Annotated in this window: 52 protein-coding genes and 3 tRNA genes (1 of these 55 only partly in view); 24 read left to right on the top strand and 31 right to left on the bottom strand. The window is 70.2% G+C overall.

Annotation, left to right across the window (positions count from 1 at the left end; translation table 11 throughout):
• Positions 1-244: 244 nt before the first annotated feature.
• Positions 245-1171: a LysR family transcriptional regulator gene (locus tag IMZ11_RS14530; protein WP_228641630.1), complete on the bottom strand. Its 927-nt coding sequence runs from the start codon at positions 1169-1171 to the stop codon at positions 245-247.
• Between the two features lie 109 nt (positions 1172-1280).
• Here IMZ11_RS14530 and IMZ11_RS14525 point away from each other — a divergent pair, with 109 nt between their 5' ends.
• Positions 1281-2312, top strand: coding sequence for a YeiH family protein (locus IMZ11_RS14525; protein WP_228641628.1), 1032 nt, complete (start codon positions 1281-1283; stop codon positions 2310-2312).
• Positions 2313-2406: 94 nt separating this feature from the next.
• Here IMZ11_RS14525 and IMZ11_RS14520 read toward each other — a convergent pair whose 3' ends face one another.
• The gene (locus tag IMZ11_RS14520) at positions 2407-3072 is read right to left on the bottom strand and encodes a TetR/AcrR family transcriptional regulator (RefSeq protein WP_228641626.1); all 666 of its coding nucleotides are present in this window, start codon (positions 3070-3072) and stop codon (positions 2407-2409) included.
• A 57-nt stretch (positions 3073-3129) separates the two neighbouring features.
• Here IMZ11_RS14520 and IMZ11_RS14515 point away from each other — a divergent pair, with 57 nt between their 5' ends.
• From IMZ11_RS14515 to IMZ11_RS14490, 6 genes are all read left to right on the top strand, one after another.
• The gene (locus IMZ11_RS14515) at positions 3130-3621 is read left to right on the top strand and encodes a cupin domain-containing protein (RefSeq protein ID WP_228641625.1); all 492 of its coding nucleotides are present in this window, start codon (positions 3130-3132) and stop codon (positions 3619-3621) included.
• Between the two features lie 208 nt (positions 3622-3829).
• On the top strand, positions 3830-4567 hold the full coding sequence (locus IMZ11_RS14510; RefSeq protein ID WP_228641623.1) for a lytic polysaccharide monooxygenase: 738 nt from the start codon (positions 3830-3832) through the stop codon (positions 4565-4567).
• Positions 4568-4898: 331 nt separating this feature from the next.
• The gene (locus IMZ11_RS14505; protein ID WP_228641620.1) at positions 4899-6146 is read left to right on the top strand and encodes an MFS transporter; all 1248 of its coding nucleotides are present in this window, start codon (positions 4899-4901) and stop codon (positions 6144-6146) included.
• 140 nt (positions 6147-6286) lie between these two features.
• The gene (locus tag IMZ11_RS14500; RefSeq protein ID WP_228641618.1) at positions 6287-7699 is read left to right on the top strand and encodes a hypothetical protein; all 1413 of its coding nucleotides are present in this window, start codon (positions 6287-6289) and stop codon (positions 7697-7699) included.
• Between the two features lie 116 nt (positions 7700-7815).
• Positions 7816-7886, top strand: a tRNA-Lys gene (locus tag IMZ11_RS14495).
• A gap of 20 nt (positions 7887-7906) precedes the next feature.
• Positions 7907-7978 (top strand) — tRNA-Pro (locus tag IMZ11_RS14490).
• Between the two features lie 337 nt (positions 7979-8315).
• Here the strand turns inward: IMZ11_RS14490 and IMZ11_RS14485 are convergent.
• From IMZ11_RS14485 to IMZ11_RS14465, 5 genes are all read right to left on the bottom strand, one after another.
• Positions 8316-8392 (bottom strand) — tRNA-Lys (locus tag IMZ11_RS14485).
• Between the two features lie 119 nt (positions 8393-8511).
• Entirely contained in the window at positions 8512-9108 is a 597-nt protein-coding gene (locus IMZ11_RS14480) for a hypothetical protein (RefSeq protein ID WP_228641616.1), read from the bottom strand.
• A gap of 1530 nt (positions 9109-10638) precedes the next feature.
• Positions 10639-11727: a cell wall metabolism sensor histidine kinase WalK gene (locus IMZ11_RS14475; protein ID WP_061254992.1), complete on the bottom strand. Its 1089-nt coding sequence runs from the start codon at positions 11725-11727 to the stop codon at positions 10639-10641.
• Positions 11724-12404: a response regulator transcription factor gene (locus IMZ11_RS14470; RefSeq protein WP_228641614.1), complete on the bottom strand. Its 681-nt coding sequence runs from the start codon at positions 12402-12404 to the stop codon at positions 11724-11726. The genes IMZ11_RS14475 and IMZ11_RS14470 overlap by 4 nt, the downstream gene beginning before the upstream one ends.
• Before the next feature lie 246 nt (positions 12405-12650).
• The gene (locus tag IMZ11_RS14465) at positions 12651-12926 is read right to left on the bottom strand and encodes a hypothetical protein (protein ID WP_061255231.1); all 276 of its coding nucleotides are present in this window, start codon (positions 12924-12926) and stop codon (positions 12651-12653) included.
• A 183-nt stretch (positions 12927-13109) separates the two neighbouring features.
• Here IMZ11_RS14465 and IMZ11_RS14460 point away from each other — a divergent pair, with 183 nt between their 5' ends.
• Positions 13110-13484 carry a phage holin family protein gene (locus tag IMZ11_RS14460; protein ID WP_061254994.1) on the top strand — a complete coding sequence of 125 codons (375 nt, stop codon included), beginning with the start codon at positions 13110-13112 and terminating at the stop codon, positions 13482-13484.
• A gap of 185 nt (positions 13485-13669) precedes the next feature.
• On the opposite strand, the gene IMZ11_RS14455 is transcribed toward IMZ11_RS14460, so the two are convergent.
• Complete coding sequence (locus IMZ11_RS14455) at positions 13670-14596, bottom strand: LLM class F420-dependent oxidoreductase (RefSeq protein WP_228641612.1); 927 nt, start codon at positions 14594-14596, stop codon at positions 13670-13672.
• Positions 14597-14696: 100 nt separating this feature from the next.
• Here IMZ11_RS14455 and IMZ11_RS14450 point away from each other — a divergent pair, with 100 nt between their 5' ends.
• The 3 genes from IMZ11_RS14450 (at position 14697) to IMZ11_RS14440 (ending at position 17051) form a co-directional block, all read left to right on the top strand.
• The gene (locus IMZ11_RS14450; protein WP_228641610.1) at positions 14697-15248 is read left to right on the top strand and encodes a TetR/AcrR family transcriptional regulator; all 552 of its coding nucleotides are present in this window, start codon (positions 14697-14699) and stop codon (positions 15246-15248) included.
• Positions 15249-15459: 211 nt separating this feature from the next.
• A complete protein-coding gene (locus IMZ11_RS14445; RefSeq protein ID WP_228641608.1) occupies positions 15460-16515 on the top strand; it encodes an amidohydrolase family protein in 1056 nt (351 codons plus the stop codon).
• Positions 16512-17051 (top strand): cysteine dioxygenase family protein, encoded by a 540-nt coding sequence (locus tag IMZ11_RS14440; RefSeq protein WP_061254997.1) that lies wholly within the window; start codon positions 16512-16514, stop codon positions 17049-17051. The genes IMZ11_RS14445 and IMZ11_RS14440 overlap by 4 nt, the downstream gene beginning before the upstream one ends.
• 51 nt (positions 17052-17102) lie before the next feature.
• Here the strand turns inward: IMZ11_RS14440 and IMZ11_RS14435 are convergent, their stop codons facing one another.
• Genes IMZ11_RS14435 through IMZ11_RS14425 form a run of 3 tightly spaced genes read right to left on the bottom strand, consistent with a single transcriptional unit; the run spans position 17103 to position 20050 of the window.
• Positions 17103-18287, bottom strand: coding sequence for an MFS transporter (locus IMZ11_RS14435; protein ID WP_228641606.1), 1185 nt, complete (start codon positions 18285-18287; stop codon positions 17103-17105).
• A 9-nt stretch (positions 18288-18296) separates the two neighbouring features.
• Positions 18297-18434: a hypothetical protein gene (locus IMZ11_RS14430; protein ID WP_228641604.1), complete on the bottom strand. Its 138-nt coding sequence runs from the start codon at positions 18432-18434 to the stop codon at positions 18297-18299.
• 11 nt (positions 18435-18445) lie between these two features.
• Complete coding sequence (locus IMZ11_RS14425) at positions 18446-20050, bottom strand: thiamine pyrophosphate-dependent enzyme (protein ID WP_228641602.1); 1605 nt, start codon at positions 20048-20050, stop codon at positions 18446-18448.
• Positions 20051-20600: 550 nt separating this feature from the next.
• On the opposite strand from IMZ11_RS14425, the gene IMZ11_RS14420 reads away from it, so the two are divergent.
• Complete coding sequence (locus IMZ11_RS14420; protein ID WP_374462270.1) at positions 20601-21623, top strand: LacI family DNA-binding transcriptional regulator; 1023 nt, start codon at positions 20601-20603, stop codon at positions 21621-21623.
• A gap of 23 nt (positions 21624-21646) precedes the next feature.
• On the opposite strand, the gene IMZ11_RS14415 is transcribed toward IMZ11_RS14420, so the two are convergent.
• Complete coding sequence (locus IMZ11_RS14415; RefSeq protein WP_228641598.1) at positions 21647-22951, bottom strand: alpha/beta fold hydrolase; 1305 nt, start codon at positions 22949-22951, stop codon at positions 21647-21649.
• A gap of 56 nt (positions 22952-23007) precedes the next feature.
• Here IMZ11_RS14415 and IMZ11_RS14410 point away from each other — a divergent pair, with 56 nt between their 5' ends.
• Positions 23008-23592: a helix-turn-helix domain-containing protein gene (locus tag IMZ11_RS14410; RefSeq protein ID WP_228641596.1), complete on the top strand. Its 585-nt coding sequence runs from the start codon at positions 23008-23010 to the stop codon at positions 23590-23592.
• A 24-nt stretch (positions 23593-23616) separates the two neighbouring features.
• Here the strand turns inward: IMZ11_RS14410 and IMZ11_RS14405 are convergent, their stop codons facing one another.
• The 3 genes from IMZ11_RS14405 to IMZ11_RS14395 all read right to left on the bottom strand — a co-directional run bounded on the left by IMZ11_RS14405 (position 23617) and on the right by IMZ11_RS14395 (position 26745).
• Entirely contained in the window at positions 23617-24489 is an 873-nt protein-coding gene (locus IMZ11_RS14405) for a carbohydrate ABC transporter permease (RefSeq protein ID WP_228641594.1), read from the bottom strand.
• On the bottom strand, positions 24486-25373 hold the full coding sequence (locus IMZ11_RS14400) for a carbohydrate ABC transporter permease (RefSeq protein ID WP_061255002.1): 888 nt from the start codon (positions 25371-25373) through the stop codon (positions 24486-24488). Before IMZ11_RS14400 ends, IMZ11_RS14405 begins: the two co-directional genes overlap by 4 nt.
• A gap of 85 nt (positions 25374-25458) precedes the next feature.
• Positions 25459-26745, bottom strand: coding sequence for an ABC transporter substrate-binding protein (locus IMZ11_RS14395; RefSeq protein ID WP_228641592.1), 1287 nt, complete (start codon positions 26743-26745; stop codon positions 25459-25461).
• 304 nt (positions 26746-27049) lie between these two features.
• On the opposite strand from IMZ11_RS14395, the gene IMZ11_RS14390 reads away from it, so the two are divergent.
• Positions 27050-29041 carry an ABC transporter ATP-binding protein gene (locus IMZ11_RS14390; RefSeq protein WP_308066790.1) on the top strand — a complete coding sequence of 664 codons (1992 nt, stop codon included), beginning with the start codon at positions 27050-27052 and terminating at the stop codon, positions 29039-29041.
• A 1-nt stretch (position 29042) separates the two neighbouring features.
• Here IMZ11_RS14390 and IMZ11_RS14385 read toward each other — a convergent pair whose 3' ends face one another.
• Positions 29043-29456, bottom strand: coding sequence for a MerR family transcriptional regulator (locus tag IMZ11_RS14385; protein ID WP_061255005.1), 414 nt, complete (start codon positions 29454-29456; stop codon positions 29043-29045).
• Positions 29457-29528: 72 nt separating this feature from the next.
• Between IMZ11_RS14385 and IMZ11_RS14380 the strand changes: the two genes are divergently transcribed.
• Positions 29529-30440 (top strand): aldo/keto reductase, encoded by a 912-nt coding sequence (locus IMZ11_RS14380; RefSeq protein ID WP_228641590.1) that lies wholly within the window; start codon positions 29529-29531, stop codon positions 30438-30440.
• On the opposite strand, the gene IMZ11_RS14375 is transcribed toward IMZ11_RS14380, so the two are convergent.
• On the bottom strand, positions 30441-31106 hold the full coding sequence (locus IMZ11_RS14375; RefSeq protein ID WP_061255007.1) for a TetR/AcrR family transcriptional regulator: 666 nt from the start codon (positions 31104-31106) through the stop codon (positions 30441-30443).
• A gap of 71 nt (positions 31107-31177) precedes the next feature.
• Between IMZ11_RS14375 and IMZ11_RS14370 the strand changes: the two genes are divergently transcribed.
• Positions 31178-32458, top strand: coding sequence for a GH1 family beta-glucosidase (locus tag IMZ11_RS14370; RefSeq protein ID WP_228641588.1), 1281 nt, complete (start codon positions 31178-31180; stop codon positions 32456-32458).
• A gap of 90 nt (positions 32459-32548) precedes the next feature.
• On the opposite strand, the gene IMZ11_RS14365 is transcribed toward IMZ11_RS14370, so the two are convergent.
• Complete coding sequence (locus IMZ11_RS14365; RefSeq protein WP_228641586.1) at positions 32549-33433, bottom strand: hypothetical protein; 885 nt, start codon at positions 33431-33433, stop codon at positions 32549-32551.
• A 254-nt stretch (positions 33434-33687) separates the two neighbouring features.
• Here IMZ11_RS14365 and IMZ11_RS14360 point away from each other — a divergent pair, with 254 nt between their 5' ends.
• Positions 33688-35124, top strand: a complete 1437-nt coding sequence (locus IMZ11_RS14360) for an aldehyde dehydrogenase (RefSeq protein ID WP_228641585.1) — start codon at positions 33688-33690, stop codon at positions 35122-35124.
• A 319-nt stretch (positions 35125-35443) separates the two neighbouring features.
• Here the strand turns inward: IMZ11_RS14360 and IMZ11_RS14355 are convergent, their stop codons facing one another.
• On the bottom strand, positions 35444-36199 hold the full coding sequence (locus tag IMZ11_RS14355; protein ID WP_228641580.1) for an alpha/beta hydrolase: 756 nt from the start codon (positions 36197-36199) through the stop codon (positions 35444-35446).
• Between the two features lie 190 nt (positions 36200-36389).
• A complete protein-coding gene (locus IMZ11_RS14350; RefSeq protein ID WP_228641578.1) occupies positions 36390-36545 on the bottom strand; it encodes a hypothetical protein in 156 nt (51 codons plus the stop codon).
• Positions 36546-36728: 183 nt separating this feature from the next.
• Here IMZ11_RS14350 and typA point away from each other — a divergent pair, with 183 nt between their 5' ends.
• Both typA and IMZ11_RS14340 read left to right on the top strand, forming a co-directional pair.
• Positions 36729-38582, top strand: a complete 1854-nt coding sequence (typA, locus tag IMZ11_RS14345; RefSeq protein ID WP_228641576.1) for a translational GTPase TypA — start codon at positions 36729-36731, stop codon at positions 38580-38582.
• A gap of 245 nt (positions 38583-38827) precedes the next feature.
• Positions 38828-39433 carry a superoxide dismutase family protein gene (locus tag IMZ11_RS14340; RefSeq protein WP_228641574.1) on the top strand — a complete coding sequence of 202 codons (606 nt, stop codon included), beginning with the start codon at positions 38828-38830 and terminating at the stop codon, positions 39431-39433.
• A gap of 277 nt (positions 39434-39710) precedes the next feature.
• Here the strand turns inward: IMZ11_RS14340 and IMZ11_RS14335 are convergent, their stop codons facing one another.
• From IMZ11_RS14335 to IMZ11_RS14320, 4 genes are all read right to left on the bottom strand, one after another.
• Entirely contained in the window at positions 39711-41231 is a 1521-nt protein-coding gene (locus tag IMZ11_RS14335; protein ID WP_228641571.1) for a helicase HerA-like domain-containing protein, read from the bottom strand.
• A gap of 46 nt (positions 41232-41277) precedes the next feature.
• A complete protein-coding gene (locus IMZ11_RS14330) occupies positions 41278-41859 on the bottom strand; it encodes a polysaccharide deacetylase family protein (RefSeq protein WP_308066789.1) in 582 nt (193 codons plus the stop codon).
• A gap of 270 nt (positions 41860-42129) precedes the next feature.
• Positions 42130-42435, bottom strand: coding sequence for a hypothetical protein (locus IMZ11_RS14325; protein WP_228641567.1), 306 nt, complete (start codon positions 42433-42435; stop codon positions 42130-42132).
• A gap of 420 nt (positions 42436-42855) precedes the next feature.
• Positions 42856-43431: a helix-turn-helix domain-containing protein gene (locus IMZ11_RS14320; protein ID WP_228641565.1), complete on the bottom strand. Its 576-nt coding sequence runs from the start codon at positions 43429-43431 to the stop codon at positions 42856-42858.
• An 87-nt stretch (positions 43432-43518) separates the two neighbouring features.
• On the opposite strand from IMZ11_RS14320, the gene IMZ11_RS14315 reads away from it, so the two are divergent.
• Positions 43519-44358, top strand: coding sequence for a DMT family transporter (locus IMZ11_RS14315; protein WP_228641563.1), 840 nt, complete (start codon positions 43519-43521; stop codon positions 44356-44358).
• A 137-nt stretch (positions 44359-44495) separates the two neighbouring features.
• Here the strand turns inward: IMZ11_RS14315 and IMZ11_RS14310 are convergent, their stop codons facing one another.
• A complete protein-coding gene (locus IMZ11_RS14310; RefSeq protein ID WP_061255234.1) occupies positions 44496-45083 on the bottom strand; it encodes a sigma-70 family RNA polymerase sigma factor in 588 nt (195 codons plus the stop codon).
• Positions 45084-45342: 259 nt separating this feature from the next.
• Here IMZ11_RS14310 and IMZ11_RS14305 point away from each other — a divergent pair, with 259 nt between their 5' ends.
• Positions 45343-46416, top strand: coding sequence for a PLP-dependent cysteine synthase family protein (locus IMZ11_RS14305; protein ID WP_228641559.1), 1074 nt, complete (start codon positions 45343-45345; stop codon positions 46414-46416).
• A 20-nt stretch (positions 46417-46436) separates the two neighbouring features.
• Here the strand turns inward: IMZ11_RS14305 and IMZ11_RS14300 are convergent, their stop codons facing one another.
• The 3 genes from IMZ11_RS14300 to IMZ11_RS14290 all read right to left on the bottom strand — a co-directional run bounded on the left by IMZ11_RS14300 (position 46437) and on the right by IMZ11_RS14290 (position 49421).
• Entirely contained in the window at positions 46437-47099 is a 663-nt protein-coding gene (locus IMZ11_RS14300) for a response regulator transcription factor (RefSeq protein ID WP_228641557.1), read from the bottom strand.
• On the bottom strand, positions 47087-48280 hold the full coding sequence (locus tag IMZ11_RS14295) for a histidine kinase (RefSeq protein ID WP_228641555.1): 1194 nt from the start codon (positions 48278-48280) through the stop codon (positions 47087-47089). Before IMZ11_RS14295 ends, IMZ11_RS14300 begins: the two co-directional genes overlap by 13 nt.
• 133 nt (positions 48281-48413) lie before the next feature.
• On the bottom strand, positions 48414-49421 hold the full coding sequence (locus IMZ11_RS14290; RefSeq protein WP_228641553.1) for an ABC transporter substrate-binding protein: 1008 nt from the start codon (positions 49419-49421) through the stop codon (positions 48414-48416).
• Between the two features lie 105 nt (positions 49422-49526).
• Between IMZ11_RS14290 and IMZ11_RS14285 the strand changes: the two genes are divergently transcribed.
• Genes IMZ11_RS14285 through IMZ11_RS14275 form a run of 3 tightly spaced genes read left to right on the top strand, consistent with a single transcriptional unit; the run spans position 49527 to position 52401 of the window.
• Positions 49527-50540, top strand: coding sequence for an iron ABC transporter permease (locus IMZ11_RS14285; protein WP_228641551.1), 1014 nt, complete (start codon positions 49527-49529; stop codon positions 50538-50540).
• Positions 50537-51607, top strand: coding sequence for an iron chelate uptake ABC transporter family permease subunit (locus tag IMZ11_RS14280; protein WP_228641549.1), 1071 nt, complete (start codon positions 50537-50539; stop codon positions 51605-51607). The genes IMZ11_RS14285 and IMZ11_RS14280 overlap by 4 nt, the downstream gene beginning before the upstream one ends.
• A complete protein-coding gene (locus IMZ11_RS14275; RefSeq protein ID WP_228641547.1) occupies positions 51604-52401 on the top strand; it encodes an ABC transporter ATP-binding protein in 798 nt (265 codons plus the stop codon). Before IMZ11_RS14280 ends, IMZ11_RS14275 begins: the two co-directional genes overlap by 4 nt.
• Here IMZ11_RS14275 and IMZ11_RS14270 read toward each other — a convergent pair.
• The 3 genes from IMZ11_RS14270 to IMZ11_RS14260 form a co-directional block, all read right to left on the bottom strand.
• Positions 52337-54280 carry a tetratricopeptide repeat protein gene (locus tag IMZ11_RS14270; RefSeq protein WP_228641545.1) on the bottom strand — a complete coding sequence of 648 codons (1944 nt, stop codon included), beginning with the start codon at positions 54278-54280 and terminating at the stop codon, positions 52337-52339. The two genes, IMZ11_RS14275 and IMZ11_RS14270, sit on opposite strands and share 65 nt — an antisense overlap.
• Positions 54281-54814: 534 nt before the next feature.
• Positions 54815-55981, bottom strand: a complete 1167-nt coding sequence (gene ftsY, locus IMZ11_RS14265; RefSeq protein WP_374462269.1) for a signal recognition particle-docking protein FtsY — start codon at positions 55979-55981, stop codon at positions 54815-54817.
• Between the two features lie 326 nt (positions 55982-56307).
• Positions 56308-56451: the 3' portion of an AAA family ATPase gene (locus IMZ11_RS14260; RefSeq protein ID WP_228641543.1), read on the bottom strand. The gene runs 3576 nt beyond the window's last position; 144 of the gene's 3720 nt are visible here — the last part of the coding sequence; its start codon lies off the right edge, out of view; the stop codon is at positions 56308-56310.

Genomic DNA, 56451 nt, shown 5'->3' with positions numbered 1-56451 from the left:
GGCACCGGACCAAGATTTCGTCCGCCGCACGATCGTGCCACGATTCTTCGAAATATTCCGAACGGGGGTACGCGGCGGCCGTCAGGCGCACAGCAAGACGCCGCTCACATATCCAAGCAAACAGCGAAATATATCCGTGTTCCCCAAGAAAACCGGCTCTTCACTCTTGACGGGAAATACCGTCGAAGAGCCAGAAGACCGGCGGGCCATGACAAGCGGCAGAAGCCGGGCCTGCCGGACCGGCTCAGGATCCGGTCACGCGGCGCGCGGCCCCGGAACGTGTCGCGAGGGTGAGCAGCGACCTCGCCGGGCCGTCCAGGCGCCGTCCCTCGATCCAGACCGCCCGCAACCTCCTCTGGAGATCGACACCTTCCGGAGGCACCGCCAGCAGCCTCCCGTCGGCCAGTTCGTCGGCGACCGCGAGTTCACTCAGCACCGCCGGTCCGGCGCCGGAGGCGAGCGCGACCTTCACCGCGGAGTTCGAGCCGAGTTCGAGCAGTGGCTCGGCGAGCGGTCCGTACCGTTCCATCACCGTCTCGAACGTGATCCGCGTCCCCGACCCGGGCTCGCGGACGATCAGCGGCGTGGCCGCCAGCTCACGGGGACGCAGCGGCGTGCGGCGGCGGGCCCACGGATGCCCGGGGGCGACCACGACCACCAGCCGATCCCGTCCCACCAGACGTGAGGCGAGGCCGACCGGCAACGACGGCCCCTCGACGAAGCCGATCTCCGCCTCACCGGCCAGCACGAGCTCGGCGACCCGCGCCGAGTTCACGACCTGGAGTCCGACGGTGACGTCCGGCTCGATCGGACGCAGGCCGATGAGCCAGCCGGGCACCAGGTATTCGGCGACGGTCATGCTCGCGGCCACCGGGAGTGCGGCGCCGCGCTCGCGGCGCATCGCGGTGACACCGGCCATCAGGGCGTCGGCGGCGCCGAGGACGTCCCGGGCCCAGTCGACCACCATCTGGCCTTCGGCGGTCAGCCGCGACCCCACGGGAAGGCGCTGGAGCACCTGCACACCCAGCCGGCGTTCCAGGGTCCGCAGGCGGCTGCTCGCGGACGGCTGGGAGATGCCGTGCTGGCGGGCGGCCCGGCCGACGCCGCCGAGCTCGCTCACCGTGACCAGCAGGGCGAGCGCCTCCAGGTCGGGCCAGCGGTTCAACCTCATAGAAACATTCTATGGACTCGTCGTCATCTTCCGGCTAGCGAGCGGTCACCCCGAACGGAAACGTGGTGAGCACGTCGAGGCTGGAGGAAAGTTGATCACCGAACAACGGATGACATCCCGGGCGATCGGCTCGCGGCGGCTCCCGCTCGCGCCGAGGATCGGCTCACGGGTCGCGCCGCTGCTGCCGGGACTCGCGCTCACCGTGGCCGGCGTCGTGCTCGCCGTGCTGCTCAACCGGATCGTCCCGGCGGTCGGAACGCTCACCGGCGCGATCCTCCTCGGGGTCGCCGCCGCCAACGCGGGAGTGATCCGGCCCGCCGCCCTCGCCGGCACGCGGTTCGCGGCCAAGCAGGTCCTTCGGGCCGGGGTCGTCCTGCTCGGCCTCCAACTGGCCGTGTCGGACGTGCTCGGGCTGGGCGCCCCGATGCTCGGCGCCGTCGTGGTCGTCACCGTGGCGACGTTCCTCGGCACCCGATGGCTGGGCGCGCGGATGGGGGTGCCGTCCGGGCAGGCGCTGCTCATCGCCACAGGTTCCGCCGTCTGCGGCGCGGCGGCGATCGCCGCGATGAACAGCGTGTCCGACAGCGACGAGGAGGACGTCGCCACCGGCATCGGCCTGGTGACCATCTGCGGCACGCTCGCGATCGTCGTGTTGCCGCTGCTGCGGGTGCCGCTCGGCCTCGACCCGCGTACGTTCGGGGCGTGGGCCGGCGCGAGCGTCCACGAGGTCTCCCAGGTCGTCGCCACGGCCGCGGCCGTTCCCGGCGCACTCAGCGCGGCCGTGGTCGTCAAGCTGACCCGGGTCGCGCTGCTGGCCCCTCTCCTCGCCGGAGTCGGCGTCGCGCGCCGCCGGGCGGGCACCGCGGTCGCGGGCGCCCGGCGCCCGCCGATCGTGCCGCTGTTCGTGGTCGGATTCCTCGCCATGGTCGCCGTACGGAGCACCGGCCTGCTGCCTTCGGCGCCCCTCGACGCGATCAAGACCATCGACACGTGGCTGCTCGCCGCGGCGATGTTCGGCCTGGGCACGGGCGTCCACCTCGGCTCCCTGCGGCGTACCGGCCTCCGGGCGCTGGCCCTGGGGTTCGCGTCGTGGCTCCTCATCGGCGTGCTGGCCTACGCCGGGGTCCTGATCGCCCTCTGACAGCCGCGCCTGCCTGTCGGCCCGGTGACCGACCTCGGCGACGGTGGTCGTCCCGCCGAACCGAAGGTCCGCGCCGTACGGCGGGCCGAGGGCGTCAGTCCGTACCGGCGGGCTCGGGAAGCAGGGCGTGGCACATGGCGCTCGCCAGCCAGTCCCGGAAGGACTCCGCCGACCATCCACACCGCTCCACCAGCGCGCTGTAGTGGGCGGGATCGTTGAGTAGCCACAGAACGTCGATCGCGCGCTCCTCGTCCAGTTCGGCGCGCAGGGAGCCCAGGGAACGCGCGTGCTCGACCACCATGCGCGCCCCCGCCCGACGGTTGCTCTGCAGAGTGGTCCACAGCTCCGCGACCTCGGGCGCCGCGTCGGCCGCCCGGCGAACGGTCTCGAAGATCGCCGCCGCCCTGCCGCCGATCAGCGTGCACACCTGCGCGTACGCCCGCAGGACGGCGGACGGGCCCGACGCGTCCCAGACCGGTTTGAACCACGGGCGGTCGGCCACCGCGACGGGGGCGTCGTCACCCGCGAGCGCCTCGTCGAGCACCTGGCGCAGCAGTGCCGCCTTGGAGCCGAAGGCGGCGAAGACGGTGGGCCGGGAGACCCCCGCGACGGCGGCCACGTCCGCGAGCGAGGTGGCCACATAGCCGTGCGCGACGAACAGCTCCCCGGCGGCGACGACGATCGCCCGGCGCGTGCGCTGCGCACTGTCCTGACGGAGCGTCGAGCGGTACTGCCTTTTCTGGCCGCGTTCCTTGACCATGCTGTGCATACTAGCGTTATATTCATTAAACCATCGTCTACTGGAAAGTTGGCGACCATGACAGAGAGCACGAAGGTCCGCCCGTACGTCCGCGGCGAGGCCGACGGCGAGGCGTTGTGGTTCCTCGGCAGCCTCGTCACCGTCAAGGCGACCGGAGCCGAGACCCGCGGCCGTCTCACCGTCGCGGAGTTCGTGAACCCGGCCGGCTTCGCACCGCCCCTCCACCGGCATCTGGAGGAGGACGAGCTGTTCTACGTCCTGTCCGGCACCGCGCGGTTCCACTGCGACGGGGAGGTCTTCCCGGCGGGGCCCGGCGATTTCGTACTCCTTCCCGTGGGGCTGGCGCACACCTTCGTCGTCGGCCCGGAGGAGCCGCTGCGGACCCTGCAGATCACCACGCCATCCGGGTTCGAACGGTTCGCCGCCACCGTGGGCGGGCCCGCCGGTGAACGGCGGTTGCCGGATCCCTCGCCGGTCGACCCCGTCGCCCTCGGCCACGCGGCGGCGCAGCACGCGATCGAGATCCTCGGCCCTCCCCCTGCCGCCTGACCGGCGACCGCTCCGCATCGGGCCCCGACACGCCCCCCTTGCCGGGCGGTGAACGCGCGCACGGGGCCCACCTCCTTTGGACCGTTCGACGACTCCCGGGGACCCGCACGCGTCCGACAACCTTCGGTAAATCGGGTTGCCAGGACATTTACTGTTAAGAAAGTTTCCTTTATGTTGTGGCTATCCCCCCAGCATGAAGGAGTGTGACATGCGAAAAGCGGTCATCTTCATCTCGACGGCGATCGTCGCCGCCGGGGCCACGCTGTTCATGGCCTCTCCGGCTCTGGCCCACGGCTACGTGTCGTCGCCGCCGAGCAGGCAGGCCATGTGCGCCCAGGGTCGCGTCGCGAACTGCGGCGAGATCATCTACGAGCCGCAGAGCGTCGAAGGCCCGAAGGGCCTGCGATCGTGCAGCGGTGGCAACGCCCGCTTCGCCCAGCTCGACGACGAGAGCAAGGCGTGGCCGGCCACGAGCGTCGGGAACAGCCTCACGTTCAACTGGGTGCTGACCGCCCGCCACGCCACCAGCACGTGGGAGTACTACATCGGCGGCACCCGGATCGCGGTGTTCAACGACCAGGGACGCCAGCCCGGCGCCACGGTCTCGCACAACGTGGACCTGGGTGGGCGGACCGGCAGGCAGAAGGTTCTCGCGATCTGGAACATCGCCGACACCCCGAACGCCTTCTACTCCTGCATCGACCTGCAGGTCGGCGGGGGCACCGACCCCAGCCCGAGCCCCAGCCCGAGCCCGACGCGGAGCCCGAGCCCCAGCCCGTCGTCGAGCCCGAGCACCCCGGCCGGAACCTGGGCCGCCGGCACGGCGTACGCGGCCGGTGACCAGGTCACCTACGGCGGCGTGAGCTACCGGTGCCTCCAGGCGCACACCGCCCTCACCGGCTGGGAGCCGCCGAACGTACCCGCGCTGTGGCAGCGGCTGAGCTGACCCTCCGCCGGTCCCCCGTCCCTCCTCTGGGGTGGGGGACCGGCCTCAGGAGACCCACCGGAAACCCGGGTCGGACTCCTCCTTTGACCGGTGCGTTCGCCCCGTCGGCGTGGTCGATTCTCACGTGTTCGTGCACCGGCGTGGGGGGTCATCGCGGTATGCCGCGTCCGAATATTCGACGGAGTTGACATTCAGACTTTACGGAGTCTGGATACGCCGTTAATGTCGCTGCCTGTGCGGACTTTGAGCGTCCTCTTCGAACATCATCCGAACGGGTGGCAGAGGTGAGCGTTCACTTCACGCTGGGCGTGAAGCACGCCGGACCGAGCTTATGAAGCGCTGGTTCGCGGCCATGCTGCCTGAGCGAGGGGCACCGCGCCGCCTCGCGTTCGTGTTCTTCATCAACAGCATGGGCAACGGGATGTACGCGCCCGCGGGGCTGCTGTTCCTGAGCCGTGTCGTCGGCCTGCCGGTGGTCCAGGTCGGCATCGTGCTGACGGTCGCCGGCCTGATCGCACTCGGCGCGGGTATCCCGGCCGGACGTCTGGCCGACCGATGGGGGCCGCGAGGGATAGCGGCGACGCTCTTGCTCTGTGAGGGCGTCTGCATGGCCGGTCTCGTCTCGCTCACCGTGCTGCGGGCGTACGCGCTGCTCTTTCTGCTGGTCGGCGTGAGCGCCATCGCCGAGCACGGCGGCCGAGCGGTGCGAGGCGTCGTGATCGCGCGTGTGGGCGGCGCGAACCGCGTCGCGCTGCGCGCGCAGTTCCGGGCGTTCGGAAACGTCGCGACGGCTCTCGGGGCGCTCGTCTCCGCCCTGGCGATCCAACTGGACACCCAGGCCGCCTACATCACGCTGGTGCTGATCAACGCGGCCACGTACATCACCGCCGCCGCCCTGATGTGGCGCCTTCCTTACTATCCGCCGCTGCCCGCGCCCGCTGCGGCGAGAAGGCTCGCGGTGTTCCGCGACCGCGGTTTCGCGGCGATCACCGCGCTGAACTCGTTCATGATGCTGGAATACGGCGTCCTGATCGTGGCGCTGCCGATCTGGATCGTCAGCCAGACCGAGGCACCGCGCTGGATGGCCGGTGGAGCCCTACTGATCAATACGGTCCTCGTCGCCGCGCTGCAGGTTCGGATGAGCCGTGGTGTCACGAATCCCGCTTCCTCCGCGGTCGCGCTACGCCGGGCGGGGTCGGTCTTCCTGCTGTCGACCGTCACCATCGCGGCGGCCTCGGCATTGCCGTCGACGGCGGCACTGATCGTGCTGGTCCTCGCGGTCGCGGTGCACACCATGGGCGAACTCTGGCACGCGAGCGCCGCTTTCGAGCTTCCGTACAGCCTGGCTCCAGAACATGCGCACGGCGAGTACCAGGGAATGTTCGAGCTCGGCGTGGGAGTTTCCATGGCCGTCGCTCCGGCGCTGCTGACCGCTCTCTGCATCGAGGGCGGCCCCCTCGGCTGGCTCGCTCTGGGAATCGCCTTCGCGGCCATGGGCGTCCTGGCTCCCATGGTCGTCTCATGGGCGGCCCGTGGCAGGGAAGCCCATGTCGTCGCGGAACCCACCGGCAGCGCTTGACCCGAAGGCGGCCCGGCATCAGGCGACGCTCTTCCGCTGCTTTCTCGCAAACCGGCCTTCTGCGGCAAACCCACTAATAAATAGCAGCAACCGGAGAAATCTAGTCGCAGTCGCATCGAACCAGCCGGGATCATGGTGCCATGACGTTCCGTAAGGGAGACCGGTCCCGTCAGGAGATCCTCGCCGAGTTGCACGGTTCGCTGGATCGGCGGTACCGGCCCGAGGATGTCGCCGACCTGGTGCTGCGGGCACTGGACAAGCGGTTGTCGCGGCGTGAGCGTGTGGTGCTGGAGCGCGCGGCCACGCATTCCTCCCGCCGCGAGGGCTGGTTCTCCTCGATGTCCGCTGATTACGCCAGGCCGGTCGGCGGTGCCCGGCAGGTCGCGGCGGCGAACCGCCTGTTCGACCGGCAGGTGGAGGTCGACCCCGACGACCCGGAATCGCTGCTGGAGTTCGCGGCGACCATGGGGCGCGAGATCCGGTGGACGCCGGAGCGCAGTGACTTCCTGGCCGACCGGCTCAACCGGGACTCCCGGGCGGCGGCGGGCATGGATCTGTCCAAGCGGCAGTACAACCGCCGGTTCAGGATGTTGCGCCGGGTCGCCGCCAAGGCGGGCACGCTGAGCACCGAGCAGGACAAGCGGCGCCTGCTCATGGTGGGTGTCACCGGCTTCGGCGCCGACATCCCGCTGGAGCAGTTCACCGCCGACGCCGACGCCGCGTGCTTCGTGGCGTACTACACCGCGCGGCGCAAGACGCGCCGGGAGTTCAGCCTGGCCGGGCGGGACAACCCGTTCGACGAGATCGCCCAGGTCCTGCTCGACCGCTGTACGGCCGAGAGCGACTGGTGGATGATCGCCCAGGTATGGGCGACTCCCGAGGTCCTGGGACGCCTGACCGACGAGGAGCGTGGGCGGCTGCTGGGTCAGTGGTCGGCGGCCATGCGGCACGGCGCCGACGTGCTGCGCGCCCGCTGGAACCCCGGCACCGACCGCACCACGATGATCGTACGGCGCGGCGACGACTCCACCACGTGGAACAACCTGGCGGTCGCCTACAACGCGGCCAGGGCCGGCTGGTTGGCCTGCCTGGCGTCATTGGACGCGCTTGACCTGCTGGAGGTGGCCTGTCCGGGCAAGGTGATGCGGCTGATGGCCGCCGATCTGGCCGCCTGGCATCGCGGCACCGGCGGGGGCGTCGATCCGAACACCGCGGTGTGGGCGGCGCTGCCGCTGCCCTGGGAGGTGCTGGACGGCACCGCGCGCTGCACTCGCGCCGACGTGGAGGCGGCCTGCCGTACGGCCGGGCTGGACCCGGCGCGGTCGGGGTGGACCGCGCCCGCGGCTCGACGTGGGGTGGCGGTGTACCGGCCGACGCCCGAACTGGTGCACGGAGTGAGCATCGCCGACCCGGTGTGGGCGGCCCTGCTCCGGCGTGCCGGGGTGTTCAGCGGCAGGAGTGTGAAGCCCGAACTGGCCGCCGACGCCGGCCACGGGCTGGCCTCCGGAGTGGTCGTCAGCGATCTGCCCACGATCGACTTTCCGGAAGGCTAGGCCGGCGGCGCTGCCGTATCCGGGCTTCGGGTCGAAGAAACGCGGGGTTCGGGCCCGGCCGGCGACGCCGCTATTCTGTGGCGCCCTCGGGCGGCATGGAGCATACTGGGCGGAATCCGCCGTAGTTCAGTGGTAGAACGCCTGGCTCTTAACCGGGTGGACGCCGGTTCGAGCCCGGTCGGCGGTGCCGTAGATGATGGACGTGGCCTCGTTGTAGCTCAGAGGTAGAGCGCCTGGCTCGGGACCGGGTGGACGCCGGTTCGAGCCCGGTCAATGAGGCCCTCCAACAGACATCCCGGTTCCAGTCGCGTCACTTCTTGTCTCGGGCAAACACGTGGGCACGATCGACGAGGGCATTCGTGTCGAAATCAGTGGCTGGTGGAAGTCCGGCTCTGTCCGTGGCAGGGAGGAGCCCCGGTCGGCTTCACTCTGGCAGCCGCAATGGATCTCCGCCGAGGGCGGATCGACACCACATCGCGATCATGATTGAAACAAGATCACGACAGGCGAGCGGCCTCGGAACAACCAGCATGATCATGGCAGCGGGCGAGTGCCCGTTGGATTGCTCGCCAAATGAAGAAAACCCAGGTCAGTGACACCGACCTGGGTTTCTCGCTGGTGCGCCGCCAGGGACTCGAACCCCGGACCCGCTGATTAAGAGTCAGCTGCTCTAACCAACTGAGCTAGCGGCGCCTGCGAACGCTCGTAACCTTAGCAGTCTCGGAGGCGTCACGCACATTCGTCACCACCTCCCTGGACCCCGGCCCAGGGAGGAGTGTCGAGCCTCAGGGGAGGGCGCGAGCGGGGTTCGCTCAGCTCCTCCAGGCACCGGACGAGAAGGGGAGGGGCGCGCCCTTCGCGCCGGGACCGTCGCCCCACTTGGTGACGACATAGTCGATCTCGATGTGGCCCGCGCCACCGTTGCTCTCGACGGTCAGCGTGTTGGTGTTCCACTTGCCGCCGGTGAGCTCGGCGAAGGTCTTGCCATCGATGTCGAGCATGACGCCGCGCTCGGAGGGGATGCCGGGGCCGCGGTCACCGATGAAGAACTTGGCCTTCTTGCCCTTGTAGACGACGTAGCCCTCGGTACCGAGAGGCCAGCTGGGGCTGGAGAAGAGGCCCTTCTGCATCGGCTTGCCGATGGCCGGCATACCGGTGTCGCCCTGACGGCCGGAGGCGTCGTCCCAGAAGTACGAGCCCTTGGTGCTGCCCCGGAGGAGCGCCTGCTCCTTGATCTCGGGAGCCTGGGCGACCTGGGAGGTGTGAGCGGTCGTGATCGCGGTTTCGGAGGCGGGAGCCGCGCTGGCCGCGGTGGCACCGAACGCGCTGACGCCGATGAAGGCGGCGCCGGCGACGGCGGTGAGAGCGGTCAGCTTCCGGTTGTTACGCAGGCCAAACAGCGTGTTCATGAAGAATTGGGATCTTTCGTGAGACGACAGGGGACGGCCGCGTGCGTCGTGTATCAGGCCTGCGAGGTCAAGGGCGGGCCGGGCACGGGGCGCGGAGCGGGTCGAGAAATGTCGATCGCCACTGAGATGCACATTCAGTGCGCTGTACTCATCGACTGGGGGTCGATGGGACGTATCGGACGTACGGGCCGTGAGGACCCGGATCCGGAGGTCAAGCGGGGGTCTCCCGCGAAGATCTCCTCTCCTGGAAAGTCCAGCCACCGGTCGGCAGCAATACGGACACTACACACCAAGACATGACAAAGCAAACGAAATCACCCAGAAAGTGCAAAAGATCTACCACTTCAGCTAAAAACGATCTGCCTTGGGTCACGTACGCGTGCGAAAAACCGCGCAGGCACAGGACTTCCCGCGAGAAGCTCGGCAAAGCGCAGACCGGGTACGGCAAAGAACGGATGCGGCGAAACGCCTTCCGACAGGCAAAAACCATGCATAGCGGATCCCTGCCACGGAACGCCCTGGTAGAGCCACCGGAAACTCCCACGCCGTCCGGGCGGGCATCCGCCCGCGGCGGCCACTGGGATACGCGGGACAAGGGATACCCGAGAGACAGGCGATATCAGCGATACGAGCGATACGCACGATTCGTTTAGGTACCGGGATACGCGGGATACGCGGGATACGCGGGATACACAAGAAACCTGCCGGATACGCGAATCGGGCATGAGAAAAGCCCGCCTGAGCGGCCTCGCAGGAAACGAGACGTGCGGCAGACGGGCTTCGGACGCATCTCATCGCCCATGACAGCACCCAGAAGAAGGTGCCCGAAAGACAGCGGCCGACGGCAGAGGGAGGCGCCTGGAGCAGGAGGCCGGATCGAGGGCCAGCGGCCGGAAGTCGGCGGGAAGACCGAAGGATCCCTGCTGGAGGCGGGGACAGGGGTGAAGCACACCCGCTGGAGGCGGGAGCAGGGTGAAGGCCACCCGCTGGCGGCGGGCTGTCGGCAGGTCCTGAAGCCAGCGCCTGCGAGACATCTCGGAGGCATCAGGGGCGTCTGGGAGGAACTGCCCAGACGTTTGGGATCGAAGGACAGCAGCGAGCCGAAGACAGACGCCGGGTGGTTCGTGCCGACCTTCGCCCGGACATGCGTCGGGGCCGGACAGTCCCCCAACTGTCCGGCCCCGACTCAAAGCGGTCCGCCTGGGATACCCTCCCCAAAGGCACCGGCGGTTCCCGCTGTCCGGACGCGGTTCCCCCTCCGCGTCCTTATCGGCAAAAGCTCTCGTGTAGGAGCCACAGCCCCCTTGACCTGCTTCTACATTAGCGAGGGGCGCACCACGAACGGGTCATGTACGGGTGGGCATTAGCCCTTGGTCCGGGCCCCCGGACCACGAACGGCACGACCAACCTTCGTCATACGGAAACGACGCCCGAGGGTCATCCCTCATGCTTCCGGCATCGCGTCCCCTGCGAAAGGGGGCCTCCTACCGACGGTCCGACGCGTGCCCCATGGCCCACCGGCTCGGCGGATCACCTCAGGGCTTCGTCCAGGTCGGCCTGCCGTTCGTGGAGAGGGAGGTCGAGCCGGACGAGCGTGCCTCCGCCGGGCGCGGCGCTCGCGGCGACGCTGCCTCCATGGCTGTCCACGACCTGGCGCACGATGGCGAGCCCCAGTCCGGAGCCGGGCATGGCCCGTGCGCCCGGCGCGCGGTAGAACCGGTCGAAGACATGCGGGAGGTCCTCGGCCGCGATTCCCTTCCCGTGATCGCGTACGGTGACCACGCCCCCGGTCTGGGACACCTCGACCGCTCCCCCGGGCGGACCGTACTTGCCCGCGTTGTCCAGCAGGTTGGCGACCGCCCGGGACAGCCGGTCGGACACACCGCGCACCACCGCCGGCTCGACCGAGACCTGGTACGACATGGACGGCCAGTGGGCCGACGCCCGCGACACCTCCCGCGTGACGATCTCGTCGAGGCGCACATCCTCGACCAGTGCGGCCGGCTCCTCGTCCCTGGCCAGCTCGACCACGTCGGAGATCAGTACGGTCAACTCCTCCATGCCGGCCATCGCCGCCCTGCTGATCTCGTCGTGGTCCTCCTGGTCGGGCCCGCCCCTGATCAGCAGCTCGACATTCGTGCGCAGCGCGGTCAGGGGCGTTCGCAGCTCATGGGAGGCGTCGGCGACGAGCCGTTTCTGCGCTCGGGCGGAGCGTTCCAGCGCGTCCAGCATGGTGTTGAAACTGCGGGCCAGGCTGCCCAGCTCGTCGTCTTTGGCGACCTCGATCCGCGTGGTGAGGTCGCGCGTGGAGGCGACCCGCTCGGCCGCGTCCTTCAGGATGCCCACCGGGCGCAGAGCGGTATGCGCGGCGAGCCACCCGAGCGCCCCGGACAGGAGAAGGCCGCCGAAGGCGACCGCGAGGAACGGCCAGCCGAGATCGTCCACATCCCCGAGGCTGGCCAGCACCCCGGGCGGCGGGCGGTCGGGATACGCCTCGTAGTGCCCGAGCGCGCTCTCGACCCTCCGGCACGTGATGAGGTACGCGGCGACGATCACCACGATCACGCTGATCGCGGCGGTCATCGCCGAGGCGAGGGCGAGCCGCCAGCGGAGCTTCATGCCTGCTCCCTCAGCGTGTAACCGAGGCCGTGCACGGTCTGGATCAATCTCGGTTCCCCACCCGCTTCGGTCTTTCTCCGCAGATAGCGAATGTAGACCTCCAGGGAGTTGGAACCCGGCGTGAACTCGTAGCCCCAGATGCGTTCGAGAATGACCTCGCGGGTGAGCACCTGGCCTCCGTTGCAGATGAGTAGGTCGAGCAGCGCGAACTCTGTCCTGGTCAGGTCGATGACCCGCGTACCGCGCCGCGCTTGCCTGCTGTCCGGCATGATCGCCAGATCCGCGTAGCGGGTCACCGGCCCGGCCGGTGCCGTACGGCGGAGCAGCGCGCGCACCCGCGCGAACAGTTCCTCCAGCGCGAACGGTTTGGCGAGGTAGTCGTCGGCTCCCGCGTCGAGGCCCGTGACCCGGTCACCGATGCCGCCGAGAGCCGTCAGCATGAGCACCGGCGTGCGGTCGCCGGCCTCACGGAGTCTCCTGCAGACCTCCAGGCCGTCCATCTGGGGCATCATCACGTCGAGAACGACCAGGTCGGGCGGGCTTCCGGTGATCGACGCCAGCGCGGTCACACCGTCGGAGGCTCCCGCGACCTGATATCCCTCCACCCGGAGCGCGCGGGACACCGCGTTGCGCACTTCCGGTTCGTCGTCCACGACGAGCACGCGTGTCTCGGCCACGGCGCCATCATGACCCGGAAATCTGAGAGTGTCCTGAACTCCGGCAATATCTCGCGATAACTTGCGCTATCCGGCCTGTGCCGAGCGTTTCCCGTGCGTGCGTCCCCCACTCCGTGCGTCCGCAGACGTCCGGATCGCACACGCCGGGATACGCCCGGATCGTGGCGCCGCGGTCTTCACACGCCGGGATCTCTCGCGGCCGCCGCGAGTGCTCAGGCGTCGGGATCTCTCGCGGCCGCCGCGTGCTCAGGCGTCGGGATGCTGAGCGAGATACTCGATGTAGACCGGGCGCAACGCTTCGCCGAGATGGCCCTCCCCGGCCGCCATGGCATCACTGAGCAGCGCGGACACCCGGCTGAGATCGTTGGCCGTCTCCTCACGTTCCCCGCTGGCGGCCTCGGCCGCGGGGATCACTTTCAGCAGGCGCCAGAGAAACCCGAGGTCACCGTGCCGTACGGCATAGCGGACGGCGCGGTCGTGCAACTCCCGTGCGGACAGCAGCTCAAGCTCTTCCACGTCCATCCTCCCCACCCCCATCGAGGTGCTTTCCCCGGAGATGGGGCAATTAATGCAAGTTGTCCGATGAGAAACGGACAATCCCTTTCGGTGGAGGACCGGACCGACACGCCGCCGACGCCCGGAGCGGATTTTTTACCGGAACCCGGACATGCCCATGCTGTGCTCTGGCATGGAAGACTCCGTTACGTGAAGGTCATCATCAAGATTCTGATCGTCGCGGCGGCGCTGTGGGCGTCCACCAAGCTGGTGGACGGCATCGTGCTCACCGCAGACACCACCTCCAAACAGATCGGCACACTGCTCGCGGTCGCGCTGATCTTCGGCCTGGTGAACGCGGTCATCAAGCCGATCATCAAGTTCGTGGGTTGCGCGTTCTACGTGCTCACGTTCGGCCTCTTCGCGCTGGTGGTCAACGCCGCCCTGCTGCTGCTCACCGGCTGGGCGTCCGAGCAGCTCGACCTGCCGTTCCATGTCGACGGCTTCATGGCCGCCTTCTGGGGCGCGCTCCTGATCGGCGTGATCAGCTGGATCCTGGAGCTGATCCTCCGCGTCAACGACTGACGGCACGCTGTCCACGCCTTCCGGGGCGTCCCCGCGCCGCGTCGCCCTCGACCGACCTCGGTCACCGGGCGGCGCGGCCGTCTCGTTCCCGGCCGCCCCGCGCCGTCACGGCCGGGTGGCGCCGGGAGGCATCCGCTGCCTCTTCGCCCGATAGCGAGGACGACGGCCCTCACTCACACGCGAGATCACGCCTGGTTCGGCACCGTCGAACCGGTTCGGAGGGAGGCGAGAACCCGGATGGTACGGGCCTGTTCACTCTCGCTGCCGAACGGACTCACGAGCAGCTCCGTCGCTCCGGCTTCCGCGTACTGCCGGATCGCTCGCGCCAGGGTGGATTCGTCCCCTGCGACGACCGTCTCGTGTACACCGGACTTGCCCTGGCGGTCCAGCATCGACCGATAGCTGGCGAACTGGGCGGCGAACCCCACCGTCTGGGCGACCCGCCGCCTGGCCCCGTCCGGATCGTCGGTGACGCTGACCATCACCGACGCCACGATCCGGGGCGCCGGCCGTCCCGCCTCCGCCGCGGCGCGGGTGATCGTCGGCTGGACGTAGTCGGCGATGGCTTCCGGGCCCGTCCACACGGTCACCGTGCCGTCGGCGAGTTCGGCGGCGATGCGCAGCATGACCGGGCCGAGCGCGGAGACCAGCACGGAGGGCGGTTTCGTGCCGGGTACCTCGACCTGCCCCACCGCGGTGAGCGTCTGGCCCCGGTACTCGACCTGTTCGCCGCGCAGCAGGGGCTGAAGTGCCGACAGGTACTCCCGGACGTGCCGGGCGGGACGGTCGTAGGAGTGACCGAACTGTCCCTCGATGATCTGGCGATGGCTCGGCCCGATCCCGAGGGTGAGCCGGTTGCCCGTGACCGCCTGCGTTGTGAGTGCCTGACCCGCCAGCGCGAGCGGGTGCCGGGGATAGGTCTGCACCACCGCGGTCCCCAACTCGATCCCGGGGACCCGCTGACCGATGACGGCCAGCAGCGTGAGGGCGTCCCATGAGGTGAGCTGGCTGAGGAAGACGCTGTCCAGCCCCGCCTCGGCCGCGGCGCGCACCTGCGCGACCGTCCCGTCCACGGTCGACCCGCCGCCGCCGATGTACAGCCCTGTCTTCATGGCGCTCCTAACCTGAACCGGATGTTCACCTTCCGATGCAGGGCCGACATTAACATGAACCGTGCGTTCCGATTGTTCTGCTGTCTGGAGAGGCGGTTCTGTGCGAGCCGACGCGCGGCGCAACCAGCAACTCATCGTCGCCACCGCTCTCAGGTTGTTCGCGGAGCGGGGAACAGGCGTGTCGATGGAAGAGATCGCCAGGAGCGCCGGGCTCGGCGTCGGCACGCTCTACCGGCACTTCCCCGATCGGCAGGCACTGGTGGAGGACATCGCCGCCGACGTGCTCCGGCGGCTGCTCACGTTCGGCCAGGCCACGATCGAGCGGACCGCGTCGGCGTGGCAAGCCCTGCTGCTCATCGTGGCGCACTGCTCCGGGCTGCCGCTGGCCTTGACCAAGTCGCTGTCCGACGCCCCGTCGGCCCACCCCGAACTGGTGAGGCTGCGACAGGACCTCGACACCCTGTTCACCCGGATCGCGGAACAGGCGCAGGAGGAGGGGACGATGCGTCGCGACATCCCGCCGAGCGAGGTCATCGGCCTGCTCAACGTGGCCGTCTGCCGTCCCGGGGCGCGCGCGGACGACCACCTGACCACGGTGATCCTCGACGGCCTCACGGCGCCCGGCGCCACCCGGCGCCCGACCCCCGCCTGAGTCACTCCATCGGGGCGAGCCCGCACGTTCGACCGGGCGCGGCACGATGACGCGGACGCCGACGAGGCCGGCCGGCGGTCGGATCGCCCACGCCACGGCCGAAGTGGGACTTCGCCCGCCATCGTGTCGGCCGGCACAGCCCACCCCTGGTCGCCCCCGCGCCGAATAACCCTTATTATGAGTAGGGAATACCGATAACCCGGGGGTGACGATGAGCATCGACGTGCACCAGCATCTATGGACGCCGTCGTTCCTCGACGCTCTGCGCCGCCGTTCGGCGCCACCCCGTCTCGACGGTTGGACCCTCCTCCTGGACGGCGAGCCGCCGTACGAGGTGGATCCGGACGACCACGACCTCGCCGTCCGGGCGTCGCGGGCCGCGGGACTCGACCTCGCCCTGGTCTCCCTGTCCAGCCCGCTCGGGATCGAGCACCTGCCACCGGACGAGGCGTGGCCGCTGATCGACGCCTATCACGCGGGAGCCGCGGAACTGCCCGCTCCCTTCCGCGCCTGGGCCGCCGCCCCGGTGACGGACATCGACCCCGTACGGCTGTCGCACACCCTCGACCAGGGCTTCGCCGGGCTCCAGCTCCCGGCCACCGCGCTGCGGGACGCCGCGGGATTCACGGCGGCCGCCCCGCTGCTCGACGTGCTCGCGGAGCGCGGACTTCCCCTTTTCGTGCACCCCGGGCCCGCCGCGGTCCCTTCCGGAAGTCCCGCCTGGTGGGCGGCGGTCGTGCCGTACGCGCAGCAGATGCACGCGTCCTGGTACGCCTTCCAGGCCGTGGGGCGGCCCCGCCATCCCGACCTGAAGATCTGCTTCGCCCTGCTCGCCGGGCTGGCGCCGCTCCACTCCGAGCGCGCGACGAACCGGGGCGCCCCCGGGCGCGGACGGGTGGACCCCGGCGCGTTCGTCGAGACGTCGTCGTACGGGTCGCGCGCCATCGACGCGGTGATCCGCGAGCTCGGCATCGACGTCGTGGTCAACGGCTCCGACCAGCCCTACGCCGAGGCCCCGTCCCTGGACTTCGGCGACGCCGCACGCCACGCCATCGGCCATGCCAACGCCGTCCGGCTGCTCCAGGCGCGGTCGCACCACAAGCCGTCGCCCCCACCCGAGCCGTCACCGTCACCATCACGCACGACGTCACAGCAGCTCAGGACGTCACAGCCGTACACAGAGACACAGTCGTACTCAGAGACACAGCCGCACACAACGACACGAGCACACCCGCACACGCCGTCACGAAAGGAGCCGCAGTCATGAGCACGCCCACAGTCCAGGTCACCGAGAGCGACGCTCCGTACGAGCGGCTGCCCGCCCGCGCGCTGGACCGCCGCGAGCTGGCGACCCTCGTCAACGACCTCGCCGCCCGGCCGGAGCTGTGGGAGGAGCACCTCAACTTCGACGGGGCCGAGGACGGCGGGCGCCACTACGCCTCGCTCCATCGCGACTCGCACGTGGACGTGTGGCTGCTGTGCTGGCGCCCGGAGGACGACACGGGCTGGCACGACCACGACATCTCCTCGGGCGCGGTCCGCGTGGTGAACGGCACCCTCAAGGAGTCCAACCCCAGGATCGGCGGCCTGCACCTGGAGACGACCGTCACGGCGGGCGACTCGTTCTCGTTCGGGCCGGACCACATCCACCGGCTGACCGGCGTGGAGCACGGCAGCGTGTCGATCCACGCCTACTCGCCGCCCCTGTGGCGTCTGGGGCAGTACTCCATCGGCGACGACGGGATGATGCGCCGGCTGTCCGTCAGCTACGCCGACGAGCTGCGTCCGCTCGACCCGGCGTGAGCGTTCCCGTCCCGGCCTGACCCCGTCCTGCCGCCGTGCCCGCGTCCCGGCTCAGCCCGCGGGCGCGGGCGCGGGGCGCCCGGCGAGGCAGCCGAACAGGAGCTGGAGGGCGCACGCGCCGAGCCCCGCGAGCAGCGGAAGCGTCCAGTCACCGGAAAGCTGGTGCAGCAGGCCGAAGAGGAGCGGGCCGACCGCGGCCAGCACGTAGCCGCTCGACTGCGCGACCGCCGATAGCGCGGTCACCGAAGCCGGGTCCGGCGCACGCAGCGCGATGATCAGCAGGGCCAGTGCGATGGAGGCGCCCTGGCCCACCCCCAGAATGATCATCCACAGCCACGGCAATGTCGCGGGAGCCAGCAGGACCCCGGCATATCCGGCGATGGTGAGAGCCGCCGCCCCCACGACGTGCGGCACCTGCGATGGGGCGCCACCCGCGTGCACGGGCACGGTGAGCGTCGCCGCTATCTGGGCCAGGTTCGTCAGCCCCAGAAGGTATCCGGCCTGGTCCGCCGGGAGTCCCGCGTCCTGGAAGATCGTGGGCAGCCACGCCAGCATGATGTAGAACGTCAACGACTGCAGGCCCATGAACGCCATGACGAACCAGGTCATCCTGCTGCCCAGCAGGGTCCGGTACGGCCGGCGCCCGCCCTTGCCGTACGTCGCCGGCGGCCGGCGCAGCGCCTGCGGCGTCCAGAGCACGGCGGCGACGATCGCGAGCACGGCCGCCGATGCGGCCGCGGCCCGCCAGCCGAACTCGCGGGCCAGCGGGACCATCACCGCCGACGCTCCCGCGGCCCCGGCCACCAGGCAGGACACGTAAACCGCGGTGTAGGGCCCGACCCGTGACGGGAAGTGCTGCTTGACGATCGCCGGCATGGCGACGTTCATGATCGCGATGGCCGTGCCGGCGAGGGCGGCTCCGCCGTACAGGGCGACGAGGCCGTCCACACTGCGCACGGCGACTCCGGCGGCGAGGATGAGCAGGCCGACGAGAAGCGTGCGGTCCAGCCCGATCCGCCCGGCGAGCGCGGGCGCCAGCGGCGCGAGCAGGCCGAGGCAGACCACCATGACGGTGGTGATGGCGCCGCCCGCCGCCGCGTTCAGCCCGAGGTCGCCCATGATGTCGCTGAGCAGCGGCGACACGCCCGCGAGTGCGGGCCGGAGGTTCAGCGCCGCGAGAACGAACCCCACGATCAGCAGCATCCGGCCGGGCTCGCCGTCGGTTCCCCGGTTCACGGCCGAATGTTAGAACAGGTGCCCGGTGATGTCGCCCCGCGTGGTCACGCACGGGGTCTGCGTGACCACCACGGTGCTCGCCCGGCTCGCCCGACTCGCCCGGTCGGCTCCCGATCCCGTCCAGATCTTTGCGCCCACGAAGGACACGAAAAATCCTCCTAAGGGTGGAATTCGAGATCAGGAATGACCGTTGTTTCTAGAAGGAGCGGCTCCGTACGCGAACCGAGTTCGGGGACGATGTCGTCGAGGATTCCCACGAGTTCGTGATGGGAGTCCACCCGCGTCGCGGGGCAACCGAACGATCGGGCCATCGCCGACAAACTGACCTCGGTGAACGCCGGCCACGGCGCCTTTCCCGCACCGTTCTTCTCCGCCAGGCGGTCCATGACCGCATATCTGCCGTTCGCCAGCACGACGAAAAGCGCGCCGACCCCATAGTGCGCCGCGCTCCACAACGCCTGGATCCCGTAGATGGCCGAGCCGTCCCCCGTGACCGCCACGACCGGCCGGTTCGGCGCGGCCATGCGCACCCCCACCGCCGCGGGAAGGGCGAACCCCAGCCCGCCCATCGCCGCTGAGAGGAACCCCAGCGGCCGCCGGGCCGGCATCAACCGGTGCAGATCCGGCCGGGACGACGGCGTCTCCTCCACCACGACCGCGTCCGGCGGGAGCCGTACGGCGAGTTCGTGCATGACATGGGCCGCCCGCAGCGGCTCGCCCGGCCCGGGAGCGGGCGGCGGAACCGGCCGCCCGGTGGCCCCCTCGCCCGTACGTCCGGGAAGCAGCGCGGCGAGCCGCCCGGCGACGCTGCCGGGGTCGGCCAGGAAGGCCAGTTCGGCAGGGCTGCGGTGCACCTCGGCGGGGTCGTCGCTCACGATCGCGACGCGGGTGCCCGGCTCGACCAGCGGCCCCGGCTCGTACGGATACTGGCGGAAGACCGGGGCGCCGACGGCCAGGACGGCGTCGTGCCTCCCGAGCGCGCCGCGCAGCCCGGCACGGCCGGCGGGCAGGATCCCGGCGAACAGCGGATGGTCCTGGGGGAAGCCCGCCCTCGCTCCGAAGGACTCCTGCCACACCGGGCAGCCGAGCCGCTCGGCGAGCGCGACCAGCCCCTTCCAGGCTCGCGGCGAGTCCGCGCCCGAACCGGTGACGATGACCGGCGACGCGGCGCCCTCCAGCAGCGCGACGAGCGGCGCGAGATCGCCGTCGTCCACGGCGACCGGCCGCGCGACGACCTGCGGGGCCGCGACGACCGTGCCGTCCCACTCCGCCGACCAGTCGTCCATCGGGACGATCACCAGCGCCGGGCCACGGCCGGTGACCGCCTCGTGGCTCGCGCGGGCGATCGCGCCCGGCACGTCCTGGGCGCGGGCCGGCTGGTCCACCCAGACGGGGTAGTCCCCCGCCAGCCCGTGGAGCCGCCCGGCCAGGAAGGGTTCGAGCGCGAGATGCCTGCGGTCCTGCTGGCCCACGACGACCACGACGGGCGCGCGGTTGACCCGGGCCGTCGCGATCGCGCCGACCGCGTTGCCGAGCCCGGCGGTCGTGTGCAGCAGCGCGAGCGCCGGACGTTCACGCGCGAGCGCCCACCCGGTCGCCATCCCGACGACGGACCCCTCGTGCAGGGCGAGCACGAACTCCAGGTCCTCCGGCAGCCCGGTCAGCAGCGGAACCTCCGTGGACCCCGGATTGCTGAATATCGTCGTCATGCCCGTACGACGCAGTACGTCGAACGTCGCATCCCTGACTGTCACAAACGTCACGAAATCCCACCTCTGGCGCGTTGGAGAGCTGCCGGTGATCCTCAAGACAGTCGGCGAGTGCGATCCGCTGACGCCGGGTCGGGCGCAGCAGGAGCTTGTACGACCTACGCACACCCACCTCCCACGCCCCGTACCCAGACCGCCACGCTGTCGACACGCACCGACCGAATCCGAGGAGAGGGAGCGCGGATTCCCCCCGGCCGGCCGACGCAGGCGGCCCCTCTCCGCGTGACTCTGATGCCCACGCGGTTCGGCGAAGCGGGCGATGGCGATCCGCTGCCGCGTGCCGACGAGGAGCTGCCGATAAGTACTCCAGATGTTCGCTATGCGAACGGGAGTTCTCTCTGCGGAAATCCTGAGTGGAAGCTACGCCGGGGTCGATCTTCCAGTCAACAACACGACGCGTTCGTTCGTCGTGCGCACGGCTCCTGCCGATCCGCACACCACCGTCCCCTCGAACGGCGCACCTCCCCGCCGACGCGTCCTGCGGGAGTCCGGTTCTCGATTTGACAACGTTGTCACCGCCTCTGAAATGCGGGATGATCCGGACGTGCCAGAGACGAGACGCGGTCGCCCGACCATGAACGACGTCGCCGCCGCCGCAGGGGTCGCGCTCAAGACCGTGTCGAGAGTCGTCAACAACGAGCCCGGCGTGAACGCCACCACCGCGGAGCGGGTCCACGCCGCCATCGAGCGCCTCGGCTACCGGCGCAACGACGGCGCCAGGACGCTGCGCCGCGGTCGCACCGCCAGCATCGGCCTCGTGATCGAGGACGTCGCCGACCCGTTCTACTCCGGGCTCAGCAGGGCGGTCGAGGACGTCGCGCTCGACGAGGGCTGCCTCGTCTTCACCGGATCGTCCGGCGAGGACGCCTCGCGGGAGCGCGAGCTCGTGCTCGCCTTCTGCGCGCGACGCGTCGACGGGCTGATCATCGTGCCCGCCGGAACCGACCACGACTACCTCACACCCGAGATCGACGCCGGGATCGCGGCCGTCTTCGCCGACCGGCCGCCCGGAGCGGACCCCGACGCGGACACGGTCGTCTGCGACAACGCGGGCGGCGCCCGCGCCGGCACCGAGCATCTCCTCGCCCACGGGCATCGCCGCGTCGCCTTCCTCGCCGACTCGCCGTCGATCTTCACCGCGACAGAGCGCCTGCGCGGCTATCGGGAGGCCCTCGCCTCCGCCGGCCTGCCGTACGACGAGGAACTGGTCGCCATGGCCCCGCCGGGCCGGGCCCGCGCGCTGGCCGACCTGGAACGCCTCTTCAGGCTCGCCGATCCCCCGACCGCGCTGTTCACCGGAAACGGCCGGACCACCGTCGCCACCCTCCGCGCCCTCGCCGCCCCCATCACGCACGGCCCGCCGGTGGCCGTTGTCGGGTTCGACGACTTCGAACTGGCCGACCTGCTGGGGATCACCGTGGTCGCGCAGGACCCGGCCCGACTGGGCCGCGTGGCGGCGGAGCTGCTGTTCCGCCGCCTGGCCGGCGAGAGCGGCCCTCCTCAGCGGCTGGAGCTGCCCACGCGCCTCGTCGTACGCGGCTCGGGCGAACTGCCGCTTCGCGGCTGACCGGGGAACGGCCGGGGAAGGCGTCAGCGCCCGAATCCGGAGACCAGGCGGGCGATTCTCCCTTGGCGGGGTGCCAGCCAGTCGGCGATGTCGGCGATCACAGCGGGGTCGACGTGCTGGGGCGACTCGTAGTCCGCGGGCGTGGACGGGCCGGAGCCCGGGAAGAACATGTGGTCGTCGGCGTCGTAGACACGGATGGTGACGTCCGTCCGGTGTGCGAGACCCGCCCGCCATCGCGACAGATCGTCGGCGACGGTCACCTGATAGTCACGGCCGCCCTGGAGGATGAGCATCGGCTTGACCAGTGTCGCCGCGGTCGCCACGGGGTCGTAACCGCGCAGATCCAGGCAGTACGCCCCGGAGTAGCCGAACGGCAGCTCCGCGGCGGGCGTGTCGGGCGACAGGTCGGGGCTTTCGGCCATCGCGGCCTGCCGCTGCATCGCCACGACGGCGGCGTCGGCCGCCGGGCCGGGATTCAGCGACGCGAGGTGGCGGACGACGCGGACGGCGGCCTGGGGCATGGGCTGGGTGTCTCCGGCCAGGAGTACCAGACCGGCCACGGACGGTTCGGCGGCGGCGACGCACGGGGCGACCTTCCCGCCCATGCTGTGGCCGACGACGTGAACCCGCGCGGCGTCGACGGCCGGGTGTCGTCGGAGCAGGTGGACGGCGGCGACGGCGTGCGGGACGTACTCGTCACGCATCGTGAAGTCGGGCTTGCCGGCCGTCTGGTCGGCGTGGGCGTAGGTCACCTTGTCGAAGCGCAGCACCGCCACGCCGTGGCCGGCCAGCCCCCAGGCCAGGTCCTTGAGCGGCTTGTTGGGGCCGCTCGTGGCGTCTCGATCGAACGGCCCGCCGCCGCTGAGCAGCACCACGCCGGGCCACGGGCCGCGCCCGCGCGGCAGGCTCAACGTCCCGGACACGGCCAGGGAGCAGGAGCCCACGGTGACCTCGTGCTCGTCGAACCTCCCGCGGCGGGCATACGGCGGCGGCGTCCATGACCCGGTGAGCGCCGGCGCGAGTTGGAGGCCCTGCAGCAGGCCGGCCTCGTCGACCGACATGACCACCGTGAGCCCGCCCCGCTCGTACGTCACCGGGACGCTGAGCCGTACCCGCCCTGCTGTGGTGGGCTCTCTGACCGGCGTCCCGACCGCGGAGATCGGCCCGATCCTGGAGATCTGGCTCTCCCAGGCGACTCGCAGCGTCTCGGCGGAGACCACCGCGCGTAACGGCGGGGCGAACAACCGCTCGACGTCCGCGAACCGCCCGTCGCGCGCCATCTCGACGACCGCCGTGGCGACCGCCGCCGGATCCGTTTCCTCTGCCATCTCCATCACCTTTCTCATTCTTTGCGAACGGTAGCACGATATGAGACCGTTGCCCGGTGGACACCTTGGAACTGCTGGCACACCCGGTGCGGCTGCGGATCGTGCACGCGATGCGCGGAGGGCGGGAACTCACCACCGCCCAGCTCTGCTCCCGGATCCCCGACGCCTCGAAGGCCATGGTCTATCGGCACGTCGATCTGCTCGCGGCCAACGGAATTCTGGAGGTGGCCGACGAGCGGCGGGTGCGTGGCGCGGTGGAACGCCGATACCGGCTACGCCTGGACCGGGTCGTCGTCGACACCGACGCGGTCGCGGCACTGTCGCTCGACGACCACCGGCGGGTGTTCGCCACGTCGATCGCCGTCCTGGTCGCCGAGTTCAACGCCTACCTCGACCGCCAGAACGCCGACCCGGCGGCGGATCTCGTCGGCTACCGGCAGCACGCCGTCTGGCTCAGCCGCGACGAGCTGGACGAGATGATCGTCGAAATGCGCCGCGCGATCCTGCCCCGCCTGGCCAACGAGCCGGCACCGGACCGCGGGCAATACCTGCTCAGCCCGATCCTCTTCCCGATCGAACAACCATCCGCCGACCCGTCCCCCGGTGAGGCGCCGACGGCCGACCGAACCCGGCACCCCTGATCAGGCTCACCCGCCGGTCGGCTCTCAGCCCTTGAGGGCTCCGGCCATGAGGCCGCGCATGAAGAACCGGCCCAGCAGGACGTACACGACCATGGTGGGGACGGACGCCAGGATCGCGGCGGCCATCTGCTGGCTGTACGGCACGGTCTGGGCCCCGGCGATGTTGTTGAGCATGACGGTGGTCGGCCACGAGGTCGGCGCGGTGAGGAAGACGGCGAACAGGAAGTCGTTCCACATCGACGTGAACTGCCAGATGATCACCACGGCGAACGCCGGGCCGGAGACCGGCAGGATGATCGACCAGAACGTCCGGAGCATGCCCGCGCCATCCACCCGGGACGCCTCGATGAGCTCGTCGGGGATCGTCACGTAGTAATTCCGGAAGATCAGCGTGCAGATCGGGATGCCGTACACGACGTGGGCGAGCGTCAGCCCCGGGATGCCGCCGTAGACGCCGAGGTTCACCATGAGCTGGACGAGAGGGATCATCACCCCCTGGTACGGGATGAACATCCCGAACAGGAACAGGGTGAACACGACGTCGGCCCCGGGGAAGCGCCATTTGGACAGCACGTACCCGTTCATCGAGCCGAGCACGGCGGAGATCAGCGACCCCGGCACGGCGAGCAGGACACTGTTGACGATGCCGGGTTCGAGTTTCTCCCAGGCGATGCTCCACGCCTCGGTCGTCCAGACCTTCGGCAGGTTCCACGCCTGGCCGGGGTCGGCCTCCGACAGCGGCTTGAAGCTGGTCACCAGCAGCACATAGACGGGGATCAGGAACACCACGACGAAGATCAGCAGCAGCGCGAGCCGCACCCACCGGGCGACGGCGGCCCGTTGCCCGGCCCGATCCGCCGGGGCCGCGTGCCGTACGGCCTCCTGCGCGACGCTCATGACCGCTTCCCCTTGCGCGCGTTCCACACCAGATACGGGACGACGAAGACGGCGACGGAGATCACGATGTACGACGCGATCGTGGCCCCCTTGGCCGGGTCGTGCGAGTCGAAGACGGCCGTCCACATGAAGATGGCGGGCACGTCGGTGATGATCTGCTTGCCGGACACCGCCACGATCAGGTCGAAGACCTTCAGCGAGATGTGCCCGAGGATGATCAGGGCGGACAGGGTCACCGGGCGCAGCATCGGCAGCACGATGTGCCGGTAGACCTGCCACTCCCCGCACCCGTCGACCCTGGCGGACTCGCGCAGCTCGTCGGGTACGCCGCGGAAACCCGCGAGGAACAAAGCCATGACATATCCGGACATCTGCCAGATCGCGGGGATCGCCATCGCGGCCATCCCCCAGTCCGGGTCGCGGAACCACTGCCATTGCAGGAAGTCCAGCCCCAGATAGTGGAACAGGCTGTTCAGGCCGACCGCGCGCTCCCCCGTGCCGCTGTTCATCAGCCACCGCCAGACCACGCCGGTGGCGATGAAGGAGACGGCCATGGGGAACAGGTAGACCGCCCGGAACCCGCTCTCGCCGCGGATCCCCTTCTCCATCAGGAAGGCCAGGAGCCAGCCGAGGACGAGCGCCCCTCCGACGAAGACGACGGTGAAGACGATCGCGTGCCGGACCGAGATGCCCCATCGCTCCTGATCCCAGATGGCGGTGAAGTTCTCCAAGCCGACGAAGCTCCCCTGGGAGATCTCGTCGTGCTGGTCGGTCATCGCGACCTTGAGGTTCCAGCCGAGCAGGCCGTACACGAAGACCGCGACGGCGACGATCGACGGCGTTACCAGGAGCAGTCCGGGCAGCCACCTGCGTACCCGCGTCACTCGCACCTCTCAACGTCGAGTACGGCCCGCGCCGGCCGGCGCGGAGTGCGTCCGGCGCGGCGCGAGCCGTACAAGGGGGGTCAACTCACTGGCCGCTGTTCTTGGCGGCGGCGATCAGTGCCTGCTGGAACTTGGCCACGTCCTGGTCCTGCTGGAAGAGGCCGACCGCGTCGTTGATCGCGGTACGCCAGGCGTCGTTCGCGACGACACCGTGCTGGATGGAGCCGGCCAGCTTGGCGCTCGCCCACTGGTCGAGATCCCAGGCGAGGTAGTCCTGGTAGAGCGACTTGTCGGCGTCCTTGCGGGCCGGGATGGAGCCCTTCTTGGGGTTGAAGGCGTCCTGGCCCTCCTTGCTGGCCGCGACCTTCAGCCACGCCACCGCTCCGTCCCGGTTGGGAGCGCCCTTGGGCAGGGTGAAGCTGTCCGACAGCCACATGAAGGTGCCGTCCGTACCCGGAGACGCCGCCCAGTCGAAGTCGGCCTTGGACTGCTTGCCCAGGCCGCCGTCCGGCGGGTTGTGGAAGTAGCCGTAGGCCCAGTCGCCCATGATGTTGAACGCGGCCTCGCCGTCGGCGACCTGCTTGGCCGCGGGCTGCCAGTCTTCCTGCGGCGTCCCGGCGTACGACAGGATGGTCTTGAAGTTCTCCAGCGCCTTCGTCACGTTCGCGCCGGACCAGTCGGCGTTCGCCGTCCAGAGCTCGTTGTACGCGTCGGTGCCGAGCGAGCCGAGCATGACGCTCTCCAGCAGGTGGACGGCGGTCCACTGCGAGCCGATCGAGAGCGGGATCTTGCCCGTCTTCTTCACCTTGCCGAGGTCGGCGATGAACTCGTCGATCGTCTTGGGCGCCTCGGAGATCCCGGCCGCCTTGAGGACCGACGGGTTGAACCACAGGACGTTGGACCTGTGGATGTTCACCGGCACCGAATAGACCTGGCCCTGGACCGAGATCTGGTCGATCAGTTCCTGGGGCAGGACGTCCTTCAGCTTGAGCTCGTCATAAAGGAAGTTCAGCGGCTCCAGCTTGCCCGCCTTGATGTATCCCTGCAGCTCGGCGCCGGCGTGCCCCTGGAAGGTGTCCGGAGGCTGGTTGGCCTGGAGCTTGCTGGACAGCAGCGCGCGGGCCTGGTCTCCGGAGCCGCCCGCGACGGCCGCGTCATAGAACGTGAAGCCGGGATTGCCCTTCTCGAAGATCTCCCGCATGGCCTTCAGTCCGTCGGCCTCGCCGGGGCCCGTCCACCAGGAGAAGACCTCGACTTTCTTCTGCCCGGACTGCCCGCCTCCGGCGGCCTTGTCGTCGCTTCCTCCGCAGGCCGTGAGGGTGAGCAGACCGGCCACCGAGACCGCCACGGCCGCCAACCACCGTCGTCTCATCGCACATCCCTTCGGGGTGTGGTCGTCGAAAATCCTTACCCCCGAGAACTGACAACGTTGTCAGCAAGAACCTTTATCAACCCATCTCGCACCATCGGGCGTCAAGGGATGTGCGGCTACGCCCGGATAACGTCTCCGCATACCGCCGGGGCGCGGCCCTCCGTACACGCCGCGGGGCTCCGTGTACCACCGGGCGGGCCGCCCCATGCCGACGCGCGGGAGGGATTCGTCTGTCTCCGGGGACGTGTTCCTGGCGACCCGCCGCCGATGGCGAAATGTCAGTGACCCTCGTCACACTGCTGCCATGACTGTCACGCGGGGGGCGGGCACAGGGGCGAGCCCGGAAACAGGCCCCACATCAGGACCGGGATCGTCGTCGGAGCCCGGCAGACAGCAGGCGGACGCGGAGGCCGAGGCGGGCGGGCGATCCCGGCCGGAGGACCTTCCGGACTTCTCCGACCTCACGCCGAATCGCTGGCACGAACACGACGACATAATGCGCAACATCGGCTTCCTCACCATCGCACGGCGGCTGCCCGCGTTGATCGGCCAGGCCGTGCGCATGGCGTGGGAGGCCGGCCGCCGCGACACGGTCGCCACGATCGGGCTCAGCCTGCTCGCCGGCGTCTTCACCGCGTTCGGGCTGCTGGCCACCACCGGTGTGCTGCAGGCCCTGCTGGCGGCGGGGCCGACGCCCGAGCGGGTACGCGCGGCGCTGCCCGCGCTGCTCGCCGTCGGCGCGGCGGCGACCATACGCACCAGCCTGCAGGCGGGCGCCAACTGGGCGCAGGCGCGGCTCGAACCCCAGGTGAGCCGCATCGCCGAGAAGCGACTCTATGGCGTGACCAGTGACGTCGAGCTGATCCGCTTCGACGACTCCGACTTCCACGACACGCTTCAGCGAGCCCAGACACGCGGCGTCGGATCGTCCGACGCGGTGGTCGACTCGACGATCGACGTGCTGACCTCGGCCACCGGCCTCATCGCGGCGGCGGGCGTGCTCGGCGTCCTGCACCCGGCGCTGCTGCCGCTGCTCGTCGTCGCCGTCCTGCCCGACGCCTGGGCCACGGTGCGCGCCGCCCGCATGCGCTACACCACGATGTTGTCGCTGGTCCCCAACTACCGCCGCAAGTGGATCATCAGCGAGCTGCTCAGCGCGCGATCGACCGCGGCCGAGGTGCGCTCCTTCACCATGCGGGGGTTCCTGCTCGAGGTCTACGACCGGGTCGCCCGCGCCGAGCAGGCGGTCCTGATCGCTCTGGCCCGGCGGCAGACGTTCGCCCGGCTCGTCGGCGAGGCGTTGGGCGGGCTCGGCACCGCCCTGGTCTACATCGCGCTCGGGTTGCTCCTCGCCCTCGGCGCGGTCCCGCTCGCCGTCGCGGGCACCGCCGTGCTGGCGATCCGCTCGGGCCAGTCGTCCCTGGCGAGCCTGCTGTTCGCCGTGAACCGCCTCTACGAGAACGGGCTCTACTTCACCGACTTCGTCGACTTCTGCGCGAGCGCGGGGTCGGAGCGCACGCCGGAGCGGCGGGAGGCGCCGCCCGGGGAGTTCCGGCGGATCACGGTCGAGGACGTCACCTTCACCTATCCGGGATCGGAGACTCCGGCGCTGCGCGGCGTGTCGATCCGGATCGAGCGAGGCGAAGTCATCGCGCTCGTCGGCGAGAACGGCTCGGGCAAGACCACCCTGTCGCGGATCCTGGCCGGGCTGTACGTCCCGGACGGCGGCCGGGTCCTGTGGGACGCCACCGACCTGCGCGACGTGGATCCACAACTGCTGCGCGGCCGGGTCGCGGTGATCGCCCAGGACCACAGCCACTGGCCGTTGAACGCCCGGCACAACATCACGATGGGCACCGAGAAGGGCGAGGACGCGGTGCGCCGGGCGGCCGAGGTGGCGGGCGCGGACGCGGTCATCGCGGAGCTGCCACTCGGCTACCGCACCCTCCTCGACAAGCGGTTCAAGGACGGCCACGAGCTGTCGGGCGGTCAGTGGCAGCGGATCGCCGTCGCCCGCGGCTTCTACCGGGACGCGCCGCTGCTGATCTGCGACGAGCCGACGGCCGCACTCGACGCCCGAGCCGAGCACGCGCTCTTCGAACGGATCAGGGAGCACGCGGACGGGCGCACCGTGGTGCTGATCACGCACCGGATGGCCAGCGTGCGTTACGCCGACCGGATCTACGTCCTCGACCACGGAAAGGTGGCCGAGGACGGCACGCACGCCGAGCTCATGGCGCGTTCCGGCATCTACGCCGAGCTCTACACCCTCCAGGCCGAGGCATACCGCACCTGAGTCAGGAGGCGCGCTCGTCCTCGCACGCGTAGAGCGCGTCGGGGATGGCCAGCACGTCCCGGTAGTACTGGATCTTGCGCTGGATCGCCCCCTGCTTCTGCCGCAGGGCGGCGATCTGGTCCTCGACCGCCCGGTCGTGTGCCGCGAGCAGCGCGATCCGGTCACGGATGGTGTGCTCGCCCTCGCGGGTGAGCTCGGCGAAGCGCAGCATCTCGGCGATCGACATGCCGGTGTCCCGCAGGCACCGGATCATGCCCAGCCAGCCGACGTCGCCGTCGCTGAAGCGGCGCTGCCCGGCGGCGTTGCGCTCGATCGGTTCCAGCAGCCCTATTCGCTCGTAGTAGCGGAGCGTGTCCAGGCTGAACCCCGTCTCCTCCGCCACCTGTCCCGGTGTGTACGCAGTCACCCGCCCCATGGTGGCACCTGGAGTCGGCTCCAGGTCAAGCAGTTTGCGCTGGAGTGCGCTCCAGCGTGCACGGTGGGCGACATGAGACTCGCGTTGGGCACGATCCCGTTCGGCACCACTGTGGACGAGGCGACCTCGTTCGCCATCCTCGACCGATTCGTCGAGGGCGGCGGGACGATCGTGGACACCTCGAACAACTATCCCTTCTGGCAGGTCGGCGCGACCGGCGACGAGAGCGAGGTCACCGTCGGCAGGTGGCTCGCCTCGCGCGGCGTCAGGGATCGGGTCGTCATCAGCACCAAGTGCGGGGCCCGGCCGACGGTTCCCGGCGACCTGACCCTCGCCTCGGCGGAGGGCCTGTCCGCCGGGACGATCCCTACGGCGGCCGAGGGCAGCCTGCGCCGGCTCGGTGTCGACGCCATCGACGTCTACTGGGCCCATATCGAGGACCGCTCCGTACCCCTGGACGAGACCGTCGAGGCGTTCGGCCGCCTGGTGGACGAGGGGAAGGTCCGGGAGGTCGGCGCGAGCAACCATCCCGCCTGGCGGGTCGAGCGGGCCCGGCAGGTCGCGTTGTCCGGCGGCCGGGCGCGGTACACCCACCTGCAGATGCGCCACTCCTACCTGCGCCCGCGTCCCGGCGTACGCCTGCCGGAGGGCGGCCACGTCCAGGTCGGGGAGGAGACCCTGGACTACGTGCGCTCGGAGCCGGATCTGACCCTGTGGGTCTACACCTCGCTGCTGGCCGGGGCGTACACGAGTAAGCCGCTGCCCGAGCAGTACGACCATCCGGGCACGACGCGGCGGCTCGCCGCGCTGGACGAGGTCACGCGTGAGGTCGGCGCGACGCGGAACCAGGTCGTCCTGGCCTGGTTGCGCGCGCAGGGCATCATCCCGATCGTGGGCGCGAGCGCGGTGGCCCAGATCGAGGAGCTGCTGGCGGAGGTCACGCTGGACGACGAGTCGCGAGCCCGGCTGGACGACCCCGCCTGATCACTCCACGGGCGGCTCGGAGATGTGCTCGGACAGGTAGCGGCGGACCAGCCGCTTGCACTCGACGATCAGGTCCGGGTCGCCCTCCGGATGGGCGCGGAAGGCGAGCTTGAGCACGGCGTCGGCCGCCTCCACCGCGACGATGAACGCGCGGCCGAGGCCCTCGTTCCTGGGCGCGCCCAGCAACTCGATGATGAGCGAGCGAAGCCGGTCGGCCACGATGACGTTGTTGTCCAGGGCTCGGTCGAGCATGCGCCGGCTCTCGGGCAGCGCGGGGCCGCCGGGCGTGGTCAGTATCTCGCCGAAGTCGACGACCCCGAAGCCGGGCATCGTCCGCTTCATGTGGACGAACTCGTCGATGACGAGGTCGACGGCCTCGGTCCAGTCCTTGAGGGAGGCGCCGACCACCCGGGCGGCCATCCGGTCGAGGAAGGCGTCGAGGTTGCGCAGGGCGAGCGCGCGGACCAGCCCCTGCTTGTCGGGGAAGAACTGGTAGAAGGTCCCGATGGGCACTTCGGCCCGGCGGGCGACCTCCTTGGTCGTCAGCTGTTCGTAGCCGACCTCGTCGAGCAGCAGGGCGCACTCGTCCAACATCCGCTCGACCCGTTCGAGGCTGCGGCGCTGGGAAGGGCGGCGGCGCAGCGTTCCACCCGCGGCGTTCGTCATTGGCCCATTCTCTACCGGATGACCCGGACGCGCGTTAACATGAGCGTCACTCATATCCGAAAGGGTGGCACATGTTCCTCTGGGGTACGGCTACCGCCTCCTACCAGATCGAGGGCGCGGTCTCCGAGGACGGACGCGGCGTCTCGATCTGGGACACGTTCTCCCACGAGCCCGGGAAGGTCCGGGACGGACACACCGGCGACGTGGCCTGTGATCACTATCATCGCTGGCCGGAGGACGTCGCGCTGATGGCCGACGCGGGCCTCAACGCGTACCGCTTCTCGGTCGCGTGGCCGCGGATCCAGCCCACCGGGCGGGGCGAGGTCAACCAGGCGGGGCTCGACTTCTACGACCGGCTGGTGGACGGCCTGTGCGAGAAGGGCATCACCCCCGCGCTGACGCTGTTCCACTGGGACCTGCCCCAGGCGCTGGAGGACGAGGGCGGCTGGTTGAACCGCGACACCTCCGGATATTTCGCGGATTACGCGGCCATAGTGGCGGAGCGCCTGTCCGACCGGGTCAAAATGTGGATCACCCTCAACGAACCCGTCGTGCACATGACGTTCGGGTACGCCATGGGCGTCCACGCGCCGGGCCGTACGCTGCTCCTCGACGCCCTGCCCGTCGCCCATCACCAGCTTCTCGGGCACGGCCTCGCCACGGCGGCGCTGCGGGCGAACGGCGCCGAGCAGGTGCTGATCACGAACAACTGCACGCCGGTGTGGCCGGCCTCGGACGACCCGGCCGACCTCGCCGCCGCGGCCGCCTACGACACCATGCACAACCGGCTGTTCAACGACCCCCTCTTCGTCGGCTCCTATCCCGACTTCTCGGCGTTCGGCGTGGAGAATCTGGACTTCATCCACGAGGGGGATCTGGCGACGATCGCGCAGCCGCTCGACGGGCTCGGGATCAACTACTACAACCCCACGCGGATCTCCGCGCCGTCCACCGACCTCCTGCCGTTCGACGACGCGGGCGTCACCGGCTACCCGACCACGGCGTTCGGCTGGCCCGTCGTGCCCGACGGCCTGCGCGAGCTGCTCGTCTCCCTCAAGGAGCGGTACGGCACCGCGCTCCCGCCGGTCTACATCACCGAGAACGGCTGCTCGTACGACGGGATCGAGGACCAGGAGCGGATCGACTACCTCGACGGCCACATCACGGCGATCAGGCGGGCCCAGGCCGAGGGCGTGGACGTCCGCGGCTACTTCATCTGGTCGCTGCTCGACAACTTCGAGTGGGCCGAGGGGTACCACCAGCGCTTCGGCCTCGTCCACGTCGACTTCGAGACCCAGAAGCGCACCCCGAAGGCCAGCTACCACTGGCTCAGGCAACTGATCGCGGAGTGATCCGCGCCGGAGGGCCGCACCTGCGGCGCGGCGGGCTCGGGGGCCCCTGAGGCGACTCGCGCCCTCCGCGCCGGGCCCCTGACGCGGAGCTCAGAGCACGGAGACGTGGACGTGGTCGTAGTGGTTCGCGGTGAGGCCACCGCGGTCGGACATCATCCGCCAGCCCGCGCCCGTACGCATGTCATAGAAGCGCTGCTGCCAGATGATGTACATGATCCCGTACTTGTCGGCGTTTTCGATGCACCACTGGGCGAGGGCGTCGCCGCGCGCCTTGGCCACGGGATCGGGCATGCGGCCGTTGCTCATCATGAAGTCGCAGGCCCGGCCCTTGCCGTGCTCTCCGGGGTCGCCCACGCGCAGGCAGCCCACCCCGAAGGGCATCGGGAAGGACTGCATGACGATGCCCCGCAGGGTGATCAGCCGCTGGGTCAGACCGCTCGCGGAGCCGGGGGTCTGGAAGCCGAACTTGGCCAGCTTCTCCTCGACCTCGCGCTGCTTGGCCTTCAGCTCCTTGATGTGCCTCTCCAGCTTGGCGATCTTCGCGTCGGCGTCCTTCGCGGCCTTCTTCTGCTCCGCGATCAGCGTCTTGATCGAGTTGAGGTGCTGCGTCTTCTCGCTGGAGAGGTAGGACATGATCGAGTACGTGCCGAGGTCGGTCTGCGGCAGCATCAGCTCGGACGCGTCGAACCCTCCGCCCATGTACGAGGTCTGGGCGAACATGGCCACCCGCTGCTCGGCCTTGATCTGGGAGCGCTTCAGCTTCGTCAACCGCGCGGAGGCGTTCTTCGCGAGCTTCATGGTGTCGTCGAGGCTGACGATCTCCCCGCGGTACGCCTTGGCGAGATCGGCGGCGTCCTGGGTGAGTTTCTTGAGTTTGGCCTGCTCGTCCGGTGCCGCCTGCGCTCCGGGTGCGGTGAGCGCGCCAAGGAGCGCGGTGAACATCACCGCCAGGCCGACCCAGCGCCCCGGTTGCACGTGATCCTCCCCTGCAGACGGTCCGAAACTATAGAAGATGATCTTGAAAGCCGCCACCTGAACGGGCGATCCTGTGCACGTTTCCTCTTATTTGTCGCTATTTGCGAGCAATTGAGCATCTTGCCAGCACAGACAGAACATGATTCGGTCCCAATGGCGGGTCGGTACTTGTCCCGCACCGCTGCGACGCACAGACTGTTAACCAAACAAGCATTCGCTCAAATCAGGCACGCCCGACCGGGAGGCGGACCAGCATGCTTCACCACGACAGGCTCTTCATAGGGGGCGACTGGGTGGCCCCCGCGGGCACCGGGACCATCGACGTCGTGTCGCCGCACACCGAGGAGGTGGTCGGGCGGGTTCCCGACGGCACCGCCGCCGACATGGACCGCGCGGTCGCCGCGGCGCGCGAGGCGTTCGACCACGGACCGTGGCCCCGGATGAGCATGGCCGAGCGCGCGGCCGTCGTCGCGAGGCTCGCCGAGATCTACGCGGCGCGCCAGAACGAGATCGCCGACGTGATCACCCTGGAGATGGGCTCGCCGATCACGTTCTCGCAGCTCGCCCAGGCCCCGCAGCCGCTCGGGATGCTGCAGTACTTCGCCGAGCTGGGCGCGACCTTCGCCGTCGAGGACGAGCGGCCGGGCGCGTTCGGCCCCGTCACCGTGCGCCGCGAGCCGGTCGGCGTCGTCGCCGCCGTCGTTCCGTGGAACGTCCCGCAGTTCGTCATCATGACCAAGCTCGCCCCCGCGCTCGTCGCCGGCTGCACCATCGTCGTCAAGCCGGCCCCGGAGACGCCGCTCGACTCCTACCTGCTCGCCGAGATGGTCAAGGAGGCCGGGATCCCCGACGGCGTGGTCAACATCGTGGCCGCCGGGCGTGAGGCGGGCGAGCACCTCGTCTCCCACCCCGGCGTCGACAAGGTGGCCTTCACCGGTTCCACCGCCGCGGGCCGTCGGATCGCCTCCATCTGCGGCGAGCAGCTCAAGCGCTGCAGCCTGGAGCTCGGCGGCAAGTCGGCGGCGATCATCCTGGACGACTGCGACCTGCCGTCCGCGATGGGCTTCCTGTCGATCGCCTCGCTCATGAACAACGGCCAGGCGTGCGTCGCGCAGTCCCGCATCCTCGCCTCCAGGAACCGGTACGACGAGGTCGTGCAGGCGGTGGCCGACATGGTGGTCGGCCAGCAGGTCGGCGACCCCGCCGACCCGGCCACGGGCATCGGCCCGCTGGTGGCCAGGCGGCAGCAGGAGCGGGTCGAGGGATACATCAGGATCGGCATCGACGAGGGCGCCAAGACGGTCGTCGGCGGCCTCGACCGGCCGTTCGACCGTGGCTGGTACGTCGCCCCCACCGTGTTCGCCGGGGCGACCAACGACATGCGCATCGCCCGCGAGGAGATCTTCGGGCCGGTCCTGGCGGTGATCCCGTACGACGACGAGGCGGACGCGATCCGCATCGCCAACGACAGCGACTACGGGCTGTCCGGCTCGGTCTGGACCGCGGACACCGACCACGGCATGGACGTCGCCCGCCAGGTCCGCACGGGCACCTACGGCGTCAACATGATGAACACCATGGAGCCGTCCACACCGTTCGGCGGATACAAGGCGAGCGGGCTCGGCCGGGAGCTCGGCCCCGAGGGCCTGTCGGCCTATCTGGAGTACAAGTCGATCGCCCGCCTCGGCTGAACGGGACACCGGGCCGGGTCACCTGACCGGATCGTCCGGCGGGTCATCCGGCCGGGTCTACTCGGGCTGATTGGCTCGGGCTGATTGGCTCGGGCTGATTGGCTCGGACGCGATGACATCCCACCGGTCCCGCACGGCGGTCGGCGTGCGAGGCATCGCCTCGCCACCGCTCCGGCCGTACGGGACCGAAGGCCGCCCAGCGCGCCCCCGCGACGCTGGGCCACACCATAAGTACACAATGGTGCACACCGATCTCCCCAAACCGGTGGATTGGACCACTCCCGAGGGTTTTGATCCGTTCAACTCAGGTAGACGACCGTTATTCGGGTTTGGTTCGCGAAATCCAGCGACCAATTTTCCGGACCAGATCCGGCGTCGCCGCCGCCTCGGCGTGGCCGTACCCGGGGATGATCCACATCTCCTTCGGGTCGCGGGCGTTGCCGTAGAGCTCGTGCGGGTGATCCAGCGGGAAGAACGGGTCGGCGTCACCATGGACGATCAGGAACGGCGTCGGCGCGACGAGCGCGGCCGCCTCGTACGGCGGCAGCGGCACGGGGTCCCACTGACCCGTCGCGATCCGGGTCCGCTTGATCCACCGCGCGGCGAGCCGCCCCTCCGGACGCTCGATCGCCCAGTGCACCTGGCGCATCGGCTTGGTGCCCCGGTAGTACCACCACGCGGGGCCGCTCACCGCGACGACCGCGTCCACGCCCCGGTGCAGCGCGGCATGCCGTACGGCCACGGCCGCGCCCATCGAGAAACCGATGGTCACGACCCGCCGGTAGCCGATCGACCTGGCGTGCTTCACCGCCGCGTCGAGATCGAGCACCTCAAGGTCGCCCACCGTCGACTTGCCGGTGGAACGCCCGTGCCCGCGGAAGTCGAAGGAGAGCACACCCCCGAAGCCGGACAGGACGTGCACGATGCGCCGCGTGCACCGCGTCCGCCAGGATCCGGTGAATCCGTGGGCGAGCACGATGCCGAGGTCGAGGGAGCCGTTGGGCGTGTGCGAAGCGTCGATCCGCACGCCGTCCGACGTGCGCAGCATCGCCGCGAAGGCCGGAGCGAAGGTCATGTCCCCCAACCTTAACGGCGCCTCCCGACACAGTTCCCGGGAGGACGTCTCCGCTGTGAACGTCTCCGCCGTGAAGCGCGCCCGCGTGGATCCACGGTTCCGGGCGCGCCTCTGGCTCACACCTGTTCGGGGACGACCTCCGCGCGGCGCGGCCCGGCCCGCCGCAGCGGCTCCCGTACGGTCGGCTCGATCACCAGCCCCGCCATGACGTCCCCGACGCGCGGATCCGGTGGAGCACCCGGTCTCCCCGGCCGCGTTCGATCTCCGGCGGCCCCGGGCCGAGCCCGTTCGGCCACTCGTCGCAGATCAGGGGCAGGCCGCCGACCGCCATCCGTGAAACCATCATCGGTGGAACTTTCGGCGACAAACGTGGAGATGTGCCGGATCGTGCGCCCATGGCGCGCGGCGGTGACGGGCATCAACTAAAATCTGAAGGTCGCACTCGCGGCCAGAGCGTCTCGCGACGGGACACGAGCCGGTTCCCGGGACGCGGACGGACAGCCTCAACGAACCAGAGCGAGACTCCACTATGCCATTGAACAGCCGCGACGACCTGCGGAACATCGCGATCATCGCGCATGTCGACCACGGCAAGACCACGCTCGTGGACGCCATGCTCTGGCAGTCCGGGGCGTTCCGCGCCAACCAGGACGTCGACGAGCGCGTCATGGACTCCAACGACCTGGAGCGCGAGAAGGGCATCACCATTCTCGCCAAGAACACCGCGGTCAAGCACGGGGGCATGACGCTCAACATCATCGACACGCCCGGCCACGCCGACTTCGGCGGCGAGGTGGAGCGCGGCCTGTCCATGGTGGACGGTGTCGTCCTGCTGGTCGACGCCTCCGAGGGACCGCTGCCGCAGACCCGTTTCGTGCTGCGCAAGGCGCTGTCGGCCAAGATGCCGGTCATCCTGTGCATCAACAAGGTCGACCGGCCCGACGCCCGGATCTCCGAGGTCGTCGACGAGGTCTACGAGCTCTTCATGGACCTCGACGCCACCGAGGAGCAGATCGACTTCCCGATCGTCTACGCGTCCGCCAAGGCGGGCCGGGCCTCGCTGAACCGGCCGCAGGACGGTGGCATGCCCGACGCCGACGACCTCGAGCCGCTGTTCGAGACGATCGCGTCGACGATCCCGGCGCCGGTCTACGACCCGACCGCGCCGCTGCAGGCCCACGTCACCAACCTCGACGCGTCCAGCTACCTCGGCCGGATCGCGCTGTGCCGGGTGCACCAGGGCACGATCAAGAAGGGCCAGCAGGTCGCGTGGTGCCGCACCGACGGCACCGTCCAGCGGGTGAAGATCTCCGAGCTGCTCATGACGGACGCGCTGGAGCGCAAGCCCGCCGAAGAGGCGGGCCCCGGTGACATCATCGCGATCGCCGGCATCCCCGAGATCATGATCGGCGAGACGCTGGCCGACCCCGACGACCCGCGCCCGCTGCCGCTGATCACCGTGGACGAGCCGGCGATCTCCATGACCATCGGCACCAACACCAGCCCGCTGGTCGGCAAGGTCAAGGGCTCCAAGGTCACCGCCCGCATGGTCAAGGACCGCCTCGACAAAGAGCTCGTCGGCAACGTCTCGCTGCGGGTGCTCCCGACGGACCGGCCCGACTCCTGGGAGGTCCAGGGCCGCGGCGAGCTCGCCCTGGCCATCCTGGTCGAGCAGATGCGCCGCGAGGGCTACGAGCTGACCGTCGGCAAGCCCCAGGTCGTCACCAAGCAGATCAACGGCAAGGTGCACGAGCCGGTCGAGCGGCTCACGGTCGACTGCCCCGAGGAGTACCTCGGCGCGGTCACCCAGCTCCTCGCCGTCCGCAAGGGCCGCATGGAGCACATGACCAACCACGGCACCGGCTGGATCCGGATGGAGTTCGTGGTCCCGGCCCGCGGCCTGATCGGCTTCCGTACGGAGTTCCTCACCGAGACGCGCGGCACCGGCCTGGTGCACCACGTCTTCGAGGCGTACGAGCCGTGGTTCGGCGAGCTGCGCACCCGCAACAACGGCTCCCTGGTCGCCGACCGCTCCGGCCCGGTCACCGCGTTCGCCATGCTCAACCTGCAGGAGCGCGGCACGCTGTTCGTCTCCCCGACCACCGAAGTGTACGAGGGCATGATCGTCGGCGAGAACTCCCGTTCCGACGACATGGACGTGAACATCACCAAGGAGAAGAAGCTCACGAACATGCGCTCCTCCACGGCGGACGAGACCGAGAAGGTCATCCCGCCGCGCGTCCTGTCGCTGGAGCAGGCGCTGGAGTTCATCCGCGAGGACGAGTGCGTGGAGATCACTCCCCAGACCGTCCGCATCCGCAAGGTCGTCCTGGACGCCGCCATCCGCGGCCGGACCGCCGCGCGGGCCAAGCGCGCCAACTGATCGCGCAGGGCAGCGACCGGGAGATCCGCACGCCGGCCGCCTGAACCGAAACCGGTTCAGGCGGCCGCCTGCGTTCCGGCCCACCGCGCGCCGACGAGTCGGGCACATCGTCTCGACGGGGCCAAGAGGGCGCGATACGACGCCATCCAGGCCGCCGTTTCCCACCCGCGACATGGCCCACGCATGGTTTCCTGCGTAACGGAAGGTAATTGGAACGCAACCCAACGCACAAAGCAGGAGTCACCATGCCCGGCAGGACACATTTCGCACTCGCCGTGATGCTCATGCTCGGAGGGGCCGTCGCCGGATCCTCCGCCGCCGAGGCGACACCCGGCCGCATCGCCCGCCCCCTCGACGCCACGCTCCGCGACGCGAACGGCAAGCGGGTCGGCGTACTGCGGATCGAGGACGAGGGACCGCAGGCGACCCGGATCACCGTGAGCGTCTGGGGCCTGCCCGTCGGCTATCACGGCTTCCATGTCCATACCACCGGCACGTGCGACGCCAAGGCGGTCGATCCGGTGACCGGGAGCGCGTTCACCTCGGCCGGCGGGCATCTCGACCTCGACGCGTCCGGGCACCACGGCGACCACTCCGGAGACCTCCCCGCCCTGCTCGTGGGCCGGAACGGCACCGGCCGCGCCTCGTTCGTCACCGACCGGTTCCGGGTCGCGCAGCTGACCGACTCGGACGGCAGCGCCGTCGTCATGCACGCGCTGCCGGACAACTACGGCAACATCCCCGTCCGCTACACGCACCCGGCGGACGTGACGGGGACGACGGGCGCCGACGCGACAACGTTGAAGGCCGGCGACACCGGCAACCGGATCGCCTGCGGCGTCGTCCACTGATGCCCCAAGCCGCCCCCAAGTGGCGCACAAGCCGCCCGGGTCACCATGCCTGTAGGAGAGCACCACGGGGGTGCGGTGCCTCCACGAGAGGGGGAATCCGTCATGAGACTCGTCAACACGATGTTGTACACCGCGCAGGCCGGTGCCTGGTTGATCATCGGAGCGCTGGTGCTGCTGATCGCCCGCTGAATCCGGTACGGCTCGCCCGGGGGGTGCGAGCCGTACCCACCGATGTCAGACCGACGTCAGCGTTCCTCGACATCAGCGTTCCTCGACATCAGCGGCGACGGCGGGCGGTCCCGAAGATGGACCGCGTGATCTCCTTGCCGAGGGCGGACGCGGCCGACCGCGCCAGCGACCGGAACGCGGGCGAGCCGAGCACGCCCTCCAGGGTCGACTTCTCGCCCGGCCGTTCCCTCGCCTCCTCACGCCTCTCCCTCGGCCGCTCGGCCGTTTCGGCGGGTGCCGTGGGGGCGGGCGCGTGCGGGGTGAGCCGGGCGCTCAGCATCTCGTACGCCGACTCCCTGTCGACCGCCGTGCCGTACTTGGGGAGAAGCGGAGAGGTGGTGACGGCCTGCCGGACCACGGCGGGGTCGGACGGCGCCATCAGGCTCCGCGGCGCGCGCAGGCGGGTCCACGCGACCGGAGTGGGCGCGCCCGTCTCCGACAGCACGGTCACCACCGCCTCGCCGATGCCGAGTTGCGTGAGCAGTTCCTCCAGGTCGTACGAGGACGAGGGGAACGTGGACACGGTCGCCTTCAGCGCCTTGGCGTCCTGCGGTGTGAAGGCGCGCAGGGCGTGCTGCACGCGCGAGCCGAGCTGGGCCAGTACGTCGGCGGGCACGTCCTTGGGCGTCTGGGTGACGAAGAAGACCCCCACCCCCTTCGAGCGGATCAGCCGCACGGTCTGCGTGATCGACTGAAGGAACGCCTTGGACGCGTCGCCGAACAGCAGGTGGGCCTCGTCGAAGAAGAACACCAGCCGCGGCTTGTCCGGGTCGCCGATCTCGGGCAGCCCCTCGAACAGGTCCGCCAGCAGCCACATCAGGAATGTCGAGAAGAGCTGCGGCCGGTCCTGTACGGCGGGCAGCTCCAGGATGGAGATCACGCCCCTTCCGTCGGGCGTCACCCGGAGCAGGTCATGGGTGTCGAACTCGGGCTCGCCGAAGAACGCGTCCGCGCCCTGCGCCTGGAAGTTGATCAGCGAGCGCAGGATCACCCCGGCCGTCTGCGCCGACAGGCCTCCGATCCCCTTCAGCGCCTCCGGATTGTCCGTGAGGTACTGGATGACCGCGATCAGGTCCTTCAGGTCCAGCAGCGGCAGGCCGTGCTTGTCGGCGAAGTAGAAGATCAGTCCGAGCGAGGACTCCTGGGTCTCGTTGAGCCCGAGGACCTTGGCCAGCAGCGTGGGACCGAACGACGTCATGGTGGACCGGAGCGGGATGCCCTCCCCGATGCCGCCGAGCGAGAAGAACTCGGTGGGCGACGCCGTACCCGACCAGGTCTCGCCGACCTCCGCGGCCCGCGCGCTCACCCGGTCGGAGGCCACGCCGGGTGAGGCGAGACCGGACAGGTCGCCCTTCACGTCGGCGAGGAACACCGGCACCCCCTGGGCGGAGAGCTGCTCGGCCGTCATCTGGAGCGTCTTGGTCTTCCCCGTCCCGGTGGCGCCCGCGACCAGGCCGTGCCGGTTCATCATGGCGAGCGGAATCCTGATCTTCTGGGAGGGGTCGGCCCGCCCGTCCGTCACCAGCGCGCCCAGTTCCAGCGCCGGCCCCTCGAAGTCGTAGCCCTTCATCGAACCTCCTCGAGCGTGGAGCCCCGGGCTTCCCCCGAATGAGAAATCAACGGTCGGAGTACCGCTTCCCCGGCGTGAGATGGCCGAACAGCTCGGACACGGTCACGTACGTGAATCCCTTCTCGTCGAGCACCTTGAGCAGGCGCGGCAGCGCCTCCACGGTGGTCTTGTGGATGTCGTGCATCAGGACGATCTCCCCCGGCTTCGCCTTCGTGCTGCGCTGTACCACCAGCTTGGGCACCCGGTCGCGCCAGTCGAGGGTGTCGATCGCCCAGAGGATCTGCGCGAGGCCGAGCCGCCTCGTCTCCTCGGTCACCCTGCGGTCGGTCGCACCGTACGGCGGGCGCATGCCGTGCATGCGGACGCCGGTCAGATCCTCGACGAGCTTCTCGGTCCTGACGATCTCGCGCCTGAGGCCCGCGTCGCTCATCGCGGTGAGGTCACGGTGGTCCCAGGTGTGGTTGCCGAGCTCGTGCCCTTCGGCGACCATGCGGCGCAGTACCGGCCGGTCGTCCTTGCCGATCATCTCGCCGACCAGGAAGAACGTCGCCCTGGCCTGATGCCGGGCGAGCACGTCGAGGACGGTCGAGGTGTAGTTCCCCGGCCCGTCGTCGAAGGTCAGCGCCACACATCTGGTCCGCGCGCAGCTGATGTCACGGGGTTCCGGCGCCGTCGGGCTCGGCCGGGGACGCGGTCGCTCGGGCTCCCCCGGCTGTCCGGTGCCGGACGGGTCTGCGGTCTCCGGTCCGGGCGTCGCGCCTCCGGGCGTCGGAGCGGCCGTCGGAGGGGGCGCGGGAGCTGTCGTCCGCAGGATCGACGCGACACCGCATCCCGTCACCACAAGCAGTGACAGAAGGGCGAGGCCGACCCGCATATGTTCCCCCCGAGCAGGCGGGGATCAGGGATATCCCCTGGCCTTGTCCCCCCGTATGACCCTGGCCAGGTCCTCCCACCAGGGCGGCACGTTCGCTCGGAGCTCGGCATACCTTCGGGCCACCCTGATGGCGCATCCGGAGGGGTCACTACCCACATGGCGGCGTTTCACGGAAGCCTCCTGCCACCGGTAAAACCCGTCCCGGAAGCTCACGACGAGACCGATCCAGACGGAGAGCGTGGCCCCGTCCCCGATCTCGTACGCGTCGGAAACGCCGAGGGCGGCGAGCTCGGCCCGCAGCTTCGCCAGCGCGTCCGCGGACTCAGCCATCGTTCACGCTCCGTGGCCACGGAACGGCACGGAAAGAGTGGTCTAACAGTCTTTGTCCCGGCACAGCAGAACTCATGGAGTAATCATGGGGCTCCAGCCCGTTACCGCGCAGGAATATTGGCCTGACCGTTGCGCCCGGCGCCGCCCCGAAGACGCCTTTCCATCGCACGTTGGATGATTTCCCAGGGACATGGGGCCGCCAAACACCCACAAGCCTCGATCTTCATCACGCTATGACAAAGCCATTGAACCCGCCGTTACTTGATCGCAGGCGGGCGCGAGGCCGCGGGGGCGGCGGGTGTGCGGCCGCGGAGGCACGAGGACCGCGGGTGCGAGGCCGTGGGGGCGGCGGGCGCGAGGCCGCGGAGGCACGACGGCCGCCGGGGCGCGAGGACCGCCCGGAGACCCGGGAACGGGGATCTAATCCACCTGCTCGCGGGGCTCGATGACCACCATCACGAAGCGGAGCGGGGCGGTCCCGTCGTTGGCGTAGCGATGCGGGCGGTCCGCGTTGAACACCACCGCCTCGTCCGTGCCCACGGTATGGCTCTTGCCGTACACGGTGAGGGTGAGCTCGCCCTCCAGCACGGTGAGCATCTCGCGGGTTCCGGCCGGATGGGGGTCGCCGTCGTGATGCTCGCCGGGGCCGAACCGCCAGTCCCACAGTTCGAGGATGGCGGGGGCGTCCGCGCCGACGAGCAGGCGCGCCTCGCCCCCGGCGGCGTGCCGGAAGGTCACCACGTCGGCGGCGTGGACGACCCGCACGACCGGGGTCTCCGACACCTCGACGATCCGGCCGACCGTGACGCCCAGGGCCTCCGCGATCCGGCTGAGCGTGTTGATGCTGGGGTTCGTCCGCCCCTGCTCGATCTGGATCAGCATGCCGCGGCTCACCCCCGACCGTGCCGCCAGCTCGTCGAGGGTCATCCCCCGGTGGGCGCGCTGCCCGCGAACGTTCGTGGCGATGGCCGCGCTGATCGTCTCCAGGTCCGGCATGCGTACAGCCTAGTGAATCTGATTTGCAATGTGTTGCGCTCAACCTGTTGTATGAACAGTGCAATTCAGTGGACTGTGAGGTGTGCGGTGACGGCAGTGGCGCTCGCTACGGCGTGTGCGGTGATCTTCGGGACGGCCGACTTCTTCGGAGGACTGGCCACGCGACGATCCCGTGTCCTGGCCGTCGTCGTGATCTCCCAGCTCGGCGGTCTGCTGCTGGTCTGCGCCCTGATGCCGGTCCTGCCCGGCGCGCCGAGCCCCGCGGCGCTGCTGTGGGGGATGGCCGCCGGTGTCGCCGGGGCGGCCGGCATCGTCCTCTTCTACCGGGGACTCGCCTCCGGGATGATGTCGGTGGTCGCGCCGACCACGGCGACGACCTCGATGGCCCTGCCCGTGCTGTTCGGCCTGGTCCTCGGCGAGCGCCCCTCGCTCACCGCGATGGCCGGGATCGTGCTCGGGCTGCTCGCCGTTCTCCTGGTCAGCCGTGACTCCGCCGCCGCGTCCGGCTCGCGGATCGGCCCGATCGTGAGCGCCCTGGCGTCCGGTGCGGGCTTCGGCGGGTTCTTCGTCCTGCTCAAGCTGGCCCCGGCGGGCTCGGGCCTGTGGCCGCTGGCCGGCGCGCGCATCGCGTCGATCTCGCTCGTCGTGCTGCTGGCCCTCGTGTCGCGCAGGACGCTGCGTCCTCTTCCGGGCGCGCTTCCGGTGACGATCGCGGCCGGAGTGCTCGACATGGCCGCCAACATCCTCTACCTGCTGGCCGCCCGGGGAGGCATGCTCAGCCTGGTGGCGGTCCTGGTGTCGCTCTATCCCGCGAGCACGCTGCTGCTCGCGCGATACGTGCTGGACGAACGGCTCAACCGGGTGCAGATAGCGGGAGTGGGGTTCGCGCTGGGCGCGGTGGCACTGATCGCCCTGCCGCCCGCCTGACCACCCTGCCACCACCCTGCCACCACTCTGACCACTCCGCGGTCCGCCGGGCCGCGACGGAACGGGCGCAGGGAAGGCGAGCGTCTCAGGCAGCGCGTCAAGCAGCGTCTCAGGCGAACCGTCTCAAGCAACCCGTCTCAGGCGGCGACGGGCACGCGGACGACGCCCTCCTCGCGGGCGTACTCCGCGAGCATGCCGCGCAGCTGGCGGCGGCCACGGTGCAGGCGGGACATCACCGTTCCGATGGGGGTGCCCATCCGGTCGGCGATCTCCTTGTACGCGAAACCCTCGACGTCGGCGAGATAGACCGCGACGCGGAAGTCCTCCGGCAACGCGCGCAAAGCGTTCATCACGGCGCTGTCGGGCAGCTGTTCCAGCGCCTCGGTCTCCGCGGACTTCAAACCGGTGGACATGTGCGACTCCGCAGCCGCGAGCTGCCAGTCCTCGATCTCCTCGGCGGCCGAAAGCTTGGGCGAACGCTGCTTCTTGCGGTAGTCGTTGATGAAGTTGTTCGTCAGGATCCGGTGCAGCCACGCCTTGAGGTTCGTACCTTCACGGAACTGGTGGTAGGAGGTGTACGCCTTGGCGACCGTCTCCTGGACCAGGTCTTCCGCGTCGGCCTGGTTGCGGGTGAGGCGCATGGCGGAGGCATAGAGCTGACCGGTCACCGGGACGACGTCGCGTTCGAACCATGCCTGGCGTTGTTCATCGGTCATCGTGATCATGTCCATCCCCCTACGAAACTGCTCCCCCGCTACCCCTCCGGTGTGAACCCATGCGGGCGCACGGGACCGATTACGTCCCTTGACATCGTTGCAGGGGACTCGTAAGCGAAGCGTTAAGGTCTTCCCTGGTCAGAAGGGTCACCGTGGACGTGGATCGGCACGGCGAAGTCACGCGCCGATCGAGTAAGTCTCATTACAATAACACTCAATGCTCGATCCTGTAGAAATTGTGGCAAAGCTCACTAGCTAGAGTTATGGCATGAAACACGTGGAACGGCACGACCCGGCCACCCGGCGCTGGGCGGCGGAGGCCATCCAGGCCGTGGAGGCGGACGCCAACCGCAGCTGCGACACCCATCTGCACGTCTTCCCTCTCCCTCCGCACTGGGGAGTCGACCTCTATCTCAAAGACGAGTCGGTCCACCCGACCGGTTCACTCAAGCACCGGCTCGCCCGGTCCCTCTTCCTGTACGGCCTGGCCAACGGCTGGATCGGGCCCACGACCACGATCATCGAGTCGTCGAGCGGCTCCACCGCGGTCAGCGAGGCGTACTTCGCCCGGTTGCTCGGCCTCCCGTTCATCGCGGTGATCCCGGCGAGCACGTCACCGGAGAAGCGGGAGATCATCGAGTTCCACGGCGGGAAGTGCCACCTCGTGGAGGACCCCGGCACGATCTACGAGGAGTCCCGGCGGCTCGCCCGGGAGACCGGCGGCCACTACATGGACCAGTTCACCTACGCTGAGCGGGCGACGGACTGGCGGGGAAACAACAACATCGCGGAGAGCATCTTCCACCAGATGGCCCTCGAACGGCACCCGGAGCCCTCGTGGATCGTGGTGAGCGCCGGCACCGGCGGCACGTCCGCCACCATCGGGCGGTACATCCGATATCGGCGTCACCTGACGCGGCTCTGCGTGGCAGATCCCGAGGGCTCGGCGTTCTACCCGTCCTGGGTCGCGCGCGAGGAGCAGATGGGGGCGGGCTCCAGGATCGAGGGCATCGGCCGACCCCGGGTCGAGCCGTCGTTCATGCCTGCGGTCATCGACCGGATGACCCAGGTACCCGACGCCCTGTCGATCGCGGCCATGCGCTGGATCAAGGAGGTCACCCGCCTGGACGTGGGCGGCTCGACCGGGACCAACGTCGCGGCGGCCGTACAGATCATCAAGGAGATGCGGGCGGCGGGCGAGCGGGGCAGCGTGGTCACGCTGATCTGCGACGGCGGCGAGCGCTACCGGGACACCTACGGCGACGACCAGTGGCTCACCCGGCAGGGGCTCGACATCGCCCCGCATCTGGACGATCTCCGCGACTTCCTCTCTCCGTCGTGATTCCCGCCTCCGGCGGGAGGTCAGGCGAGGCCGGCGTCGTGCGCGAGGAGCGCGATCTGGGTCCGGTTGGTCAGATCGAGTTTGACCAGGATGTGCGTGATGTGAGCCTTCACCGTCCCCACGCTCATGAAGAGCTCGGCGGAGATCTCCGCGTTCGTACGGCCCTGGGCCACGGCGAGGACGACGTCGCGCTCACGCGGGCTCAGGGCGGCGAGCGCGTTCCTGGCCCGTTCGTACGCGCCCGCCTCGGCGGCGGCACGGTCCATCAACCGGCGAGTGATCTTCGGGGACAGGATCGGATCCCCGGCGGCGACCCGGTGGACCGCGTCGACGATCTGGTGGGGCGGCGTGTCCTTGAGCAGGAAGCCGCCGGCGCCGGCGCGCAGCGCCAGGAGCACGTCGTCGTCGGCGTCGAAGGTCGTCAGCACGATGACCTGGGGCGGATTCCGGCGGCGCCGGAGCCGGTGGATGGCCGTGATCCCGTCCACCCGAGGCATCCGGAGGTCCATGAGCACGACGTCGGGCGCGTGCGCGTCGATCGCGGAGGGCACCTCGTCCCCGTCGGCCGCCGCGGCGACCACCGCGATCCCGTGCGCGCCGTCGAGCATCATCGTCAGCCCGGCGCGGACGAGGGGATCGTCGTCCACGATGAGGACGCGCACGGCCGTGGTCACGCCGGCCATGGTAGCCAGGCGTGCAGGCGGAACTCTCCGGCGGCGGTGACCTCGTGGTCGAGCCGCCCCCCGGCGAGCTGGACCCGCTCGGTCAGCCCGACCAGGCCGACGCCGCTGCCCCGTACGACCGGCGGAGCGGCCGGGTCGCCGGGCACCGGGTTGCGGATGTCGATGACCAGCCGTGCGCCGGGCCGCCCGTCCAGCGCCACCCGGATGGGCTCGCCGGGGGCGTGCTTGCGGGCGTTGGTCAGCCCCTCCTGCACGACGCGGTAGGCCGCGCGACCGACCGTGCCCGACAGCGCGGCGGGATCGGCGATCCGGTTGTCCACGCGCACGCTCATCCCCGCGTCGCGGGACTCGTCGACCAGCCGGGGAAGATCGGTCAGCGCCGGCTGCGGCCGTTCTCCGGAGCCGCCTTCCGTGTCCGTGTCCTCGTCACGAAGCAGGCTGATCACCCCGCGCAGTTCGTCGAGCGCCTGGTGCACGCCCGCCCGCACCACACCCGCCGCCCGGGAGAGCTGCTCGGGCGAGGAGTCCGGGCGGTACTCCAGCGCCCCCGCGTACGTGGCCAGGAGGGAGAGCCGGTGGGCCAGCACGTCGTGCATCTCACGGGCGATCTGGGCGCGTTCGAGCAGCCGTGCCTCGGCCACGCGCCTCCCCTGCTCCGCCTCCGCGCGGTGGGCCCGCTCGCGCAGCGACACGATCAGCCCGTGCCGCGCCTGCGCCAGCGCGCCCCAGCCGACCAGAGCGGCGTACGCGGCGACCACCAGTAGCAGCCACCAGCCGTAGGACAGTCCGCCCGCCGGCCGCCACAGGCCCTGCACGGCGTGCGCCGCGATCCCGGCGCCCGCCACGGCGGCGGCGACGGGGAACCGGCGCCACCGGGCGACGTACCAGGCCCCGACAGTGGCCGGCGGGGTGGCGACCGGCGACAGCGCGGCCAGCACGGAGAGCGCCACGCCGCCGAGGACCGGCCGGCGCAGCAGCACCGGGATCAGGGCGCAGCCCGCCACCCCGGTCACGATGTCGAGGACCAGCACCGTCGTCACCCCGTGCGCGTCGGAACTGCCCCAGAACGCGAGCGCGACCAATGCTCCGACCGCGGCCGTCACCGCCGCCGTGACAGCGGGCCCGGGGGTGAGCCGGCGCGCGGCCGCCTCCTCCGAGTCCAGGCAGGTAGTGGCTTCCACAGGCTCAGGGTAGATCCGGGTCGGATACCCTGACACCGACCAAAGTCGACTCTTCCCGGCCGGGAACGACGGAGCCCGGCGCCCCTCTGAGAGGGACACCGGGCTCCGTGCGGGACGCGCGGGTGCGGGGCCGTCAGGCCTGCTTGGCGGGGTCCACGCCGAAGGTGGTGGCGAGGTCGTCGAGCATGACGTGCGCGCCCTGCATCCCGACCGCCGTCATCCAGGTCTGGTCGTTGACGTCGTGCTTCTCGCCCTTGAGCTTGCCCCACAGCGGGTTGGCCACGAACTTCTTCTGGGTCGAGGCGACCGACGGGTCCTCGTACGAGCTCACGAAGATGTGGTCGGCGTCGAGGTCGGCGATGCGCTCCTCGCTGATCGCCACCATGATCGTGTCCGTGACGGTCGGCTGGCCCTCCGGCCGGGGGAAGCCGACGTCCTTGAGCACGACGCCCGAATAGGAGTTCTCCACATAGAGCCGGACGGTCGGCTCACCGGCGAAACGGACGATCGAGATGGTCGGCAGCGTTCCGCCGTTCTTCTCCTTGATCTCCTCGCCGATCTTCGCGGCGCGCTCCTGGTAGGCCGTGATCCGCTGCTCGGCGAGGTCCTCCTTGCCCAGGGCCTTGCCCATCAGGCGGAGGTTCTCCTTCCAGATGGCGCCGGTGGTCTCGCTGAACACGGTCGGCGCGATCGCGCTGAGCTTGTCGTACAGGGCCTCGTGGCGGACCTTCGCGGACACGATCAGGTCCGGCTTCAGAGCGGCGATCTTCTCCAGGCTCGGCGCCTCCAGCGTTCCCACCGTCACCGCGTTCGCGGCGTTGGCGGCGACCGGCTTGAGATAGTCGGGCAGTTCCTCACCCATCGACCGGTACATCGTGAACCCGATGACCTCGGTGTCCAGTGTCAGGACGGCGTCCACGAAGCTCTGGTCGAGCGCGACGACCCGCTTGGGCTGCGCCTTCACCTCGGTCGTGCCCATCGCGTGCTCGATCACGCGCGGGAACCCCGCCTGGGACGCCTGCGTCGCGTCTCCGGCGGCTCCGCTCGCGTTCCCGGTCTCGTTCGCGGAAGTGGACGAGCCGCACGCGGTGACCGCCATGGCCAGCACGAGCCCGGCACCCAGGACGCGAAGCGCTTTCATCAAAAATCAGCCTTTCTTAGGTAAGGACTGCCTAAATTAGCTAAGGCTCACCTAAGCCTGACATACTCGTCGAGGTCAAGCGACAGAGAGAGGGATCACGAACTCATGAGTGCCCTGCGTCCGCGACGCCGGGGGGCGAGCGTGCCGGCGGCGCTCGTCGTCGCGGTGCTCGCCGCGGCCGTGCTCAGCGTCATGATCGGCGCGAAGACCGTGCCGCCCGCCGACGTGTGGCACGCCCTGTGGTTCCCGGGTGGTACGGAGAACGACATCATCGTCCGTTCACTGCGCGTCCCCCGGACCGTCCTCGGCCTGTTCGCGGGCATCGCGCTCGGTGTCGCGGGCGCCCTCATGCAAGGGCACACGCGCAACCCGCTCGCCGACCCCGGCCTGCTCGGTGTCACCCAGGGCGCGGCCTTCGCGATGGTCCTCGCCATCATCGTGTTCGGCGTCTCCGACATCTACGGCTACATCTGGTTCGGCCTCGCGGGCGCGCTGATCGCGAGCGTCGGCGTCTTCGCCATCGGCGCCATCGGCGGCAGGGGCGGGCCGAGCCCGCTCACCCTGGCGCTCGCCGGAACCGCCGTCAGCGCCTTCCTGTACGCGCTGACCTCCGGGCTCGTTCTCGTGGACGAGCAGGCCATGGACGTCTTCCGCTTCTGGCAGGCGGGGTCGATCGCCGGTCGGGGCGCGGGCGTGGCGTGGCAGATCCTGCCGTTCATCGTGGCCGGGCTGGTGCTCGCGATGGCGAACGCGCCGGGACTCAACGCGTTGTCCCTGGGCGAGGACGTCGCCCGCTCCCTCGGCAGGAACGTCGCGGCCACCCGGGCGCTCGGCATCACCGCCGTGACCCTGCTCACCGCCGGGGCCGTGGCGGCGTGCGGCGCGCTCGCGTTCATCGGCCTCATCGTCCCCCACCTGGCCCGCGCACTGTCCGGACCCGACCACCGCAAGCTGGTGCCGTACTCCGGACTACTCGGCGCGGCGGCGCTGCTGCTGGCGGACGTGACCGGGCGGATCCTCGCCCGGCCGGGCGAGCTGGAGGCCGGAGTCGTCCTCGCCCTCCTCGGCGCCCCGTTCTTCGTCATGCTCGTCCGCCGCAGGAAGCCGGTGCGGCTGTGACCGGCGTACGGCTCCCGCACGCCCGGCCGTACCGTGCGGGACGGGTCTCCTGGCTGATCCGCCCGCGCGGCGTGGTCGCGGGGCTGGTCGGGCTCGCCCTGATCACGGCCCTGGTCGCGCTCGGCCTGCGGATCGGCGACCTCCCCCTGTCGCTCGCCGAGATCGTCGACTCGCTGACCGGGACGGGAGGCAACCACTTCGTGGTGGTGGAGCTGCGCCTCCCGCGCGCGCTGACCGGCGTGCTGGTCGGGGCCGCGCTCGGGCTGTCCGGCGCGATCACCCAGTCGATCGCGCGCAACCCGCTGGCCAGCCCCGACATCCTCGGCGTGACCTCCGGCGCGAGCGTGACCGTGGTCGCGGTGATCGTCGCGAGCGGAACCGTGTACGGCGGGGCCAGCGGACCCCTCGCGAGCGTGGGCGTCCCCGTCGCGGCACTGGCCGGCGGCCTGGTGGGCGCGGTGATCGTCTACTCGCTCGCCTGGCGGCGTGGCCTGGACGGATATCGCCTGGTCCTGGTCGGCGTCGGCGTCGCCGCCGTCTTCACGAACGTCAAGTACTGGCTGATGACCACCGGCGACGTGAACGACAGCAGCCGGGCGATGGTGTGGATCAGCGGCTCCCTCAGCGGGCGCGGCTGGGAGCACGTCGTTCCCGTGGCGTACGCGCTGGCGGTGCTGGTGCCGCTCTGCCTGGTCGGGACCCGTGTCCTGTCGGCCCTCAGGTTCGGCGACGAGACGGCGACCGGGCTCGGTGTGCGGCTGAACACGGCGCGCGCCCTGCTGCTGCTCGGGGCGGTGCTGCTCGCGGCGGTCGCGGTCGCCGCAGCCGGGCCCATCTCGTTCGTCGCCCTCGCGGCACCGCAGATCGCGCTGCGTCTCGCGGGAGTGGCGCAGCCCCCGCTGGTCGTCTCCGCTGTCACGGGCGCGGTCCTGACGTCGGCCGCCGACCTCACCGCCCGGACCGTCTTCGCCCCGGCGGAGCTGCCCGTGGGCGTGGTCACGGCCGTGCTCGGCGCCCCCTACCTCATCTATCTGCTTGTCCGCGCACGCCGGGAGGCACGCTCTTGAACACACGGCTGGAAGCCGTCGACATCCGCCTCGGCTACGGCGACCGGGTGATCGTGGACGGGCTCGACCTCGGCGTCGAGAGCGGGACCGTCACGACGATCATCGGCCCGAACGGATGCGGCAAGTCCACCCTGCTCCGCGCCCTGGGGCGGCTGATCAAGCCGCTGGACGGTCACGTGCTGCTCGACGGGAAGCGGATCGACAGGATGCCGTCGCGCGAGGTCGCCCGGCTCCTCGGCGTCCTCCCCCAGGCGCCCGCGGCGCCCGAGGGTCTGACGGTCGCCGACCTGGTCGCCCGCGGCAGGCACCCACACCAGACGTGGTACCGCCAGTGGTCGCCCGGCGACGAGAGCGCGGTGGCCGAGGCCCTGGAGTGGACCGGCCTGCTCGACCTCGCCGACCGGCCGCTGGACGAGCTGTCCGGCGGCCAGCGGCAGCGGGCCTGGATCTCGATGGCCCTCGCCCAGGGCACGGACCTCCTGCTGCTCGACGAGCCGACGACCTTCCTGGACCTGGCGCACCAGATCGAGGTGCTCGAACTCGTCCATCACCTGCACGCGCGGGCGGGCAAGACGGTCGTCATGGTGCTGCACGACCTGAACCTCGCGGCGAGGTACGCCGACCGCCTCGTGGCGATGCGCGACGGGCGGGTGGTCGCCGCCGGACCGCCGGACGAGGTGCTGACCGAGAGCCTGCTCGCCGAGGTCTTCGGCCTGAACGCCAAGATCATCACCGATCCCGTCGCGGGCACTCCCCTGGTGGTGCCGATCGGCAGCGCGGCGGGCGGGGACTGAGCTCCAGCGCCTGCCGGACGTCCTCGTCCTCCGGGGCGAGTTCGGCGGCCCTGACGAGGTCGTCCCGCGCCTCCTCCTCACGTCCGAGGGCGCGGAGCGCGACCGACCGGTTGAACCGGATCGTCGCGTCATCGCCGCATTCGAGCGCCCGGGTGAGATCGGCCACGGCCTGCTCCGGCTCGCCCGTCTCGAACGCCAGCATCCCCCGGCTCGCCCAGAGCGCCGCCAGCGCGGGATCGTGGCGCAGCCCCGCGTCGAACGCCTTCCTGGCCTCGGCGTGCCTGCCCTCGGCCGCCTCCACCTGTCCGAGCGCGCACAGCAGGTACGGATTGCGGGGGTCGAGGGCGAGACCCTGGAGCGCGTCCGCGCGCGCCTTGCCGTACTCGCCGAACTCGACGAAGAGACCGGCCCGGTTGGCGTAGGCGTCGGCGAACTCCGGGTCGAGGTCGAGCGCGTAGTCCAGGTCGGCCAGCGCGCCGGCGTGGTCTCCGGCCTCGAACCGGACCTCCGCCCGGTTGTAGTACGCCTCGGGGAAGGGCGGCCCGACCCGCATCGCCGTCTCGTAGTCGGCGACCGCCTCTCCGGGACGGCCGAGCCGGTGCAGCAGGTTGCCCCGGGTGATGTAGTAGTCGGGGTATCCCGGATCCGCGGCGATGGCGGCGTCCAGGTCGGCCAGGGCGGCTTCGGGGTCGCCGAGCATCGCGGTGAGCTGCCCCCGGTTGGCGCGCAGGACCAGCCGGTGGATGGGGTGCTCCCCCGGATCGAGATCACGCTCGGTGAGCGCGATGGCCTGTTCCACCAGCCGGAGCGCCTCGTCCGGCCGGCCCGCCCGCGTCTCCACGAGCCCCTTGCCGTTCAGGTCGAAGCTCAGATGGAAGGCACGCTCGCGCCGGTCGGGCAACAACGAGGTGATGGCGACCGCCTCGTTGATCCACGACAGCGCCTCCCCGACGTCGCGTGCCGCCGGGTCGTGGTGCCTCATCAGCAGCATCGCGGTCGCGTAGGCCGCGGTCGCGCGGTTCTTCGGATCGGCGCTCTCCCGCCGCGCCCGGTCGAGGAGCGCCCGCGCGTCGTCCTCGCGTTCGGTGGCCGCGAGCGCACCCGCGGTGCGGTGAACGAGCGACCACCAGCCCTCCGGATCGGCCTTCGGGTCGGCGTCGCGCAGCATCCGCTGCCCGAGCCGGGCCGCCGCGTGGTGGAAGCCCTCCGTGAAGTACCGTTCCACGGCTCCGGCGCCGGCGCCGACTCCGGTTCTGGCGCCGCCGTCCGCCGCGCTTCCCGCTCCCGCCTCCGCGGGGGCCGTGCCGTACGCCGGGGCGGCGTCCGGGGTCTCGACGGCGACGGGAAGCGTGTGCCGGTTGAGCGCGCCCGCCAGGACGGGATCCCCGGCCTCCGCGCACACGACCACGGTGAGCAGCGCGGGATCGATCCTGCGGAGCAGGACGGCGAGGAACTCCTGGTCCGTCTCGTCGGCCTCGTCCGCTCTCTCGACGACGAGCGCGCCGGGCCCCGCCTCCTTCAGGTGATCGTGGAGGAACTCCGCGAGCCCGTTGGACAGCCGGAGCGTGCGGCGTGGCGCGGGGACGAGGATCCGCTCCGCCTTGGGCAGGTGCGCCGCGACCGACTCCCGTACAGCCGGGACCACGTCCCTCAGGCCGGGAGCCGCCGCGCGGATCTCGATGTCGTGGGCTTCGACGATCTCTCGTCGTGCCCGGGGGACGAGAGCGTGGAGCAGAGCGCTCGCGATCGTGTACGGCCCGGCTCTCCCGCGGTCCACCGGCCCGCCCGACCGACCGTCCACGGCGACCGGGGGCAGGACGAGCGGAGGAATGTCACGTTCCCCGCTCCAGCGTTGCCCCCGGACCCACAGATGACGCACACCGGCTCCCCTCGTCGCCCCCGGAAAGGCGAGACCATGCCGTGCGGCGGCCGGTCTCGCCCGTCGCTCACGCGTGGTGCTTGGCGCTGGCCTGGCCGGAAAGCTGGACCGTGCCGGGCTTGTGAACAACGACCTTCTTCATCAGGGCCTCTCCGATTGCGTCTCAGGAACGACGCCCATGTCAACACGACCCACGTCAAGTAACAAGACTTTGGCCGGTAATGGTCATTTCCCGATAAATCCGGATAAACGGTCGATCACCCAGGAACTGGACCGGTTTCCGGCAGGGTCCAACCCGGGCCGTCGCCCCCGGCCCGCTGCGGCCGGGACACGGCCCGAGCACGGCCCGAGCGGCTCCCGGCCAATGACGAACGGCCGGCTCCGCGCGCATGACGAACGGGCGGGTCCAGGTGCGGACCCGCCCGTGAGCGCGTACAGCTCGGGTGGGATCACCCGGCGGGCGACCCCGGCCCGAGCGCCCGGCCGCCGTCGGCGAAGTCGGCCGAGCGCTTCCGCCGGAGGCCGAGCGCGGAATCAGTCGCCCAGCAGGGCGTCCACGAACACCTCGGGATCGAAGGGGGCCAGGTCGTCAGGGCCCTCGCCCAGGCCGACCAGCTTGACCGGGACGCCCAGCTCGCGCTGGACCGAGATGACGATGCCGCCCTTGGCGGTGCCGTCGAGCTTGGTCAGGGCGATGCCGGTGATGTTCACCGCCTCGGCGAACACCTGGGCCTGGCGCATGCCGTTCTGCCCGGTCGTCGCGTCGAGGACGAGCAGCACCTCGTCCACCACGGCCTTCTTCTCGATCACGCGCTTGACCTTGCCGAGCTCGTCCATGAGGCCGGTCTTGGTGTGCAGCCGCCCGGCGGTGTCGATGATGACCGTGTCGGCGCTCTCCTCGATGCCCCTGGCCACCGCGTCGAACGCGACGGACGCCGGGTCGCCGCCCTCGGGGCCGCGTACGACGGCGGCGCCCACGCGGTCACCCCAGGTCTGCAGCTGGTCGGTGGCCGCGGCACGGAACGTGTCGGCCGCGCCCAGGACGACCTTGTTGCCGTCGCCGACCAGCGCGCGGGCGAGCTTGCCCGTCGTGGTCGTCTTGCCGGTGCCGTTCACCCCGACGACCAGGAGCACGGCGGGCCGTCCCGCGTGCGAGCTGGTACGCAGGGTGCGGTCGAGGTCCGGGGAGATCTGCTTGAGCAGCTCCTCCTTGAGCAGGCCGCGGACCTCGTCCGGCGTGCGCGTGCCGAGGACCTTCACCTTGGTCCGCAACTCCTCGACCATCGCCCGGGTCGGGGCGACGCCGACGTCGGCGGTGATCAGCGTCTCCTCGATCTCGTCCCAGACGTCGTCGTCGAGCCGGTCGCGGGAGAGTAGTTCGAGGAGTCCCCTGCCCAGCACGTTCTGGGAGCGGGACAGGCGGGTGCGCAGCCGTACCATGCGACCGGCCGACGGCGGCGGAACCTCGAGCTCCGGCGCCTTGAGCAGCTCCTCCTCCGGAGGAGGCAGGGTGGTGGTCGTGCCACCCTCTCGGTCGACGGGACCCTCCTGCGGGGGGACCCGCAGATCCGGGATCTGCGGCTCGGGCGGCGCCTCCACCGGGGGGAGGCCTTTGCCTCTGGGCCGGAACAGGAACAGGCCGCCCACCGCCAGCACGGCGATGACGACGACCATCACGATGATGCCGAGGTAGCCTTCCACGCGCTCAAGTTTTCCAGACGCCCCCAAATGCTCAGGCACAAGAGAGGGGCGCGGCGGGGAAGTAACCGACGAGCGAGCGGGAAGCGAGGCACGAGCGACCCCAAGCGAGGAGGGCACAAGCCGCCTCAAAGGCGCCCCGAACCCGCCGTGCCGAAGGCGCGGCAATCAAACACAGAGGGGCGCGGCGGGGAAGTAACCGACGAGCGAGCGGGAAGCGAGGCACGAGCGACCCCGACCCCCGGGCGCAGCACCACGACAGCGGACCTGCCCCAGCGGTGATCCAAGCCGCGGGCGGCGGCATGCCGACACCCGTCGGCGTCGAAGTGTCAGGACGCGGCTTCGCGAAGACGCTGGCTGACGACCTGGGTGACGCCGTCGCCGCGCATGGACACGCCGTACAGCGCGTCGGCGATCTCCATGGTGCGCTTCTGGTGCGTGATGACGATCAGCTGGGAGTTCTGCCGCAGCTC

The organism is Microtetraspora sp. AC03309, assembly GCF_020826795.1.
Classification (GTDB): Bacteria; Actinomycetota; Actinomycetes; order Streptosporangiales; family Streptosporangiaceae; genus Microtetraspora; species Microtetraspora glauca.
The sequence above is the reverse complement of the archived record's forward strand: the minus strand, read 5'-3'. Positions and strand labels throughout refer to the sequence as shown.

Excerpts from the sequence above, each read along its gene's own strand:
- IMZ11_RS14320 (WP_228641565.1), bottom strand. The coding sequence starts at position 43,431 with ATGCCGGACCTGGAGACGATCAGCGCGGCCATCGCCACGAACGTTCGC.
- IMZ11_RS14370 (WP_228641588.1), top strand. The coding sequence starts at position 31,178 with ATGTTCCTCTGGGGTACGGCTACCGCCTCCTACCAGATCGAGGGCGCG.
- IMZ11_RS14305 (WP_228641559.1), top strand. The coding sequence starts at position 45,343 with ATGAAACACGTGGAACGGCACGACCCGGCCACCCGGCGCTGGGCGGCG.
- IMZ11_RS14285 (WP_228641551.1), top strand. The coding sequence starts at position 49,527 with ATGAGTGCCCTGCGTCCGCGACGCCGGGGGGCGAGCGTGCCGGCGGCG.
- IMZ11_RS14300 (WP_228641557.1), bottom strand. The coding sequence starts at position 47,099 with ATGGCCGGCGTGACCACGGCCGTGCGCGTCCTCATCGTGGACGACGAT.
- IMZ11_RS14480 (WP_228641616.1), bottom strand. The coding sequence starts at position 9,108 with ATGAACACGCTGTTTGGCCTGCGTAACAACCGGAAGCTGACCGCTCTC.
- IMZ11_RS14445 (WP_228641608.1), top strand. The coding sequence starts at position 15,460 with ATGAGCATCGACGTGCACCAGCATCTATGGACGCCGTCGTTCCTCGAC.
- IMZ11_RS14405 (WP_228641594.1), bottom strand. The coding sequence starts at position 24,489 with ATGAGCGTCGCGCAGGAGGCCGTACGGCACGCGGCCCCGGCGGATCGG.
- IMZ11_RS14505 (WP_228641620.1), top strand. The coding sequence starts at position 4,899 with ATGAAGCGCTGGTTCGCGGCCATGCTGCCTGAGCGAGGGGCACCGCGC.
- IMZ11_RS14455 (WP_228641612.1), bottom strand. The coding sequence starts at position 14,596 with ATGAAGACAGGGCTGTACATCGGCGGCGGCGGGTCGACCGTGGACGGG.
- IMZ11_RS14385 (WP_061255005.1), bottom strand. The coding sequence starts at position 29,456 with ATGGGGCGGGTGACTGCGTACACACCGGGACAGGTGGCGGAGGAGACG.
- IMZ11_RS14310 (WP_061255234.1), bottom strand. The coding sequence starts at position 45,083 with ATGATCACGATGACCGATGAACAACGCCAGGCATGGTTCGAACGCGAC.
- IMZ11_RS14335 (WP_228641571.1), bottom strand. The coding sequence starts at position 41,231 with ATGAAGGGCTACGACTTCGAGGGGCCGGCGCTGGAACTGGGCGCGCTG.
- IMZ11_RS14290 (WP_228641553.1), bottom strand. The coding sequence starts at position 49,421 with ATGAAAGCGCTTCGCGTCCTGGGTGCCGGGCTCGTGCTGGCCATGGCG.
- IMZ11_RS14325 (WP_228641567.1), bottom strand. The coding sequence starts at position 42,435 with ATGGCTGAGTCCGCGGACGCGCTGGCGAAGCTGCGGGCCGAGCTCGCC.
- IMZ11_RS14520 (WP_228641626.1), bottom strand. The coding sequence starts at position 3,072 with ATGGTCAAGGAACGCGGCCAGAAAAGGCAGTACCGCTCGACGCTCCGT.
- IMZ11_RS14465 (WP_061255231.1), bottom strand. The coding sequence starts at position 12,926 with ATGGACGTGGAAGAGCTTGAGCTGCTGTCCGCACGGGAGTTGCACGAC.
- IMZ11_RS14475 (WP_061254992.1), bottom strand. The coding sequence starts at position 11,727 with ATGAAGCTCCGCTGGCGGCTCGCCCTCGCCTCGGCGATGACCGCCGCG.
- IMZ11_RS14355 (WP_228641580.1), bottom strand. The coding sequence starts at position 36,199 with ATGACCTTCGCTCCGGCCTTCGCGGCGATGCTGCGCACGTCGGACGGC.
- IMZ11_RS14515 (WP_228641625.1), top strand. The coding sequence starts at position 3,130 with ATGACAGAGAGCACGAAGGTCCGCCCGTACGTCCGCGGCGAGGCCGAC.
- IMZ11_RS14360 (WP_228641585.1), top strand. The coding sequence starts at position 33,688 with ATGCTTCACCACGACAGGCTCTTCATAGGGGGCGACTGGGTGGCCCCC.
- IMZ11_RS14525 (WP_228641628.1), top strand. The coding sequence starts at position 1,281 with ATGACATCCCGGGCGATCGGCTCGCGGCGGCTCCCGCTCGCGCCGAGG.
- IMZ11_RS14390 (WP_308066790.1), top strand. The coding sequence starts at position 27,050 with ATGACTGTCACGCGGGGGGCGGGCACAGGGGCGAGCCCGGAAACAGGC.
- IMZ11_RS14440 (WP_061254997.1), top strand. The coding sequence starts at position 16,512 with ATGAGCACGCCCACAGTCCAGGTCACCGAGAGCGACGCTCCGTACGAG.
- IMZ11_RS14380 (WP_228641590.1), top strand. The coding sequence starts at position 29,529 with ATGAGACTCGCGTTGGGCACGATCCCGTTCGGCACCACTGTGGACGAG.
- IMZ11_RS14340 (WP_228641574.1), top strand. The coding sequence starts at position 38,828 with ATGCCCGGCAGGACACATTTCGCACTCGCCGTGATGCTCATGCTCGGA.
- typA (WP_228641576.1), top strand. The coding sequence starts at position 36,729 with ATGCCATTGAACAGCCGCGACGACCTGCGGAACATCGCGATCATCGCG.
- IMZ11_RS14375 (WP_061255007.1), bottom strand. The coding sequence starts at position 31,106 with ATGACGAACGCCGCGGGTGGAACGCTGCGCCGCCGCCCTTCCCAGCGC.
- IMZ11_RS14530 (WP_228641630.1), bottom strand. The coding sequence starts at position 1,171 with ATGAGGTTGAACCGCTGGCCCGACCTGGAGGCGCTCGCCCTGCTGGTC.
- IMZ11_RS14500 (WP_228641618.1), top strand. The coding sequence starts at position 6,287 with ATGACGTTCCGTAAGGGAGACCGGTCCCGTCAGGAGATCCTCGCCGAG.
- IMZ11_RS14350 (WP_228641578.1), bottom strand. The coding sequence starts at position 36,545 with ATGATGGTTTCACGGATGGCGGTCGGCGGCCTGCCCCTGATCTGCGAC.
- IMZ11_RS14395 (WP_228641592.1), bottom strand. The coding sequence starts at position 26,745 with ATGAGACGACGGTGGTTGGCGGCCGTGGCGGTCTCGGTGGCCGGTCTG.
- IMZ11_RS14415 (WP_228641598.1), bottom strand. The coding sequence starts at position 22,951 with ATGGCAGAGGAAACGGATCCGGCGGCGGTCGCCACGGCGGTCGTCGAG.
- IMZ11_RS14510 (WP_228641623.1), top strand. The coding sequence starts at position 3,830 with ATGCGAAAAGCGGTCATCTTCATCTCGACGGCGATCGTCGCCGCCGGG.